General features: G+C 45.9%; 36 protein-coding genes and 5 pseudogenes (1 of these 41 running past the window's edge). 18 read left to right on the top strand and 23 right to left on the bottom strand.

Features of this window, described 5'->3' with window-relative positions; all coding sequences use genetic code 11:
- The 4 genes and pseudogenes from YWE_RS0113075 to YWE_RS31925 form a co-directional block, all read right to left on the bottom strand.
- A protein-coding gene (locus YWE_RS0113075; RefSeq protein WP_029094944.1) for a dihydroxyacetone kinase subunit DhaK crosses the window boundary here: on the bottom strand, positions 1 to 156 show its 5' portion. Its footprint begins 1494 nt before the window's first position; the window shows 156 of its 1650 coding nt (coding positions 1–156); the start codon lies at positions 154 to 156; its stop codon lies off the left edge, out of view.
- Positions 157 to 188: 32 nt separating this feature from the next.
- Complete coding sequence (locus tag YWE_RS0113070) at positions 189 to 1292, bottom strand: glycerol dehydrogenase (protein ID WP_029094943.1); 1104 nt, start codon at positions 1290 to 1292, stop codon at positions 189 to 191.
- Positions 1293 to 1613: 321 nt separating this feature from the next.
- Positions 1614 to 1742: pseudogene (locus YWE_RS31930) on the bottom strand (transposase); the annotation flags it as partial.
- Positions 1743 to 1796: 54 nt separating this feature from the next.
- Positions 1797 to 2150 (bottom strand): COG3415 family protein, encoded by a 354-nt coding sequence (locus tag YWE_RS31925; protein WP_029094942.1) that lies wholly within the window; start codon positions 2148 to 2150, stop codon positions 1797 to 1799.
- A gap of 809 nt (positions 2151 to 2959) precedes the next feature.
- Here YWE_RS31925 and YWE_RS0113055 point away from each other — a divergent pair.
- Positions 2960 to 3790, top strand: coding sequence for a MerR family transcriptional regulator (locus YWE_RS0113055; RefSeq protein ID WP_029094941.1), 831 nt, complete (start codon positions 2960 to 2962; stop codon positions 3788 to 3790).
- Positions 3791 to 3855: 65 nt separating this feature from the next.
- Here the strand turns inward: YWE_RS0113055 and YWE_RS0113050 are convergent, their stop codons facing one another.
- Positions 3856 to 5337, bottom strand: a complete 1482-nt coding sequence (locus tag YWE_RS0113050; RefSeq protein WP_029094940.1) for a Na+/H+ antiporter NhaC family protein — start codon at positions 5335 to 5337, stop codon at positions 3856 to 3858.
- Between the two features lie 2 nt (positions 5338 to 5339).
- A complete protein-coding gene (locus YWE_RS0113045; RefSeq protein ID WP_029094939.1) occupies positions 5340 to 5993 on the bottom strand; it encodes a GNAT family N-acetyltransferase in 654 nt (217 codons plus the stop codon).
- A 193-nt stretch (positions 5994 to 6186) separates the two neighbouring features.
- Here YWE_RS0113045 and YWE_RS31415 point away from each other — a divergent pair.
- Positions 6187 to 6309: pseudogene (locus YWE_RS31415) on the top strand (IS4 family transposase); the annotation flags it as partial.
- Positions 6310 to 6525: 216 nt separating this feature from the next.
- Here the strand turns inward: YWE_RS31415 and YWE_RS0113040 are convergent.
- Positions 6526 to 6828, bottom strand: a complete 303-nt coding sequence (locus YWE_RS0113040) for a helix-turn-helix domain-containing protein (protein ID WP_029094938.1) — start codon at positions 6826 to 6828, stop codon at positions 6526 to 6528.
- A gap of 4 nt (positions 6829 to 6832) precedes the next feature.
- Positions 6833 to 6976 (bottom strand): annotated as a pseudogene (locus YWE_RS27280) (type II toxin-antitoxin system RelE/ParE family toxin); the annotation flags it as partial.
- Between the two features lie 354 nt (positions 6977 to 7330).
- Here YWE_RS27280 and YWE_RS0113030 point away from each other — a divergent pair.
- Complete coding sequence (locus YWE_RS0113030) at positions 7331 to 7948, top strand: LysE family translocator (protein ID WP_029094937.1); 618 nt, start codon at positions 7331 to 7333, stop codon at positions 7946 to 7948.
- Positions 7949 to 8041: 93 nt separating this feature from the next.
- Complete coding sequence (locus YWE_RS0113025; protein ID WP_029094936.1) at positions 8042 to 8848, top strand: AraC family transcriptional regulator; 807 nt, start codon at positions 8042 to 8044, stop codon at positions 8846 to 8848.
- Positions 8849 to 8899: 51 nt separating this feature from the next.
- Here the strand turns inward: YWE_RS0113025 and gss are convergent, their stop codons facing one another.
- From gss to YWE_RS0113015, 3 genes are all read right to left on the bottom strand, one after another.
- Positions 8900 to 10780 (bottom strand): bifunctional glutathionylspermidine amidase/synthase, encoded by a 1881-nt coding sequence (gss, locus tag YWE_RS0113020; protein ID WP_029094935.1) that lies wholly within the window; start codon positions 10778 to 10780, stop codon positions 8900 to 8902.
- A gap of 1100 nt (positions 10781 to 11880) precedes the next feature.
- Positions 11881 to 12012, bottom strand: a complete 132-nt coding sequence (locus YWE_RS31410; protein ID WP_428829268.1) for a transposase-like zinc-binding domain-containing protein — start codon at positions 12010 to 12012, stop codon at positions 11881 to 11883.
- Between the two features lie 191 nt (positions 12013 to 12203).
- On the bottom strand, positions 12204 to 19676 hold the full coding sequence (locus YWE_RS0113015) for an autotransporter outer membrane beta-barrel domain-containing protein (protein WP_029094934.1): 7473 nt from the start codon (positions 19674 to 19676) through the stop codon (positions 12204 to 12206).
- A gap of 1151 nt (positions 19677 to 20827) precedes the next feature.
- Between YWE_RS0113015 and kdoO the strand changes: the two genes are divergently transcribed.
- Positions 20828 to 21712 (top strand): Kdo hydroxylase KdoO, encoded by an 885-nt coding sequence (kdoO, locus tag YWE_RS0113010; RefSeq protein WP_029094933.1) that lies wholly within the window; start codon positions 20828 to 20830, stop codon positions 21710 to 21712.
- A gap of 187 nt (positions 21713 to 21899) precedes the next feature.
- On the top strand, positions 21900 to 22619 hold the full coding sequence (locus YWE_RS0113005; RefSeq protein WP_029094932.1) for a GNAT family N-acetyltransferase: 720 nt from the start codon (positions 21900 to 21902) through the stop codon (positions 22617 to 22619).
- A gap of 213 nt (positions 22620 to 22832) precedes the next feature.
- Here YWE_RS0113005 and YWE_RS0113000 read toward each other — a convergent pair whose 3' ends face one another.
- The 3 genes from YWE_RS0113000 to dalD all read right to left on the bottom strand — a co-directional run bounded on the left by YWE_RS0113000 (position 22833) and on the right by dalD (position 27100).
- Positions 22833 to 24125, bottom strand: coding sequence for an MFS transporter (locus tag YWE_RS0113000; protein WP_029094931.1), 1293 nt, complete (start codon positions 24123 to 24125; stop codon positions 22833 to 22835).
- A gap of 73 nt (positions 24126 to 24198) precedes the next feature.
- Positions 24199 to 25671 carry a xylulokinase gene (gene xylB, locus YWE_RS0112995; RefSeq protein ID WP_029094930.1) on the bottom strand — a complete coding sequence of 491 codons (1473 nt, stop codon included), beginning with the start codon at positions 25669 to 25671 and terminating at the stop codon, positions 24199 to 24201.
- 13 nt (positions 25672 to 25684) lie between these two features.
- Positions 25685 to 27100 (bottom strand): D-arabinitol 4-dehydrogenase, encoded by a 1416-nt coding sequence (gene dalD / locus YWE_RS27275; RefSeq protein WP_036015991.1) that lies wholly within the window; start codon positions 27098 to 27100, stop codon positions 25685 to 25687.
- A gap of 187 nt (positions 27101 to 27287) precedes the next feature.
- On the opposite strand from dalD, the gene YWE_RS0112985 reads away from it, so the two are divergent.
- Positions 27288 to 28265, top strand: coding sequence for a sugar-binding transcriptional regulator (locus tag YWE_RS0112985; protein WP_029094929.1), 978 nt, complete (start codon positions 27288 to 27290; stop codon positions 28263 to 28265).
- A gap of 319 nt (positions 28266 to 28584) precedes the next feature.
- Here YWE_RS0112985 and YWE_RS0112980 read toward each other — a convergent pair whose 3' ends face one another.
- The gene (locus tag YWE_RS0112980) at positions 28585 to 28770 is read right to left on the bottom strand and encodes a hypothetical protein (RefSeq protein WP_029094928.1); all 186 of its coding nucleotides are present in this window, start codon (positions 28768 to 28770) and stop codon (positions 28585 to 28587) included.
- 123 nt (positions 28771 to 28893) lie between these two features.
- Here YWE_RS0112980 and YWE_RS0112975 point away from each other — a divergent pair, with 123 nt between their 5' ends.
- From YWE_RS0112975 to pbpC, 3 genes are all read left to right on the top strand, one after another.
- A complete protein-coding gene (locus YWE_RS0112975) occupies positions 28894 to 29793 on the top strand; it encodes a LysR family transcriptional regulator (RefSeq protein ID WP_029094927.1) in 900 nt (299 codons plus the stop codon).
- 194 nt (positions 29794 to 29987) lie between these two features.
- On the top strand, positions 29988 to 36005 hold the full coding sequence (locus YWE_RS0112970) for an alpha-2-macroglobulin family protein (RefSeq protein WP_029094926.1): 6018 nt from the start codon (positions 29988 to 29990) through the stop codon (positions 36003 to 36005).
- A 118-nt stretch (positions 36006 to 36123) separates the two neighbouring features.
- Positions 36124 to 38436, top strand: coding sequence for a penicillin-binding protein 1C (gene pbpC / locus YWE_RS0112965; RefSeq protein ID WP_051323332.1), 2313 nt, complete (start codon positions 36124 to 36126; stop codon positions 38434 to 38436).
- Here the strand turns inward: pbpC and YWE_RS27270 are convergent.
- From YWE_RS27270 to YWE_RS0112935, 5 genes and pseudogenes are all read right to left on the bottom strand, one after another.
- Positions 38426 to 39601 carry a YbfB/YjiJ family MFS transporter gene (locus YWE_RS27270; RefSeq protein WP_051323331.1) on the bottom strand — a complete coding sequence of 392 codons (1176 nt, stop codon included), beginning with the start codon at positions 39599 to 39601 and terminating at the stop codon, positions 38426 to 38428. The two genes, pbpC and YWE_RS27270, sit on opposite strands and share 11 nt — an antisense overlap.
- A gap of 688 nt (positions 39602 to 40289) precedes the next feature.
- Positions 40290 to 40715, bottom strand: a pseudogene (locus tag YWE_RS31405) (peptidoglycan DD-metalloendopeptidase family protein); the annotation flags it as partial.
- A gap of 478 nt (positions 40716 to 41193) precedes the next feature.
- Complete coding sequence (gene murQ, locus YWE_RS0112950; protein WP_029094924.1) at positions 41194 to 42090, bottom strand: N-acetylmuramic acid 6-phosphate etherase; 897 nt, start codon at positions 42088 to 42090, stop codon at positions 41194 to 41196.
- Between the two features lie 89 nt (positions 42091 to 42179).
- Positions 42180 to 43973: a DUF4153 domain-containing protein gene (locus YWE_RS0112940; RefSeq protein WP_051323329.1), complete on the bottom strand. Its 1794-nt coding sequence runs from the start codon at positions 43971 to 43973 to the stop codon at positions 42180 to 42182.
- 268 nt (positions 43974 to 44241) lie between these two features.
- A complete protein-coding gene (locus tag YWE_RS0112935; protein WP_029094922.1) occupies positions 44242 to 44673 on the bottom strand; it encodes a carboxymuconolactone decarboxylase family protein in 432 nt (143 codons plus the stop codon).
- Positions 44674 to 44813: 140 nt separating this feature from the next.
- Between YWE_RS0112935 and pdxR the strand changes: the two genes are divergently transcribed.
- The 6 genes from pdxR to YWE_RS0112905 all read left to right on the top strand — a co-directional run bounded on the left by pdxR (position 44814) and on the right by YWE_RS0112905 (position 53815).
- Complete coding sequence (gene pdxR / locus YWE_RS0112930; protein ID WP_036015988.1) at positions 44814 to 46241, top strand: MocR-like pyridoxine biosynthesis transcription factor PdxR; 1428 nt, start codon at positions 44814 to 44816, stop codon at positions 46239 to 46241.
- Positions 46242 to 46730: 489 nt separating this feature from the next.
- Positions 46731 to 51059: a 2-hydroxyacyl-CoA dehydratase gene (locus YWE_RS0112925; RefSeq protein WP_029094920.1), complete on the top strand. Its 4329-nt coding sequence runs from the start codon at positions 46731 to 46733 to the stop codon at positions 51057 to 51059.
- A 213-nt stretch (positions 51060 to 51272) separates the two neighbouring features.
- Positions 51273 to 52154, top strand: coding sequence for a riboflavin biosynthesis intermediates N-glycosidase (gene ybiA / locus YWE_RS27260; protein ID WP_051323328.1), 882 nt, complete (start codon positions 51273 to 51275; stop codon positions 52152 to 52154).
- Positions 52096 to 52491: a hypothetical protein gene (locus YWE_RS30440; protein ID WP_154661412.1), complete on the top strand. Its 396-nt coding sequence runs from the start codon at positions 52096 to 52098 to the stop codon at positions 52489 to 52491. The genes ybiA and YWE_RS30440 overlap by 59 nt, the downstream gene beginning before the upstream one ends.
- A 75-nt stretch (positions 52492 to 52566) precedes the next feature.
- Positions 52567 to 53298: a DUF6882 domain-containing protein gene (locus tag YWE_RS29010; protein ID WP_051323326.1), complete on the top strand. Its 732-nt coding sequence runs from the start codon at positions 52567 to 52569 to the stop codon at positions 53296 to 53298.
- A gap of 4 nt (positions 53299 to 53302) precedes the next feature.
- The gene (locus tag YWE_RS0112905; protein WP_029094919.1) at positions 53303 to 53815 is read left to right on the top strand and encodes a hypothetical protein; all 513 of its coding nucleotides are present in this window, start codon (positions 53303 to 53305) and stop codon (positions 53813 to 53815) included.
- Positions 53816 to 53882: 67 nt separating this feature from the next.
- Here the strand turns inward: YWE_RS0112905 and YWE_RS0112900 are convergent, their stop codons facing one another.
- A complete protein-coding gene (locus YWE_RS0112900; RefSeq protein WP_029094918.1) occupies positions 53883 to 54440 on the bottom strand; it encodes a hypothetical protein in 558 nt (185 codons plus the stop codon).
- 160 nt (positions 54441 to 54600) lie between these two features.
- Positions 54601 to 55111, bottom strand: a pseudogene (locus YWE_RS30085) (TonB-dependent receptor domain-containing protein); the annotation flags it as partial.
- Between the two features lie 102 nt (positions 55112 to 55213).
- Here YWE_RS30085 and YWE_RS0112885 point away from each other — a divergent pair.
- Together YWE_RS0112885 and YWE_RS0112880 are read left to right on the top strand one after the other, a co-directional pair.
- On the top strand, positions 55214 to 55987 hold the full coding sequence (locus YWE_RS0112885) for an SDR family NAD(P)-dependent oxidoreductase (protein WP_029094915.1): 774 nt from the start codon (positions 55214 to 55216) through the stop codon (positions 55985 to 55987).
- Positions 55988 to 56092: 105 nt separating this feature from the next.
- Complete coding sequence (locus YWE_RS0112880) at positions 56093 to 57133, top strand: LacI family DNA-binding transcriptional regulator (protein WP_029094914.1); 1041 nt, start codon at positions 56093 to 56095, stop codon at positions 57131 to 57133.
- A gap of 5 nt (positions 57134 to 57138) precedes the next feature.
- Here the strand turns inward: YWE_RS0112880 and YWE_RS0112875 are convergent.
- A partial coding sequence (locus tag YWE_RS0112875) for a beta-barrel domain-containing protein (RefSeq protein ID WP_029094913.1) occupies positions 57139 to 57671 on the bottom strand: 533 nt, incomplete at its 5' end.

The following is a 57671-nucleotide window of genomic DNA, read 5'->3' as shown; positions in this document are numbered from 1 at the left end:
CGCGACATTGCGCTTATCCCAGTCCCGGCGAACCACGATACGGATGTCCTGTCCGGCATCCAACATCGCCAGATTATTGAACGGGCTGGCGCGCAGTATCCCTTCCAGCGCTTCGCTGACCAGGTCTTCCTTGTTATTCATAAAAAACTGACTCATAACTTTTCCTCCGTTTTGTCAAATTCGGGTCGTTATCCCTGCGCCGTCAGGCCCAGTTTCTGACGACCCAGTTGGTCGGCGATAATCAGGGCGCTATATACGCTTTCGCTGGTGATGCTGAACGGCATATTGAAAATAGTTTCACCTTCGCTACAGCTACTGTCTGCCACGATGCGCATTTTTTCCTGCACATTTTCGGTAACGCCGAGCTGCTCCAGACACACCGGCAGACCAACGGTTACACAGAAATCCAGTACCTCATCAATCTGTGCATCGCTGCTGTTCTGCAACACCAGCTGTGTCAGTGTGCCAAACGCAACCTTTTCACCGTGGTAGTAGTGGTGACAATCTTCAAGCTGGGTCAGTCCATTATGGATGGCGTGCGCCGCGGCAAGACCACTGCTTTCAAATCCGATGCCACTGAGGTAGGTATTGGCTTCGATAATGCGCTCAAGCGCGCGACAGGTGACCTTTTGCTCCACCGCAATTTTGGCTTTTTTACCTTCCTGCAGCAGCGTTTCATAGCACAAACGCGCCAGCGTCAGCGCGGCTCGGGTAGTCTGACCGCCGGACATATTAGCGGCGCGGGATTCATAACACGCCTGCGCTTCAAACCAGGTGGAGAGTGCGTCACCCATGCCGCTCACTAGCAGGCGAACCGGCGCACTGGCAATAATATTACTGTCTACTATCACCATGTCCGGATTGGCTGAGTGGAACAGGTATTTATCGAACTCACCTTCTTCGGTATAAATCACCGACAGCGCACTGGTTGGCGCATCAGTGGAGGCTACGGTCGGCAACATGACAGAGCGCAAACGTTGGTAGAAAGCGACTGCTTTAGCGGTATCCAGTACCTTGCCGCCACCAAAACCAATGATACCGTCGCAGTCGTGGCTTTTCGTCAGTGCGACAATACGCTGGATCTCCTGATGGGAGCATTCTCCGCGAAACAATTCGATATGAAAATGAAGATCATCTGTTTCCCCAACAGAGAATTGGGACTGAGAGGACTGCATGACGGCATCGACCAGAATGAGCCAGCGTGAACCTAATGGTTTGATATAGCTGTTCAGTAAGGACAGCGCGTCTGGCCCTTGAATATATTTACCCGGTGACTGGATTGTTCTCATAATAAATCCTTTATAAAAAATGGAAGGTATAATCGAAGTACAAAACGCAGGTGATAATTGATACAAAACAAATTATCAGACGAGCCCTGTAGTTAAATGTTAGAAATAAGATGTAAGTCTGGTAATGAAATAGCTGTGCCAGCTTCGGTCTGGTCTATACCCGATTAACTTGAAGATGCATTTTTCAAGGCCTAGAAGTTGTCATTAATACGGCATAACAAGTTTTCGGTAATGTCTCCGTAAAAATCGGTGTACTTCTCACCGAAGAAACGCTGCTGTGGTGAATTAGTGATTATTTCTGACCCACTCGTTCATCACTTCCTATACCCGTTCTATCGAGTTCAAGTTGGGGCTATATGGGGGTAAAAAGTGAAGCTCAATATTCATCACATAAGCTCAATCCTTCACCAGGCTACTCCGGTGATAACCGGCTCCGGCGAGGATAATATGAACGTTCAGGCTGACTGGATTATGTTTCCCTGATGGCGATGAAGAACTAAGCGATATTCACGCTATTCCCACCGGTTTTCGATAGCTAACACCGTGCTTATACAGCCATTTATTGATGATGCCGGGCACGGCGCAGCTTATGCCCCACAGGTTATCAATTATGCTGACAATGGCTTGAGTTATCGGCAGAAGATTAGCCGTCAAGGTGGTGAGCTCCGCGGTCTGAGCCTCGTTAAGGCGACGTCGGACAGCTGTTTCGTGGAGCAGTGAGGAACGGGGGATCATATCTGGAGACCATCCATCAGCAGAGAGCAAAACACAGTTTATCCGCTTACAGATATGGCGCTCCCTACATATTCGATGCGGGTTGATAAGGGGTTGCTTTTGCTCTTCACTGAGATAAATGGGCATAACTTCAGGATGATCCTTATGCTGACGAAAATCAAGCAACTTCATTGATCACGGGTATAAAACTTACAGATAGCAGGCAAAGAAATGGTTAACTCAGGTCAAAAATGATGTACAGCATGTTGCAGAAACACCACTTAATTTAATGATAATGTGAAGGAAAAATGAAACGGTTCTAGGATGCTGATGAACTGGTGGAGTGCTGGAGTGCTGGAGTGCTGGAGTGCTGGAGTTTAAAGTTTAAAGAAACCCGCCTGCTCGCATCATGTGTTTTTATTTTCCACAAGAACAATTTGACTGATTAATGGGATAGCTCGTCCGTCACAAACAAGACTCGCTCGTAAAACATCATATTCATTAAGTAGAGTTTTCTCATAATCTGAACCAAGGGCCTCTATGAAAAAACTGCTGCTGCCTTCAGAGAAAATAATAAATTATAGCAACCACTAATACGTGTCTTATATAAATAAGACCACGAATAAAATTTAACAAAAACTCATATAATCTAATATTTAAGTTTATTAAACACAACACCCGTCAATTTTAAAATCTTCCCACCCCATTAATTAAATAAAGATAAAAAATTAATTAAAATTAGCAACTCACTCACTTAATATTTTTTAGCACATTATATCAAAAATTAATCATCAGACATTTTTAAATTAATGATAAAATATATTAAAGCATCACAGATCACTATTGCTTTATTAGTTGAAGTTAACTTCATAATTTTACAGTTGGTTTTAATGCTATTATTCAATCCCTTTGATAAATCATTTAATGATTATAATTTAATAAAAAGGAAAACATAAATGAATATGAAAAAAGACTATTTTATGACGGGCGAACTGGCTGAGCTTTGTAATATAGGAAAACAAACATTGATTCATTATGAGGATATCGGTTTACTTAAACCCAGTACACGTTCAAATAATCAGTACCGTTATTATTCGGTTGATACTTTCGAGACTATCTTTACAATCAAGGCATTGCAATCTCTTGGTCTTTCGCTTTATGAGATAAAAGAGTATTTACATAGTAAAAACCCTCGACGATTTATCTATTTGCTTAATGAACAGTTAACGAGTATTAATGATAAAATTTTTGAATTGAAAAAAATTGAATCGAGCATTAAAGATAAAATCAGTGTTACACAACAGAAGATAGAGTTAGAGGTAGTCAGTATGGGCTGGCAGGAAAAAGATACAATTATCGTAACCAAATATGATAAGAGTGCGACATTCCCCAGTAAATTATTTTCTAAAAACATTATGTCTCATATTAAATATTGCACTCAAAAGGGCCTGCAAGGGATTTTCTCTACCGGGGTTATTTTTGAACAAGCCGATATCTTACAAGGGAAATATAATTACTCTAATACCTTTTTTAGTAAAATTCCTAAAAATATTGATATTGATACCGATATTGATTATTACATGCAAGAGGGATTATATCTTTCAACGTACCACTCAGGTGAATATGCACCACCACCCGAAACTTATGCCAAGCTGTTAGATTATGTAACAAGTCACAATTTAAGTCTTTCAGGACCTTTTTACGAAGAGTCCATTTTAGATAGTAATTGCATGGATAGATATGAGAATTATCTATATAAAGTTTCTATTGCAGTTACACCAAATTAAATGAATTAAATAACCCAATGATACCCTTATCGATATTATTGGGTTAAGTAAAGACTAAATAAATATTACATAACAAACCCAGCAATTAAAAAAGCCATTGCTGAAATGACAAATGCAATCAATTGGTAGGGTAGATTCGCCATCGTATGATCCATCGGGTTTGTGTTGGTGAATGAACATGGCATGATGGTTGATTCTGATATTGGTGATGCATTAGTGCCAAACATAACCGCAGAGAGAACCGCGGCCAAGCATAGCACAGGGCTCGCACCGACCGAGTTAGCCATTGGCTCAACCATGGGAAAGACTAAAACAAATAATCCCCAATTTAAACTTACAGCAAACTCAGTGAAGGAGAATATCAAGAATATAAGCAAAGGGAAAATAGCTGGATTAACGTTACTTTTATCTACTAAATCAATTATATAACTAACAAACCCTAGCGTTTCAAGGCTGGCTGAAAACATCAGTGCTAGCAGTATAATGACAAACATATACACCATATCTTTTATTCCGCCGTTGATTACCGCATCTTGGCAATCCAGCGGGGTAAGTAGATCTTTAGCGACATAAAAGATAGAGGTAAGCATCAATGCAATGATTGCTCCTTTAGCACTATCAAAATCAAAATAGAAAATTAATCCAAATAATAAAATAAGAGGAACAAAAAAGTTAGTTAATGTCGATTTTTTATTTTTTGCTTTTTCTGATATCTCCTGTTCGATATCGCCAGTATCATCACCGCCGCCTTGGCTATAAATACCTTGTTCAGCCAGTTCCTCGGCCTTCTTCATTGGACCAAAAATTGGAATAATCCCAAGCACCACCAAAAATGAGATTAATACAGAAATCCAAGTGAAAAAATTCAGCGGAATTAATTGCATTAATAATGAAATACCATCACCCATATCAGCAATACCAAAGCTCTCAAACTGTTTGGCAATAAAAAAAGTCCAAATAGACATAGGTAGCAATGTACCTACCGCAACACCTGTGCTTTTCATAATATAGGTCAATAGCTCTTTAGATATTTTACGTTCTTTGGCAACAGGAAGTGTTGAAGGCCCCATAACCATAAAATGTAAATATTCATCAAAGAAGGTTAATAAGTTTAATAACCAAATTGAGATTAACGAACTTCGCTTTGATTTAGAAAACTTAAGCACTAATTGACTGAAGGCCTGAATGCTGCCCGATAATTTAATTAATGCAATAAGTGACCCAGCACAGGTGGAAACAAAGATAATCCACTGATAATCTTCACTACTCATTATTTTATAAGTACCATCAATGAAATGAGTGAACATGTCAGTTAAAGAGTGAGTGATCATAAAGCCGATTAGCAGCAATGCCCAAATAAAGCCTTCAATCATCCTTTTTGTTAAAAAAATGAACACCAGCATAAAAATAACTGGTACAAAAAGAATGGGACCAGTTACCGGCCCCTCACTTGGCATATATAACCACACAAGTGTAAACATAATAAAAATGCTGCTATAGGTAATAATTAATCTGGGTATATCTCTGAGGTGATTTTTTGTATACATATTTATTCCTCAGCAGAAGATTTATAATATGGATTATCCCAAATAGACATAACGCCATAATTTAGGCTTTCTGGATCGGCATTTTCGGCAGACATATACTCCGGCATTGGTTTCGTAAAGTAGAGCCCACAACGAGAGTAAAAACGTAATTCAGGATCTTGGTATTCTCCTTTTTCATTTTTCAACGTGATGTATTGTTCAATTGGAATTTCTGAGTGCTTATAGTATTCCGGCACACGGCAACCTAACACAAAATTTTTACAATTAATCTCAACACAAAAGTCTAAAACGCGTTGCACCAACAGCTGACCTATTTTCATACCACGAAATTTAGGTGAAACACCTAATGAGATTCCATATAAGGTTTTACCATTCGGTTGATGAGTTGAACATGTACCATTAGCTGAAACGTCAGTCCAAGTCTTTATCGGATTATCTAAATCGTAGTCTAATCTCACCGTGTAGAAATTACCGGCACCTTTATTGTCATAAAAAGCGGTAAAAAAACCCTCAGGAAAAAAAGTTAGTATTTTAGGCACATCATCAGGTTCAATATCGAGTGAGCCCCAAGCTGCGTCTTGCGCGATTTGAGCCTGATTAACTTCATATTCAGTGATGGGATTGCGGATATCTAATTTATCATTCGGGTTTTTCATCGTATGTTTCCTGTTATTCTCGGGGAAAATGAATAAAACAGGAAAACTTTAAAGTATCTGGTAACAATAGAGTCAATAGGGGGAAGCAAAAAACGACCACTACTAACTTAATGATTTTTATTGAAAATAATTTATTAAAGAAAAAACCAAACGCTTTTTTGAAGAAGTTTTAATACTGCACAGGCGATAATTGATTATTGCTATTGATTGGAGTGGCTACCCATTTAATCAATATTATATTTTACAGGCTAGCCATGTTTGTGACGGACGAATTATCCTATTAATGAGTCAAACCGTTCCTGTGGAAAAGAAAAACAATATAATGCGAGCTGGCGGCTTTCAAAACTATTATTGTCTAAATGCTTATACCAATACCTATATCAGCAGCCTCTCTCAGAGAAGTTCGTGATAAAACATCACAAAAAAATCGATTATTTATGGCGCTTTAGTGAAGGCTTTGTTTTGACAGTTTATAAATTAAAATAAAACAGTGAGTTAACTATGAATTTGATTCCTGTTCCGTGCACCGTAGCTAAACAATAAATTCATAGTGAGAACCATCCGGCAGTTCAATCTCAAGGCGCAGCTTGCCCCCAGTAGCTTCAACATAACGTTTTAGAGATGAAAGCTTCAGGTCACGGCCCGGTTTTTCCATTCCCGCCACTGTAGGCTGTTTAATCCCAAGTACCTGCGCTATTTCAGTTTGTGTTTTCTGTACTTTTTCACGCAATTCTGTGAGATGAATATTAAGCAGCATATCCGCAGCCATAATCTGCGCCGCAGCGACAACTTCAGGTTTTTCATCCGCAAGGAGCTGTTCCAGCGTTCTACCCATAACCTTACTCCTTCTTTTCTAATTCTTTCAGATAATGAGTAAATTCCCGATCGGCAATCGGGAGCATCACATCATAAAAACGTTTTTCGTTGCTCATCTTATTACCGGCACAGAGCAGAATACCGGTGCGGTATGGATCAACGGCAAAAAGTGGAGAACTTATGTTGGAAGGGAAGCCAAATACGTATTCCAACGTTTTAATGAATGCACAATGAAGTCTCTGCCGTTTTACTAGCCGTACCGCAAAACAGCGTACCAATCGAAGATAAAACAACTAGATATCAAGTGTTCCCCATCACTATAGCCAGCATATGCCGAAACCTATGTGAACCATAAAGATCGGTGTTTCCTCCTACCCACAAACGTACAAGCCGGGCTAATAAGGTACGAGTTACTATTGCAACTAAGGCAAATCTTCTTGCCTGCATCAACCTGTTGATTCGAGCCTATTCCTTCGAATCGTTACAACATTCGAAACTTTTATCATTGAAGGAGTGAGCTAATGGAAATCTTTCTATACTCGTTTAGCGTGATGTATAGCCCCGGGCCAGTAAACGCAATGGGATTAAACGCAGGTTTGGTCGGGCAGTTTAGGCGGACGGTCGGTTTCTTTCTCGGTGTTGGCTTTGCGATGTTTGTTCTTTTTATCGTGTTTGGTTATACCGGTGAAGCGTTAATTTCAAAGGCGATACTTCCTTATCTCACGCTAATTGGTGGTGGGTACACCGGTTACCTTGCGTATAAAGTCTATACTTCAAAAGTATCATTTCCTGATCGTGCCGAGGGGGTGACAGAAACCGAACTTAAGACTCTGACTTTTTGGAACGGGTTTCTTATTCAAGCACTCAATCCCAAAGGAATGATGGTGGTATTACCGGTCACAACGGTGATGTTTCCTGCAGCTCAGATAACGGGTATATTGATTTCCGTGGTTTCAGCCTTAATCGCTATTGCCGGGGCAGGAGCTCCAGCTATTTACTCTCTTCTCGGTGCCTTGATTGGATCGCGAATAACAAAAAGCTCGCACTTTGACACCTTTAATCGTTTGATGGGTTTTATATTGGCAATTTGCGCTTGTTTTATGCTTTACGATTTCTTCCTTCATTTTCACAAGGGGTAGCTCGGTATTCCACGCTGTTAAATTATTTTATATCTTGTTGTCTGATATTTTGGGCCTGTTAGTCATCGTATATATCTGCAAGTGGTGAATTTAATGTTAGAGCTACCCTCGCCAAACGATTGGGTGAAACATGCGACACAATCTCTGAAAATTGAGCGCATAGAAGCATTCTTCAATGCCCATGCATTTGATCCTCACCAGCATGATACGTACGCCATCGGGAGAACGCTCTCTGGCGTTCAAAGCTTTCGTTACAAAGGTGCCGGCAGACATAGCCTCCCGGGGGAAATAATGGTTCTTCACCCGGACGAGATACACGACGGGCATGCGGGCTCGTCTTCAGGGTTTCAATATCAAATGCTTTACATCAGCCCTGCCTTAGTCCAGCAAGTTCTTCATGGCAAACCGTTACCCTTCCTTAAAGAAGGGGTCTCCAGAGATCCTCGCATTGTAGCTGCAACTTCAGCACTTTTGAGCTCGATGGACGATGAACTGGATCCGTTAGAAGAAGATGACTCTATTTACGGGCTGGTTACTACTCTGCAAGAGGTCACTGGCTGTAATATACAACGATTAACCGGTGACTACTCAGCAGCTACGCGAGCCCGCGAATATATAGATGATAATGTTGAGCAGCCCATTACTTTAGATGATTTAGCTAAATGTGCAGGACGGGATAAATGGAGCCTGTCTAAAGATTTTCGAACTTATTTTGGCACAAGCCCACACAGATATATGACTATGCGGCGCTTAGATCACGTCAAAGCGTCCGTTTTTTCAGGCCAAACGCTTGCAGATGCATCGCTGGAGGCTGGCTTTTTTGATCAAAGCCACATGACCAAACACTTCAAAAAGGCTTTTGGGATATCACCTTCTCGATGGTGCCAATCTCAGGGTTGAATTCATGCATAGCTGCTAAAAAGATCAACCCTGAGCATCTGACTCTAACTTTTAGCTTAACGATAAAAATTCTTCGTCATTAAGCACAATTAACGGCTCAATATCGCTCTCTTTTTTGATAACCAAAGACTCATCCCCTCTCAGACATGCGCCGCCGTAGCTACCACCGATAGTAAAGGTACACACTTGAATATACTTACCCGCGACCTTTGGTAAACACCATAATTCTTGGTAAACGTTCTTCTGCTCAGCGAAGTTGCCATGGGTTTTGTCCAGCAGCTCTTCATGCTGGTTGATCAGATCAATATTATCACCGCAGCGCCCGGCGATCGGTTTTACCGCATAGCCGGTTTTAATTAGCTCATCGTTAACTTCAAAGTCGGTATCCAGCAGATAACGATGGTGAGGAAACAGCGACCATAATACCGGTAAGATTGCCTTATTACCTGGGATCACCGTCCAAAATGGCTCAAACACCATCACTTCAGGGCGCAGCAGTACATCGATAAGGCGCACTTCATTTTCAGGGTGCCCGGTACGAACGGGTACGGCTGCGTATTCGGTTTCACTGACTTCGCGAACTCGCTCAATAGCGGTTTCCCATGCCCACGTTTTCCATACGCAGTTCACCAAACGACCATCGCCGTCGATCAACTGGCCGGTAGCATCCCAGCGTAATTCATCGAGGCCGAAAAGAATTTTACTTTCAAATCCGGCTTTAGTCAGCGCATTCTGCATAAAGCGAGAGTGGTAATTCTCCTCGGAGTCCTTATCCTGCATAATATGTACAAAAGGGCGCGCACGACTATGCTTCCACGCTTCCACCAGTTCATCAAACAGGTCTTCGCCCGGATTATAGCCTGAACCGAGGTAGCCATTGTTCTTCCACTGCTCCAGAATCACGCCCGCTTCCGTATGGCAAGATGCCGAATCAGCGTTGTATTCATAGGCCTTAAGCCCCCGCTCATCCATACAAAAGTCCATACGACCGGTTATCATATCGTGGCGACGGCGTTGCCATGAAAGCCTCAGCCGAGGCCAGAGAATCTTCGGAATATCAAACAGCGCCAACAAGTTGTCATCTTTAAGTACCTTATCGGTCGCATGAAGATACATCAGGTGCAGCTCGTTGGTTGCCTTAATCAACGCCTGCTCCGCACTTTTTGAGATGGTGAAGTACTGATAAGGATCCTGATTAATTACCTGGCCCTTCGACTGAACATACACCTGCTGTAGCGGGTCCCGCTCATCAAGCCATGGTGAGTCAAACTGCCCTTGGTTAACCAAACGTTCACCATGAATCGCCAACTGTTCGGCAGGCACGGAAGGCTGTGGCAGACTATGTCTAAGATCGCCGGTCTGGATCATCCAGCCTAAAATAACGGTATCGTCGAAAGAGTCCATGATGGTGTATTGACCATCCTCTATCGCCAGCGTCAATTCCCGCGTCCACTGCTGTCCCGGGGGAAGTATTGCGTCAATCACGTTTTGTTCAGCAATTCTCACCTTATTGCCCAGTAGCTGTGTAATCACCGCAACGTGACCGGTGTGTTTAAACTCGCCGCCCTTTTGCCAAATCAGCAAGGCTCCGGCAACCGGCGGCTGCAACCCACCGTTAGCAAATGCCTGTAGAGGAAGAAGATTATCGTTAACCACCTCACGCAAAAAGCGTAAGGAAAATATTTCGTAAGCCATCCCGACGTCAGTAAAAACCACACCGTAGTTCAAATACAGAAAACGACGGGCAAACTCGACGCATTGCCACTTATGCCCCATATATTCATTATCGATGTAGCTACGAAAAGATACGTCATTTCGATAATCTCCGGGCGCCAGAGAGTCATAGTTCGATGAATATATCGCTACGCCACCGGGCGCATAGCCCAGCAGTGTTCCAAAGGGTGCATCCTGACGGGTAGAGCTTTTGCTCATGAGATATACCTTAAAGCCACAGGCTCACGTGGTTAACAGAAGCCCTGAACGGCTCGATTTTTGACATTAACGGTAGAAGTTAACTAATGATAGACCCATTCAAAGTGTGACTAAAGTAGAGGGAAAATAATTTTTGAGTAATGGGGGGAGTTTATTGCTTTCGGGTGGTGGTGCATTTAAAGACACTAAAGATTACCGGAAGGTATAGATCTGAGAGATTAATCAGCCTAATCATCGCCCCTCGCCACACGGCCAAAAACGAGATACATATTCCAGCAGTTGATAACAGGATGCCCTTACTCTGCCGATCTGAAATCTACCCACAGGCAACTGGCGGAGGATTAGTTCAGCGCATCAAGGACCAGTTTGCAGTTTGATAAATTGTACACGCTGCCGGAAGGCCGACGGCTTAGTTCAGCGCTGCTTTGATCTAAAATTGAGCGTTCTTAATTAAACCCGATATAATCGACTAAATTTATAACATTACCTTTTTATTATGCTGATAAAATACCGAAACTTTGATAGACATAATGGAAATATATAAAGATAAAGAAGGCTAAAAATTGCCACCTCATGATAATAGATCGAAAATCATAATAACATCGCTTAGAAAATCCAATTGATATTGAACTACCCTAAGCATCGACTCATTTATTTATATCTATTTTTAAATATTAGCCATTTCGTTTTCAAAAGCGTAATCAACATTATACTTTTCTGCATTAAAAACATTCCGGATAGAATTAGCACGCTGAAGATTTAGCTTTCAGCTTATCTATTCGTATCTGTGATAATAGAAACTATCGTCTATCCGGACACATTTTTATTGTCAAAAACACCCTATCTCTATGTGATTCATTAACCATCCAGCCGGTAAACCCTGAAGTTAAACAGAGAAAAATGATGAAAATAATTGCTATAAATGACATTTTCATTTGCCAGTAACATCCATTTTATCAAGCAGTTATAATATATTTTAATTTAAGATTATCAATGTGTTATCGCATCTAATCTTTTTATATACCAGTACATAAATCGACATAACTAAGCTGAAGGTAATAGCGAAAACAACTTACTAATTACACTAATAGTTACGCAGGTTAGTGTTTTTGGTTTATATATTTCCCTTGGAACGTTTTATTACACGACTTACATTTATATCGCTGTAAACCAATACGGCTATATCCATACTTATAGATGTCTACACTGCTACAATGAAAACATTCACGCATCTGCTTATATCTAAAACCCATATTTAACATTTTATAATTCCAGGTTGCGGCAAAGCCTTTCACCGAATATATCCACAAAAGAGATATGGATATATCCAGCAAAAGAACTGACAATGCTCTGTTTTAATTAAGCGGCTAATCTAAAATCAGTGTAGTCGCTTATTTTCAGAGTGCGAATATACCGGTTATTTCTATTTCCATTGATACTTCACACCCACGACGGCACGATTACCGGAGTAGTCATTGGAACCCATTTGGTGAGCAACATGCCCCCAAACCGCCCAGTTTGCAGACATTTGCCCTTCAACACCGACTTTCACTTCGTAACGGTTGTCAGGCGTATCGTCTTTAAACGTATAAAGAGTATTAAAGTCGATTTGATTTTTGGCGTTATTGTGTAACCAGTTAGCCTCAACAAAAGGTTGAACTGATTTATCCTTCTCATACTGGTTAGCATAAGTCAGCCTTGCCCCCAAACGGGTTTCGACGCTGTTATCGCGTTCACCTTTCACGTTTAACCCGGTATCGTGGAAACTATCATCAGACTTGTATGAGTTGAAAATTGCCTGCGCCTGCGGCGTTAATATCCAACGCTTATTTTCACTTTGTTGATAAGCGTTAACTTTATAGCCGGCTTCTACCGAAGCACTGAATAAATGGCTGTCATAACGAGACTCACTGCCGCTCATTGATACTTTGTTATCAAACCAGGAATATTGAGTCCATACATCAACATAGGCGTTATTTTCATCTTTCTGGTTTTGATACCAGGTACCGTACATTCCCAGGCTATAAGCGCGATCGATCTTACCTTTAGCTTCGCTGCCGGTTGTTCTGGAACGGCTGGTATAGTCAGACCGGCCAAATGCCCCCATTACCCCAATACGGGTTGTGGAGTCCATCCGGTCATTCCAAGAGAGGATGTCGCCACCTAATTGGGTGGTATACCTATTCCCTTTCAGCCTTAACATATTGTCAGCAGCGTTATGACGTTGACGATCGCCGACGATCCGTAGCCATACAGATGACGCGTTATCATCACCTTTTAAGCTGTCTGCATAGCTAGGCTCGCCCAAGCGGTCGTGCAAGGTCATGGAGAACATACCCAGCGCTGCCGTTTGGTTTGCCAAATAGCTACCGATAATCGGAGATATATTACGAACCGGTGGCTTATCATTCTCTTTCGGCGGATAGACCGCGGTATCGTACGAATCTAAATACCAGCTATCGTCCCCATAGCCTTTGTGTAACAGATACTCATAAATACCAATCGAGACAGGGGCACCTAACTTAAATGCGCCGTTGTCAGACTTACCGCCAACATCAACAACTTCAATCGCATCCGGCTGTTTGCGCGTATCTGCGCCTTTACCGCCTACGGTTTTAATGCTTAATATCGTTGGTCCGTTTGCGCCGGTTTTAACATCTCCGGCAACAACCAGCCTGTCCGTTTGTGTCTCTTCATGACCGCGGTTAAGGACGGTATTCAGCCTAATCGTCCCCCCGTTAGCCACAAAATTACCGACAACGTTTAAGCGACTGCCGGTTCCGTTCTGACTGGCTAACCGAATCTGACCGCCGTTATTAGCAAAATCACCGTTGACTAAATACGCCGTTGAGTTGGTCTGCGTTTCTTTATCCAGTTCACCAACGATAAAGGTACCCGCATTCTCAACCCCGCCTTTAATTTCACCCTGACCGGTGAAAACCGCGCTTTGTGCAACTTTGACTAAGCGGCTATTCAGCGTCAGCGTTTCATCATTGGTACCCGCGCGCAGAGTACCGCTCTGAATATCGGTGACGCCGGTATACTGAGCAGACTGTGTCGTCAAAGCTAATAGGCCAGCGCCTTGTTTAACCAGCGTTCCTGCGCCGGTAACTGAATTATCCAGTGTCCATGGTTGAGCGCTATTATCGTGAGTTACCACAAAGGTGCCGACGTTAACAACGCTGCCAGTTCCTAAATGATTTTGCGTAGCAACCCGCAGCGTACTGTCGCTATCAGTAGTAAACACACCGCTAAAGCTGTCGTTATTTCCGCTGAGTGATACATCAGACTGACGTAAAACATCAACCAGTCCTGCCTGACTCAGTTCATTAACCAACTGGCCTTTAGCGCCATCAATCAATAACTTGCCGTCAACGTTAATATTGCTATTGCCTAAACCGGCGGTATTGTTCATCGTGATTTGAGCAGGCGACTCAATGGACACTCTCGCATGCATTGCTTGGTTCTCACCGTCAACGGTCAGAACGCTGTTTTGCACGATCAACTCACCGACTTCACTGCCGCTAATCCGGCCGCGTGAAACCCCGCCTTGCTGAAGGGTCAGCTTGCCGTTACCCAGTGCCAGCGCAGAACTCGCGACGCTATTCATTTTGCCAACGGTCTGCTGTATGCCATTGCCCTGTGAATCGGTAAATTCAACTGCGGTCCGGGCGGCCATATCTAACAGTTGGGTTTGCCCGATAGCATTGTCAGCCTCCAGGCGTAGCTTTCCTTTGCGTACCCAGGTTGTTCCGGTGTAATCATTAAGATTATTAGATAGCGTGATATATTCGCTATCGGTATCAATGGCCAAATCTCCCTGACCGGTAATTTTTGCCGCCAGGTTGCTGTCTTTACCTGATTTACCCTGTGCTGAAGACAGCACCAGCGCATTTCCTTGCGTACCTTGCAGATCAATTTCAGTCAAACGGTATGCAACATATAGCCCGTCAGAGGCACTGGCTCTGGTCACTGTTCCTGCGCTGGTTTGCAGCCCATAACCATAGGTCGCCTTAGCGACAACTCCGCCATTTTGACGCAAATCCTGATAGGTATTTTGAGATGTGGTATCAATTGGCACACCGTTTTTATCAGTTAATTCCAGCGTCAGGCCGCCGATATACTGGGATGCAGCAACGGCATCAACCAGCCTGACCAAGGCATCACCTTCATCCTGCTCTAATAACGGCCGTTTAAAGTCCACGTCAGGGGTTGGCAAATGATCAAAACCGTCAGCCATGGCCTGTACTGTGCCTTTTGCATTACTGAGCTGTAGATCGTTAACCTTGATATCACCGTTAAGTTTTTTACTTCCGATGACATTGTCTTTAAACACCAACGTACCGCCGTTGATGGTTAATCGATCGAACGACTGCTGACCTACGTTTGCCCGTACGGTGGCAACCGAGTTGGCATTAATATCCAGCAGCGCTTTTGCCAGCGCGAGAGTATTCCGTTCGGCAATATCAAAGGTGCCGTTGGTTAAGCGCAGGGTACCGATGAAGTTATCTTTGGCAAAATTAGCACTCGAATCATTAAAGCTGAACGCCTGACCGTTAGTAGATGTCTCCATCATGCCGGCACCCTGAACCTGATGATTTAAGGCATATCCGTTATCCTGATTGATCAGCAGTCGCCCTGCTTTTTCAATAGTAATGCCGTCTTTATTCTGTGTACTTAACGTAATATCGGTGCGGTTGAGTTCAAAGGTTCCCTCTTTGATCAGTAGATTCTCAAAGCCGTTGACGTTACCGCCATTTTTTAACACATAGTGGCTATTTACGCCCTGAAGGACCAAAGCATCGTTAGTTCCGGCACCCGCAGCAAGCGTGCTGAAAATAGTGTCACTTTGCGCTTTTTGAACATTATTCAAAATAAACGTATTGCCTTCGAGACTATTACCCGTGGTCGCATCCCCCAGATGAGTACCGCCGTTCATAGTAATAGTATTGCGCCCCTTACCCAGGCTAAGTGAATCCAGTACCGCGCTGTCGGTTAACGTCACGCTGTTATTACCGTTTTTCGCAGTAATCTCTTGAGTATTAGACTGGCCTTTAAGGTTAAATAAGTTTGCGCCGCCCCCCAGTTCAACAAGCTCTGTTTTTGCCTGCCCTGAGATGGTTACGCTGTTATTACCGTCTTTAGCTTTGAGGTGGGAAGTGGTACCGGTGAGCCCGATAAGATTATCGCCGCCCCCCAAAAGAGCAGAGCCATTAATCGTTCCGGAGTTATTAAAGGTCAGGACGTTGTCGTTATTTTCCGCATCAACGGCCTTTTTGTCCTTAGTTGAAGTAATTTCACCGCTGTTGGTAAAGGCAAAGGCATTCTTCAGCTTGGTCAGGTCAACAACGCTGCTATTGTTTGAATTAGAGGTCAGCTTTCCGCTTTGAACAATGGTTTGGCTCTCTCCTTCAACAACCAGAGCCGATTGCCCTTCCTCCGATTCGATATTCACGTTCATGCCGCTTTTAACGCTACCCGAAGTATTGGTTTTGATGCCGTTACCGTTTTTAGCGGTTACGTGAATAGTGACGCCTTTAGCGTTGCTGGTATCGAGATCTTTAGATGCCATGGTCGGATTTTGATTTTCATCTTCACCCGCCAGACGCAGCCCCGCACTGTTTTCACCGCTAACGGTAATATCACCGCTTCCCGACAGTTTGAACGTTTGTCCGGTATTCGTTTCAGTATCGACATCCAGTAGATGAATACCGTTACCTGAACCCGTAACGCTAATTTTGGCGTTCTGCAACGTTAACTGTGAGCCGGCATGAGCACGAACACCATCGGCGCTGCCCTGACCGATAACCCGGCTGGCGGTGGTTTCGCCTTTTATCGTCATTGATGCATCACGGTTTAAACGGATCGCGGCAATACCGTCATTGGCTTCGATAATCCCGGCATTATTGACTACCGAGTTTTTACCGTAAATATCAATACCGATACCCTTTACTTTGATTTTGGCATCGTCACTGTTATTTAATGTACCGCCGTTTACATACATCCCAGTTGCGCTGGCAGCTTGGCTAAAATCAATTTCACCCTGATGATCCAGAATTCCACCGTTAATTAGCTTATAGCCAATCGCACCATTGGAGATATTACCATCGGTCTGACTTGTACTGAGTTTGGCATTTGAAATGAGTTTGGCTTTCGGCGCTTTGTCTGCCAGACGGTTACCATCCAGATCGTAGTAAGCACCATCAACGGTGGCTATGGTCGCGTTATCACCGGAAATGTTGATCTGGGTATTTTTATCTAAAGTCACGCGCCCATCTGAGCCGGCACCGCTGGTCACATAGAGCCCGGTGGCATTATCTGCCTCAACGTTCAATTCCATATTGCCGGTGGTGAGCTGAGTTCCATTATCTGCAATATAGAATCCCTGGCTTCCTTCACCTTTGACGCCAAATTTGTAGTACGGCTGATCTTGCGATCCGGCCCCGTCAAAAGTGGCTTTTTGGTCAACGCGGAACAGCGTGGAGTTTTTATTCTCTATCTCTAGCTCAACGGTGTCTTTCCCAAAGTCGATTCTTGAACTTCCTTCGTCATCACTACCGCTTCGCCCTGCAATCCAATAGCCGATCTGATTTTCAGCCGCGCTATCGAAATCAACCTTACCGTCTCCGTTCAGCGTAACTACGCCACCAACACGAGCAAATACCCCAACCGTATTGTTACCTTCAATTTTTATTGTGCCTTTCACAATACTGACGTGGGCATCATCGGTCCGAATACCGTAGGTTCTAAGCGCCTTTTTGCCCCCTTCAAGAATGGTATTACTATTTTTAGCCGTAATATTGCCGCTGTGAATCACGTAACTTTTATTCAGAGCCAGCAGGCCAATAGACCCTTCACCATCAACGTTAATATTGCCGGTATTCTCAAATAGTCCCTTAGCCTGATTAGCCCCCGATACGCGCATACCGACAGAGCTCGATCCGTTGACGATAATATCGCCGCTATTTCTTACCGTTAGCTCAGTATTTTCGGCCGCTTGCCCCAGAGACTGGACGTTTAATCCGACGCTTCTATTAGCCTGTTTACCAATGGAAATAGTGCCGTTATTAATAATTTGGTATTTGGCATTATCATCAAGCCCGTTCAGAATGGCAGAAATGCCGTTAGATACCGTCTCAACGCTGTATGTACTGTCTCCCACGCCGCCCAGTAACGGATTGGTATCTGAGCCAATGACCATATCGCCATTATTGATAAACGAACCTTTAGCGACGTGAACGCCGGTAGCCGTTCCCTGGCCTTTACCAATCCCGTTTTCGCCAATGGTAATAACCGCATCTTTGCCGTTTTCTGCTGATGCATTACCTGAAACCGTCAATGCAATATTGCGCAGTCCACTGCTATTGGAAGGATCGTTGTTATTAAGATCAAAGGCTTCTACCGCTATTTTGCCTTGGTTGGTATATTTCCCTGCGCTGCCGGTTACTTCATCGCCGTAAATTCGGCTGTTGTCTTTACCTAGCAACAACAAGCCCGTGTTGGTGTATGTGGCTTCACTGACATAAGCATTTTGGCCGCGGTAGTCAGAAACAATAGTGTCTGCATGATGGGTAACGCTGCTGCCGTCGTGGGCATAAACATTAAATGCACGATACTGACCTGAATCCGCATTTGTTTTAGCAACAATATCGGCACCTTTCTCAATGGTCAGCGTCGCATTATCGCCGGTAACTTCAAAAATAGCCCGTCGCCCGATGCCGGCCTTCATCGCATCTGTCAGGCCAATGCTCTTATCTTCCAGACTTTTTATATTCAGCTCGACGTGATAATAGGGATCGTTGTCAGTGACGTTTACCACCGCCAAAGAGAATAGCTCTTGATATCTTGATGCGGATAAACGGTTAGCTTTTACAGCGGCAATCAGCAATTGGTTGTACTCTTCCAAACCTTGCCGATCGCCAATATCGATTTGCTCGCCGGTTTTATAGGCGATATCGTTAAATTCAAAATCATTTAGCGTTTTATCTGCTAATACGTATTCTGCTAGCTTGTAGGAAGGTTGAATTTTTTGTGCATATTCACCGGAAGAAAGGCTCAGCGCAGGAGATTCACCAAAAGTGACGTGAAGCTTACTGGATGCGTTGATATCAGCCTGTTTACCACCTGTTGCATCGGCAATAAACAGAGAACTCTCTTTTATATGATTGATATTCCAATCAATTATATCATTAGCACTTAAATTGAGAGCACCATCACTAACGCGTACCAGAGTTAAATGATAAAAAGGAGACTCATAGGGCTGCTCCTGTAGAACATAAGCGCCGAGCTGAGTATTTGTAACTTTTTGTATTTTCGAAGTATCGTAAACTCTTAATGTATCGGTTTCACCGGCTTCATTCTGCCAGCTAATTTCACCTGTTGAATCTAAATCAGCAATATCCGGCAGCGTCCAATCAATAATAGAGCTTAATTGAGCATCTCTTGTCTCTATCTTATTTTCGACATACTTATCTATCGTTAAAATTTTATTTTCAAGCGTATTTAGCTTTTGTAGTTCATCCAGGGTGTAATATTTAAGCGTATAGTCAGCGGCACTATCAAAGCTTGGATTATTATTATCATTTAGATTTAAGCCAATGATATTACCAGAATCTATCTTCTTTTCTTGCTTATAATTATTTGAGTGTTCTTCAAGTTCAACAATAGAACCATTTTCTAATTTCACTACCGTACTTGGTTTATAACTTGTTTCTAAATACTGACTATCAGCGAGTGGAATGAGTTCGGTATCTGCACTTACAGGACAGGATAGAAACAGGCTTACAGCCGCTACAACAGCGATGTTTGATGATGATTTAATTCCTTTTGCCAGCTCTGATGCTACAACACTATTCCCTGTGCGCTGATGTTTAACGACCTTAAATATCCGGTTCATAGTGCATAATCTCTTTATTAAATTAGCTCATCATCCCATTTGATATCCCAGGCCATTCCTTGATTTTTTTACCGTATAAAAAATACATCCTTGATATACATTTCTATTTTTATAGAAATAAAAACCCCCAGCCCGAAAATTAAATAACTTTCAGACGATAGCTGTCATATTTGTATATGAAAATAATTAAGCTCTTAACCTAATAAAATTAAGACATAAAACCCCCTACAAATTCAATATTAAAACAACCAACAACAACGTATTCATTAGCTAGAAAATAACACAAAAACACCCATTTAATGATTCAAAACATAATAGCAACAAAACAGATAACATCAACAGATTAGATCGACTAGTCAAAATAAAACAATACAAAAACCCAACAAATATGACACAAGTAGATCATAAAGCCTTATTTGTATTTTTAAATAAACATAAGATCTAAATAATGAAAATATTCAGAACAATAATACGAATGTAAATATAACAACAACAATAATAACAACTAATAATTAATTTATTTTGAATTAAATTAATTACAATTAAAACAATTTGTTACAAAACCAATGATGAGTAACAATGCTTAAATTAAGGATAACTATTCATTAAGGGCGATATCAAAGCGAAGAAAACAGAGGTAGGTTGATTAGTGATGCAAATCACAACTAAACCAATTAAAAGTAGACAAACCCAACAAAAACGAGGCCTGTATATCAGAGTCAACCTATCCTCCTGCTTTAAGAAGGTGTGGGTAACATTTCGAATATGCAGCACTAAAACAGGCGTGAAGAGAATAAGCATTCACACTAACAGGATGAAATTAATAACAAAAACACGCATTAGCATCATGATTTTATATATCAGCCGAAATTGGGGCACTTTCATTACGTTGAAAGTCGCTTACCTATGGAGATAACCGTCTATTTCCCCACTGGCTAACAAACATTACCGAATAAAAAAATTTTAAATACTTACAAATAGTTGGCATCAATTACTTTAAAAATATTATTGTTCCCCCGACATAAACGCCATATGAACGTATGGAAAAGGGCAGCCAAATTAGCATTGAGTGCTCAATCACATAACGGATCTGTGAAAATGATGATGGCTGCTTATACTGTTCTTATCATGGCTCACAGAACGGATAATATATGAATAATTATTTGATCGAATTAGGCCTTAATCAATGGTCATCACCACCTAAAACCGACAGCGATATCTCTGTATTATCTGGATTAGAGCAAGGGAAAGTACTTTTTCTACCGCAGCTTAAGTTTGAATTGAGTCCCAATGAGTTAGCTTTACTAACGCCCTCTATCGTAGATCCCAAGCGTAAAAACATCAGCCTAAAACCGTTAACTGGCGATATCAACGGCGTCGCCGAGTCGTCTAAAACAGAAGAGGTGAAACAGCTGATTGAGCGTTTCTACCAAAGTACACAGGACTTAATCAGGTCGTTGCTCCCCCATTACCAAAATACGCTACACAGCCCTACAGCCAGCCTGCGTTTGCACCCGGTCAGCCAATGGACAAAAAACGCGTCATGGCGCAAAGATGATACCCGCCTGCACGTTGATGCCTTTCCATCACGACCCAATCACGGTGAACGCATTCTGAGAATCTTTACCAATATTAATCCCGTTGGTGAAAGCCGCCAATGGCGCGTTGGTGAACCATTCCCCAGTCTGGCTAAGCGATTCTTACCTACTCTGGCCCCCTATTCCCCTTTTAAAGCCAAAGTGATGTCTATGGTCGGCATTACCAAGCGCTACCGTAGCCACTACGACCACCTGATGTTACAAATGCATGACCGAATGAAAGAGAGTGCCGACTATCAAACTACCGGTGAACAGGTTAGCGTTGCCTTTCCTAGTGGCAGTACATGGATCTGCTTCTCAGATCAAACGCCACATGCAGCAATGTCGGGGCAATATATGCTGGAACAAACCTATCTATTACCGGTTAATGCAATGGCTAACCCACAGCACTCACCGTTGAATGTCCTACAGCAATTAACGCAAAAAACGTTGATTTAAAAGTTACAAAAATTGAGATAAGAAGGGCCAATATATTGATAGAGGCCTTTTCTTACCCCAATAGCCCCGAATACAAAAACCATGACCTAAAAACAATCAATATCTCATGTCTAATCCCCCCCGTTTCAGCCTATACTCAATTTTCTGATTTTTTAATTATCATCTTGAATATATCCAGAGGTCTGAAATGCCACATCAACTTAACCAGTATGATCAGCCTATCGGTTTAGACGTTCCCGGCTGGAACGGGTGCCTGCGCCCGACAGGTGAAACCTTAACCGGAAAATACTGCCGGCTAGAGCGCGCCAACCCACAGCTGCATGCCGACGATCTATTTCAGGCCTACCAGGCTGCCACCGATGAACGAGACTGGACCTATCTTTCCGTTGGCCCGTTTACCGATCGGCAGGAATTCCAGCGCTATCTGCAGCAGCAGTCAGAATCTAAAGATCCCTTACACTATATTGTGATTGATCGGGCTAGCGGAAAAGCGCTGGGCACGCTGGCACTGATGCGTATTGATGATAAGAATGGCGTGGTTGAAGTTGGCTTTGTTATCTATTCTCCGGCTCTTAAGCACTCTCGCATCGCGACTGAAGCTCAATTTTTACTGATGTCCTATGCGCTGGATACGCTTGGCTATCGCCGGTATGAATGGAAGTGTGATTCACTTAATGCGCCATCACGGGCAGCCGCTTTACGCTTAGGGTTTCAGTTCGAAGGAGTCTTTCGCAACCTGGTTATCTATAAAGGACGCACCAGAGATACCGCATGGTTCTCAATCATTAACCAAGAATGGCCTCAGTTGAAACAGGCTTATAACGCATGGCTCAGCGAATCAAACTTCGATAGCCAGGGTAAACAAAAGGTCAGCCTCAGCCAGCTAACCGCCAAAGAGCATCAATAACAGATATCTCAAACTGGAAAGCTAGCCCCGCAGGGGTCAAAAAACATCGCCCCTCGGCCGCTAGAAAAAACCAATATTACGATGCTGATTATGCAGACGAAACCTACGCTGAAATCAAATTAGATCACGTTATCATCAGCCTAAGGCCTGAAATATTCAGGCCTTTCTATTTAATAAAAAAAGACCAACAGTTAGCTAAAACTCAGAGAAAAATCACGCAGTCTCTGATGGTACTCCATCAACAGAGTTTACCGGCTTTGCAGCAACTGCCCGCACTCTCTTGGGTTGCTCAACCTTAATGATCAACGTTAATACACCGGCAAACAGATAAAGCCCGGTATAGGTCCAAACCACGCCAATAATGTCGAAGAAAGGCAGCACCAATGAGGCAATCGCCGGAGCAACAAAATTACTCAAACCTGCAGAGAGATTAAAAATAGAGATCGCCGCCCCTTGATGTTCCGGCTCCAGCGCCGGGAAAACCGCCGTCATCGGCACAAAAGCCGCAACGGTAATGCCTAACATAATGGCCGGAATCATCGCCATCCACAGATTATGCCCGGCATACACCGGAATATAGTAGAAGGCTAAACTGGATATCGCACAGCCAAGACAGCCGAACCAGCGAACCTGCCGGATCCAGCCAATATAGTCACCCAGAATCCCCCAGAGAATATTGGTAAATATGGTCACAAAGAAGAATACAGCCCAAATCTGTAACCATTCAGAAATGGTAAACCCAAGCCGGCCGACAAATAATAATGGCATGATAACGGCAAAACCAAACAGCGATATGGTGTTAATAATCCGAATGATACAGGCCATCAGGATATTTTTGTTGGTGAACAAAATGGTAACGGCCTTAGACAACTCAGCCATTTTTTCTTTGGTAGACAGATTAACCTTAGTGGTATCGGCCTTAATACGGTTAAGTGAAAACAGCGCCAACAGGCCACCGGCAAGCACCCAAACAATGGCAAACCACAGCGTACCTCTCTCACCAAAAGCCGGAATAGTAAAGCTAGGTAAGTAGCTGCCAACAACACCGATGCCAATAGAATACATTGCCCAAAACCATCCCATAGCCCCTGAGAGGCGTGCTTTAGGTACGGTCTGAACTAATAACATCACAAAAGAGTAAATAAACAGCGGGTAAGCCAGGCCACGAATACCATAAAACAGTACGATCAAAACATAGTTCTGCATGCCCAGACCAAACCACATAAACAGCGCATGCATAACAACCCATAGAATAAAACCAATTTTCATGGCTTTCTGCGGGGTAATCAGTTCAGCTACCACCCCGGAACACCAGGCGGCAAGGGCCGCTGCCAGCCCATAAAATGTAAAAACCAGCGCCGACTGTGACGGGCTAAAGCCCATATCAGTAATATGTTTGGAAAGAAATGCCATCTCGAAGCCGTCACCGCTCATAAAGATCGCGACGGCAATAAAACCCCAGACCAGTGATTTGGGTAGGCCAAGCCAGTAATTTTGTGGTTGCATAAATGAATATACCTCTTGCAGGTTTTTCTATTTATTTAATCGGCCCGGTTTTAACCATATCCGGGCCATTAGACTATTCAAGAACCAGTAATTCTCTTGCCTCTTTTTGTTGCTGATAAAGCAGCCGGAACAACCCTTGGCGCTTTTTCAATTCAAGGTGCTTTTGTTTATCGGGAGTAAACCGATGTTCTACAATCGGCTTTTGGCATATCTGCTGTTCATCACCGCCGACAGAGAGCCAGCCGAGGCGAGCCGCCCCCAGCGCACCGGAAGAGCTTGCAGGATGGGTAACAATGGGAATATTGAGCGTATCGGCAATCAGTTGCCCCCAAAAATGGCTACGGGCACCGCCGCCGGTCAGGCTACACTCATTCACTACGCTGCCGGAGTCTTGTAAAACCTCAAGGCCGTCTGCCAGACCAAATGCCACACCTTCTAACACCGCATAGCCCAGCGCAGCACGGTGAGTCTCATTTCTTAAGCCATAAAATGAACCGAATGCTAACGGATCGTTGTGAGGTGTGCGTTCGCCTGATAAGTAAGGCAAAAATATAGGAGCCCGACGCTGTTCTGCCTCACTCATTTTTTCTACTTCGGCCAAAAGCTGGGGCTCAGTAACGGATAAGGTTTGGCACAACCAACGCAAACAGCTGGCGGCGCTAAGCATCACGCTCATTTGGTGCCACCGTCCCGGCAGCGCATGGCAAAACGCATGAACGCCGGCCAGCGCATTAGGTCTGAACTTCTCATTCACCACAAACAACACGCCAGAAGTCCCCAAAGAGATAAAAGCATCCCCCGGATTAACCGCACCAACCCCGACTGCACTTGCCGCGTTATCACCGCCACCGCCGGCTACTACCACCTGAGAGTTTAATCCCCAAGCATGCGCTAACTCAGGCTTTAATACGCCTGACGCTTCAGAGCCTTCGACCAACCGAGGCATTTGCTCACGGCGAAGTCCGCAGGCCGACAGCAGTTTCTCAGACCAGTCTCTGCGCTCAACGTCAAGCCACAGAGTGCCAGCCGAGTCAGAAACGTCACTGACAAACTCGCCGGTCAGCATCCAGCGGAGGTAATCTTTAGGCAGCAAAACCTGAGCGATTTGTTTAAAAATCTCAGGCTCATGTTTCGCTACCCAAACCAGCTTGGGTGCGGTAAATCCGGGCATCACTAAATTACCGGATATGGTATGAAACTCCGGGTGAGCCTCCGTCAGTTCCCGACACTCTTCGGCACTTCGGGTGTCATTCCACAAAATACAGGGGCGAAGTACCTGATGGTTTTTTCCCAATAGCACCGCGCCGTGCATTTGACCGGACAGCCCGATAGCCCGAATCGAACCCCACTTGTCCGCCATCTTCTGGCGCAAAGCCCCGATCACTTCATGCGTCGCTGTCCACCAAAGCTCCGGTGATTGCTCAGACCAATAGAGATGAGGACGCTGGACTGTTAGTGCCACATGGCTATCAGCAATAATTTGCCCGCTGTCGTCTATCACAACGGCCTTCAGCTCAGACGTTCCGATATCAATGCCTAAATACATACCGCCTCCTTAATTACGCTGTCAGCGCTTCAGCCTGTGCCTTAAGTTTTTGCTGCGGATTAGCAACCCAGCACTCCAAGCGTTTGACGGTATCTCTCATCAGTTGATAAAAATCTGGATTATCGGCCAGAGAGCTGAATAGTGCTTTGTCCGAAACAAACTGATGTAACGGATCGGCAGATTCAAACATGCTATGCATGGCCGCTGCATCTAACACGCCGTCTTCATAGCTGTACGGCAATTCACCGCGATGCCAACGTTGCATAAACAGGAAAAACAGAGCAGGAAGAACCGCTGTCGCACGCGGAATTTGGCCGCGCTGATAGGTTTCCATCAGCGTCGGTGTAATAAATCCGGGAATTTTTGACAGCCCGTCAGCAGCAACTCGCTGGTTGGTGTCTTTGATATAAGGATTACCAAAGCGTGCAAGAACAACATCCCGATATTTATTTAAATCCAGCGGGCTTGGTGACAAAGAAGGAATCACATCTTCCGTTACGTAGTCCCACGCCATCTGGCGAATCGAATCCTGATGGGTACTTTCATCAATATAAGTTTGGCCTATCAGCGTCCCCGCCCAGGCAATGCAGCTGTGGCTGGCATTCAGAATACGGATTTTAGCCTCTTCCCACGGCAGCACAGACTCAACCATTTCAACGCCAACCGACTCTAACGCAGGCCGACCGGCAATAAATCCATCTTCAATCACCCATTGAATAAAATCCTCACCCATCACCGGAACTTTATCGCCTATACCGGTCGCAGCATTAACGCGCGCCGCCACTTCCGGCGTCGGACGCGGAGTAATGCGGTCAACCATGGTATTTGGCGATGCGGTGTGTTTCTCCACCCAGTTGAACAGGGAATCATCCCCTTTAAGCTTGAGAAAAGAGAGGAATCCGTTGCGAAAGCGTTCGCCGTTATGACGCAGGTTGTCGCAGTTAAGCAACGTCACAGGCTTAGCGTTCAGCACCATACGCTGCGTCAGAATTCGTGCCAGCGTGCCGTAAATGGTCCGAACATCCCCTTTCAGATCGGCCTGAATATCCACATGGCGAGGGTCCAACTGGTGTTGGTTATCCAGGTAATATCCCCCTTCCGTCACGGTGAAAGAGATAACTTGGGTACTTGGATCGGCTCCCTGTGCGACCAAGGCCGTAATCTCCGCATCCCATGGCAACACTTTTTGTATTGAAGTGATGGTTTCATAATCCCGTTTGCCTTCCGGCGTCACGGTCTCCAGCACGTACTGACCCCGTTGCAGAGCAAGCTGGTCTAACAGCGAATTAGCGTCATTACGAATATTTCCCAGCGCAATGGTACAACGGCTATCGCCGCTAACCAGCAGGCGGTGCAGATACCATGCCTGATGAGCACGATGGAAAGATCCCGCACCAATATGCATCCAGACGGTGTCGTTATTTTGCATTGAAATCACCTTTCTCGGTTAATTTAAATATTTGCCCTAACAAAGGGCTTTTGTTCGATTGTTATAGACTGGTTAATTTCAGAATTTATTTCTGAGCACTTGCTCACAGAATCAATATTTGCCCAAAAAAGATGTTATAACCGGGGCGTAAAATGCACAGCAGAGAAAATTAAGTGGAATAGTCGCTATGGACAAAGATGAGAAGAAGCTTGAACTCGCGGCCAGAGCCGCTTGGATGTATTACGTTACCGGGCAAACACAGCAGGATATCGCACAAGTTCTGGGGGTTTCACGCCAAGTAGCTCAGCGTCTGGTGTCACTGGCCAGAGAGCAAGGCATGGTGAAAGTTCATATCACTCATCCTGTCGATCGTTGCTTAAAACTGGCAGAACAGATGCAAGAAAAATTCGGCCTCGCCCTGTGCCGGGTAGTCCCTTCAATGGGATTAGACGATGAAAAGGTTGAGCAGATGATCGCACTGGACAGCGCCGAGGTCATATCGCTGTTCGTCTCAGATGAAAAACCGTTAACGGTAGCCGTTGGCTCAGGCCGGATGCTGAGAGCCGCAATTAATGAACTCCCCTATCTTGAACGGCCACAGCACAGCTGCGTTTCGTTAATCGGTGCAATCGCCCGTGATGGCTCCTGTACCCGTTACGACGTGCCATTATGGATGGCCGAAAAAACGCAGGGAAAATACTTTATTCTGCCCGCCCCCCTGTTTGCCGACAGCGCTGAAGATCGCTACCAGTGGTGTAACCACCGCATCTACCACGCCGTGGCAGAAAAGGCACAGCGCGCTGACGTCACCTTTATCGGCATTGGCCAAATTGAGCGCGGATGCCCGCTTAACGTAGATGGATTTATTACCGATAAGCAGGTCGACAGGCTGAAAGAACAGCGGACGGTGGCTGAAATGCTAGGCCACTTTATTGGTGAAGACGGGCAACGAGTTTCCAGCGAACTTGATGAAACGCTAACCAGTATTCCACTAAAACCGCGCACTGATAGGAAGATTATCGCCTTTGCCGGTGGCCGACATAAATATTCAGCCGTACGCGCTGTTTTAATCGGTCAATGGATTTCAGGTTTGGTCACAGATGAAGAAACCGCCTGCCGGTTACTGGCTGATGACAGCCTGCTACCGGTGGCTTCTCAGTCTTAGGTGATTAATAACAGATTCCGGAGCATAACGTTATGGCTATGCTCCGGCCGTTAAAAAACAGGCCTTAAGATACAATTCACATTAAATTTACTATTCTCTGATATATAATTAAAACAAATTTAGACAATAAAAATCAATAATAAAAAAACCACCTAAAATGTTGAGGTGAAAATTTTAAATAAGATTAATCATGATGAAAAATTTAAAATTAAAATAATAAACCTGATATAAAACCAATTGATAAATAATTTAATCACTCAATTAAACACCAAATACCCACTGGTTATCTAACGCTAAAAACGCGCTAAAACCTCACGTCTCAGGCATTGATATCACGGTACATCTTTAGCGCTGTTGCTGAGTCTGTCGACACCAGATTAACATCTGACAAAAAGAAACCCTGCTCGACTAAACTGGCAATTATCTGGCCACAATATTCATCATCTAAAGATTGCGGAACAATAATTTCATCTTTGATTAAAAAAACATAACTTATACTATTCATATATACTCCTTAATAGGCTATAAATAGAAGCACCACTGCTGCTGCAAATAGAATTACAGCAAAATAGTGCCACTATTTATAATGAATAATTATCTTCAGATGATAACCAATCGGAATCGAACAATGGAACTACGTCAACTGCATGCTTTTGTTACGCTGGCCGACTCATTGAGTTATCGGGAGGCGGCCACAAAATTATTTATTACTCAGCCGGCACTGACCAAACAAATTAAAGCGTTGGAGCAAAGTCTGGGCGCGCCGCTGTTTAGCCGGGGGCGTCAGGGGGCGCAGTTAACGCCGTTTGGAAAATCCCTCTACCAGAAGGCTCAGGCGTTAGTTATTCAGGCTAATGAGTTTAAGCAGTACGCAGGAAATCAGGCTCGCCAAGTATCAGGCCATATAGCCATCGGCTATGGTTTATCCAGTATCAGAATTGCATCAATGCTGGCAGCCCAGCTAAAAAAACAGTATCCCAGCGTCACCATTAATCTGGAAGATATGACATCAGCCAAGCACACTGAAGGCCTGCTGACCAACCGTTTACAACTCGGGTTCCTGCGACAACCGATACATCCTGAGCTAAAGTTCATTACGCTGTTAGAAGAAAATCTGGTTCTGGTGGTCAATTCTCAACGCTATTCTGTACCGGAACTCAACCAAGCCGATTATGCCCACCACTTGGATAAACTGTCGTATATCCAGATTACACCAGAATGCTGCCCCGGATTTTCCCGTCAAATCGACAAATATCTGGCGGCCCACGACATCGTGCCGAACGTTATTCAATACGCCAGCGACACGCAAACGTTACTGGCTCTGGTAGCCACCGGTATGGGCGTTGCCATTGTACAACGCAGCGCAATTCACATTGCACCCGAGGGCGTTGATATTATCGATCTGACCGGCCCTCACGCTAACTGGAGCGTAGCACTGTGCTGGAACCCTAAAATCAGCCATTCAATCAGAGATATTTTTCTTAATATGCTAGAAAATCAAAGCGATAATTATATGGCTATTCCATAACCCTCGCTTTATTTATGCCAAATATTACCGGATTACTTAGTTAACTCATTTATATTGTCTGCATGGCTTCTGGCCGCTGGCCTTTTGAGGTAAAATTAACCAGCCTTATTTCCATAGAAATGGACTTTGGATAATAAAGCCTGATTACCCATCCGACCTAATAAGCTTACGCCTGAATTTAAAGGATTATTGATATGGATTTACTGCGATTTATACTTCGGCTTCCCTTTACCCTCCTGCGTGCTGCTTATTGGTTAATCTGCTTTATCTTCAGCTTACTGCATAAAATTCTTGGCCCGGTTATTGGTCGGGTTAACTGGCAGTCACCGAGCTGGCTATTAAAAGCCAGCCAGTGGATAAAACATGGGTTTCAGGCGACCGAAGGTCGGATTAACAAACATCCTATCGGTATCTTTATTAGTTTAGTGATTCTGGCGGGGATCGCCGGGGCCGCTTTTTATGGCTATAACTGGAACCTTAACCGACCAAAGCCGATTGAGGCTGCGCCGATGGTTTATCAGCAAACTAATGTTCGCGTTATCGCTCCAGCGTCAACTAACTATAACATCGATGCGGCAAGCCGAGCCCCTCAGCGCATAACGCTCTACTTCTCTCACTCTTCAGCCCCGATTACCTCCGTCGGTAAAGCCGTAGAGCAAGGAATTACCATGACGCCAGCCATGGCCGGCGAGTGGAAATGGGAAAGCGGAAGCTCACTGGTGTTTACCGCTAAAACCGTTTTCCCGATGGGGGAAAAGTATCAGATCAAACTGGATGCAGAGAAACTGGTTGCGCCACAAATAAAACTCAATACCCCCCAACTAGAATTCACTACCACCCCGTTTACGCTGAATTTGAGTAAAGCGGAGTTTTATCAAGACCCGCGTAATCCACAGCAAAAGAGCGCTATTTTTACCGCCAAATTTAACGCGCCGGTCGACGTTCTCAGCTTTGAAAAGCTGATTACAATGTCTCTGCTGCCTAACCAACCGTTGAAGTATTCCATTCTGTATAACGATAAAAAAACCGAAGCCTGGATACATTCTCAACCTCTGGCATTACCGGACAACCCGGCCCAAATTAAGTTATCGGTTGGTAAAGGCGTTAAAACTGTTGCTAGCGCTAATCAGCTCCAGACCGTCAGCGATAAGCTGGTCAATGTTCCCGGCTTATACAGCCTTGAGGTGAATGACGTTTCCGCCATACTGGCTGAGTCAGATAATAATAACGGTCAAAAGGCGCTATTGATCTCAACCAGCGATGCGGTTAACGAAAAGTCGATGCAAAAAGCGGTGAAAGCCTGGTTACTGCCTCAGCATAATCCGGATAAAAAAGGCCAGCCTCAGACCAAAAATGACTTCTATCGCTGGTCGCTCAATAACGTAGACGAAAAGATCATGTCTCTGGCTACACCATTACCTTTGGTAATGAATGATGCAGAGCAAGATAATCAACCGTTGTTCAGCTTCCGCTTTAATGCGCCGGCTCATCGCTATTTGCTCGTTAGAATTGATGACTCCCTGACGTCTGCCGGGGGGTACAAAATGAAGAAAGAAAGCTACCGAATCGTCACGGTACCTGACTATACCAAGGTATTGCGCTTTACGTCACAAGGCTCCCTGCTTTCAATGCAGGGTGAAAAGCAAATTACCGTAGCCACCCGTAATCAGCCGGGAATGTTACTGGATATCAAACGCGTTATTCCAAGCCAGTTACAGCACGTCGTCAGCTTTAAAGACTATGCCTATAGCTCCGTTGATTTTAGCCGACTGGGCGACAGTTACTTTACTGAACGCTTCCAGTATAAAACCAAGCTCAACAATGATAAGCCTGAAGAGCTCGGTTATAAGGGAATCGATCTCTCCCGTTATATGAGCCAAGATCCTAACTCACGCCGGGGTATCTTTTTGCTGACGTTATCCGGCTGGGATCCTTCTGCCAGTGAAAATAGCCCGTCAGGCGATAGTTATGACGGCAACGATCCAAAGAGCTTTGAAGAGGTTAACAACGTTACCGATTCCCGTTTTGTGGTGATTACTGACTTAGGCATCATGGCGAAAAAATCGCTGGATGGCTCACGAGATATCTTCGTTCAGTCAATACATTCAGGCAGCCCTGTCAACGGCGCTAAAGTTTCCGTTATTTCCAGAAACGGCTCGGTGCTGTTTATCCGCACCACCGGAGAAGACGGCCACGCCAGCTTCCCGTCGCTGGCCGCCTTCCAAAATGAGCGTTCGCCGGTGATGTTCCTGATTGAAAAAGAAGGCGATGTATCCTTCCTGCCGACAACCACCGACTATGACCGCACCTTGGATTTCTCACGCTTTGATATTTATGGCGAAGTAAATCCGACCGATCCGCGCACGCTAAGCAGCTACTTATTCTCAGACCGAGGAATGTACCGCCCGGGAGATAGCTTCAACATTGGTTTAATTACCCGTGCGGCAAACTGGAAAACGTCACTGGTTGGCATTCCGCTGCAGGCTGAAATTCGCGATCCGCGCGGAACGTTAATGAGCACCGTGCCGTTAATGCTGGATAGCTCCGGCTTCAATGAGATTAGCTACACCACGAGCGAAAGTTCGCCGACCGGCGAATGGAGCATTTATCTTTATTTGCCAAACGGTGACCAGAATAGTAATGGCCCACTGATGCTCGGTAGCACAACGGTTAAAGTGAAAGAGTTCGAGCCGGACAAGCTCAAAGTGACGCTGAAATTAACCCCGGACCGTAAACAAGGCTGGGTTAAGCCATCGGAGTTAAAAGCGAATATCGACGTTCAGAATCTATTCGGTACGCCGGCCCAGAACCGTCGTGTCGCGTCTAAACTGACTTTACGCCCGATATACCCGAGCTTTACCCAATATCCGGACTATCAGTTCTATGAAAACCGTAATAACAGCGAAGGGTTTGAAACCGATCTGGAAGATCAAACCACTGACGATAGCGGACTGGCTGAAATTAAGCTGGATATCGGTGCCTATGCCGATGCGACTTATCAACTACAGCTTATCGCTGATGCATTTGAAACCGGCAGCGGTCGTTCAGTAACCGCAGTGGCCAGCATGATTGTTTCACCTTATGATTATCTGGTCGGGGTTAAAGCCGACGGCGATCTGAGCTATATCAAACATCATGCGGAAAGGCATTTAAACGTAATTGCGGTCGATCCGTCGCTAACACCACTCGATCTGCCTGAGCTGACGCTATCACTGATTGAGCAGACTTATTTATCCGTCCTGACTAAACAGCCTTCAGGAGCGTACAAATATCAGTCTAAGCTTAAAGAAAGCGTTATCTCTGAGAAGCCGTTTGCCGTTACAGCAAAAGGCACAGACCTGACTCTCGATACCGAAAAGCCGGGCAATTTTATTCTGCAGATTAAAAATGCCAAAGGACAGGTTCTGAACCGGGTCAGCTATAGCGTATCGGGCAATGCTAACGTATCCCGCTCGCTGGATCGCAACGCGGAACTGAAGCTAAAGCTCAATAAGAAAGAGTACCTGCCGGGTGAAGAGATAGAGATATCTATCAATGCGCCTTATACCGGCAGCGGCATCATCACGATTGAAAGAGACAAAGTCTACAGCTGGCAGTGGTTCCAGTCTGATACCACCAGCTCTGTTCATAAGATCAAAGTGCCTGCGGATATGGAAGGCAACGGGTACGTTAACGTGCAGTTTATCCGTGGCCATAACTCCGATGAAATCTTTATGAGTCCGTTAAGCTATGGCGTGATGCCGTTTAAAGTTAGCAATGATGCCCGTCAGGCTAAAGTGACGCTCAGTTCACCGGCGGTGATCAAGCCGGGAGAAACCCTGCCGATCACCGTAACGACCCAAGGCTCGCAGCGTGTAGCCGTATTTGCCGCAGATGAAGGCATTCTTCAGGTTGCCCGCTATCACTTGGGCGATCCGCTGGACTATTTCTTCCGTAAGCGAGAACTGAGCGTTCAAAGCGCCCAGATTTTGGATCTGATTCTGCCTGAGTTCAGTAAAATAATGTCACTGACCTCGGCCCCCGGCGGTGACGCCGGAGAAAGCGCCAGCCGTCATCTGAATCCGTTCAAGCGTAAGAAAGACAAACCGGTAGCTTACTGGTCGGGTATTACTGATGTGAATGGTGAAGCGACCTTTCATTATCCGGTTCCTGACTACTTCAACGGTAAGATCAGAGTCATGGCTATTTCCGTTACTCCGGAACGTATCGGCCATTACCAAACCTCAACCACGGTACGGGATGACTTTATACTGACCCCTAACCTGCCGACCACCGTATCGCCGGGTGATGAGTTTGATGTTTCAGTCAGCGTAGCCAACAACCTGACCGATCTTAACGGCCAAAAAGCAGAGTTAAATGTCAGCCTGATTTCACCGGCCCAATTGCAAGTAGTAGGCGCGGCTGAGCACAAGATCTCTCTGGCTGAAAAGCAGGAAGGGATGGTGACATTCCGCCTGAAAGCCCTGAGTGATTTAGGCGATGCTCCGGTTACCGTGAAAACGCAGTATGGTGACAAATCGGCGAAACGCACCGTAAGCCTGTCGGTGCGCCCGGCTATGCCGTTCCGCACCCAGTCCGTTATGGGCCGTATGGATGGCAAGCAACAAAGTATCAAAGACATTCGTCAGATGTTCCCTAACTTTGCCCAGCGTAAAGCGTCGCTGTCTAACTCACCGTTAATTCTGACTAATGGGCTGGCAAAATACTTAGCGGATTACCCTTACTACTGCTCAGAGCAAATTGTCAGCCAAAGTATTCCATTACTGTTCCAGCAGCATTCAGAAATGGCCGTTGGGCTCAGTAATGAACAGGCCAGAGAACAGGTTAAGAACGTTCTGTCGACGCTGCTATCGCGCCAGAATAGTAAAGGTGCCATCGGTATGTGGCAGTCAACTCAGGATCCCGATCCGTTCGTAACGCCATACGTGGTTCAGTTCCTGTTAGAAGCCAAAGAAGCTAACTATCCGGTTTCTGAGCAGTTACTCAAGTCAGCCAACGACTACCTGCGTACGCTGGCAGCCGCTGACGGGCGCCGTAGCCTGTATGACCTGCGCCTGCGGGCCTTTGCCGTCTATCTGTTAACCCGACAGGGTGAAATTACCACCAATATGCTGGCCTCAGTGCAAAGTCAGCTACAGGCCAACTTCCCGGATAGCTGGAAACAGGATCTGAGTGCGCTGTATCTGGCTTCATCGTACAAAATGTTGAAGATGGATAAGCAAGCCGACACCATGCTGAAACCTTCGTGGGATCAGCTTAACAAGGCTTACAGTAATGCATGGTGGAGCCAGAACTATCTGGATCCATTAGTACTGGATAGTACCCGGCTATATCTGATCCTGCGCCACTTCCCGGAAAAAGCACAGGATGTTCCGCCACAGGCACTGGAGAATATCGTTCTCAGCCTCAAGGCTGAGCGTTATACCACCCTGTCTTCAGCAATGAGCATTCTGGCGCTGAAGAGCTATTCCGATCGGGTGGCAATGCACTATAAAGATCGTAACGGGCTAACTATTACCGAAACCGGTAGCGAAAAAGAGGCTAAGCCAGAGTTAATCTCGGTGCTAAGCGGACTGCTGGTTGAAGCAAACGTTAATGCCAATGCTCAGGAAGTGACGTTTAATAATACCCTCGCGACTCCGGCATGGTACGTACTGACCCAATCGGGCTATGACCTCAACCCACCGCAGCAGGCTATTGCTAAAGGTCTGGAAATTACCCGCGAATACACCGATGAGTCCGGTGCGGTTGTGTCACAAATCACCCTGGGTCAGAAGGTGAATGTTCATCTGAAGATTCGCTCTAATTCGAAAGAGGGGCAGGATAATCTGGCGATTGTCGATCTGTTACCGGGCGGTTTCGAAGTGGTACAACAAACTCCGCCTGAAGTGCTGGAGCAGGAAGGCGAAGAAGATCAGGATCAAAGCTACTGGGATCCGCTAATGATCGATGGCTCAAGTATGCATCCTGAATATACCGATATCCGGGAAGATCGAGTGATTATCTACGGGCAAGCGACTAACAACGTTCAGGAGTTTATCTATCAGATAAAGCCGACTAACACCGGGATATTCATTGTTCCACCGGCCTATGGTGAAGCAATGTATGACCGTGAAATTCAGGCAATGTCGGTCGGCGGCGGCACCATTCAGGTCGTTGCCCCGGTAGAGAAAGCAAAAGAGAACGAAGAGTATGCTGCGCCGTGTCACTGAGTAACGGGATAAACCGCTTATCTTGAGCCAGTCAGCGAAAAAAGAGGGTCGGCTAGTCAGCGCCATACGCAGGCAGACTAGTCCGACAGCTCTGAAACGACATTGTCAGAATCTACTTATGGCGCTGCTGCTGCTCGCTTTGCTATGCGTCGGTTTTCGGCTGTGGCCTCACCCGCCTTTGTCTCAGGGGCTTCCACTTTCGACTACCTTTTACGATCGTAATGGCAGCCTGCTGCGTTTTTCGCTGGCGAACGACGATCGCTATCGAACCTGGACCAAACTGGAAGACGTTTCACCCGCGGTTATCGACGGTATTCAACTTCATGAAGATCGCTGGTTTTACTATCATCCGGGATTTAATCTTTACAGCCTGATGCGCGGATTTTGGGTAAGCTATGTCACCGGAGGCCGCCAGCAAGGTGGTTCGACCCTGACCATGCAGCTAGCACGTATGCACTGGCGAATTAATACCAAAACCCTTGCGGGTAAATCCTTACAAATTCTGCGGGCCGTACAGTTAGAACTGAGCTATTCCAAGCACGATATTTTGGAAGCCTACGTTAACTATGCGCCCTATGGTCGCAATATCGAAAGCATTGGCGCCGCCAGCCTGATCTACTTTAATAAAAAACCGGCTGCATTAACGCTACCGGAAGCCTTAACGCTGGCAGTATTACCCCAGTCGCCAAGCTATCGAATTGACAGTACAACCGGTATTGTCAGCCCGGCGCTGTCAAAAGCCCGGAATCAGCTATATCTGCGCTGGCTGGAACATCATCCGGCAGACCGAAATATGGAAGCCCTGTTTCAGTTACCGCTGACCCTGCGTCAGCCTGAAAAAATGCCATTTATCTCACCGCACTTTATTGAACAGATCCAGCGGGAGAAACAGCAACAGGCAATCGTTCAGCCGGTGATTACCACCACCTTAGATAAAAACCTTCAGCTACTGGTTGAAAGACAGGTTAACGCATTTATCCAGCGCAATAGCGAACGGGGAATAAACAATACGTCGGTGCTATTAGTTGACACTCGCGATATGGGAGTGCGAGCCATGGTCGGTTCAGCCGACTATTATCAACACCAAATACAAGGTCAGGTTAACGGCACTAACGCTAAACGTTCTCCGGGTTCAACCCTTAAGCCTTTTATTTTCGCTCTCGGGCTGGAACAGGGCTTGCTGCACCCGATGACCGTGCTTAAGGATGTCCCCTCTTCCTTTGGTGCCTATGCCCCTGAAAACTTTGACCGCCGGTTTTTAGGCCCGGTTTCGGCCACTGACGCATTGAACTACAGCCGCAATATTCCGGCGGTGTATATCTCGTCCCGCCTTAAGCAGCCCAATCTCTATCAGTTTCTGCAGCTGGCCGGTATTTCCAATATGGCCAGTGAAAAACATTACGGACTGTCTTTGATTCTGGGCGGGGGTGAAATCACCGCTCAGGAGCTGGCGCGTTTATATGCCATGCTGGCTAATCGAGGCGAGCTTAAACCGCTAAAAATGGAGCTCTCGGCCAGTGAGGCAACGCCTGTTCGCCTGCTGAGCAACGAAGCCAGCTTTATCACCCTAGATATGCTTAGCCAGCACCGCCGCCCCGGAGATTCGCTGGCCCGTAACCCCAACAGGCTGCCGGTTTACTGGAAAACAGGCACCTCTTGGGGATTCAGAGATGCCTGGAGTACCGGTATTTTTGGCCCGTATGTGCTAATTGTCTGGCAGGGTAATTTTGACGGCAAAGGTAATAATGCTTTTATTGGTGCCGATGCGGCTGCCCCGCTATTTTTCAATATTATCGACAGCATTCAGGCTGAATACCCGGATCTTCAGGAACCGAATCGTAAACGACCGGCCAATATTAAACGGGTCGATATCTGTTTAGCCAGCGGTGACTTACCTACCCCCTGGTGCCAGCGCATAGGTAAAACCTGGTTTATACCGGGTAAATCACCAATTAAAGTCGATACCGTATATCGGCCTTTGGTGATTGATAAACAGACGGGTCAGGTGGCCTGCCCGCCATATCAGCAAGATCGGGTAAAAACGGAAATATTTGAGTTCTGGCCGTCAGACTTAGCCGCCGTTTTTGCTCAGGCGGGCTTGCCTAAACGTACGCCACCGAGTGATGCCCACTGTAAAAGTAGCGGAATGTTCACAACGGGAATACCGCCGAGAATCACGTCGCCGCTACGCAATACCACCTATACCCTGCGTAACCCTAAGCTGCGGGACGATCCGATTAGCTTCAGCGCCACAACCGACGCTGACACCAAGACTATTTACTGGTTTATCGATGATATTTACTTAGGCAATACCGCCAGCAAAGCATCAATCGAATGGCGACCGGCAACCAGCGGCAGCTATCGCGTAAGAGCGGTAGACGACCACGGCCGAGCCGATAGTCGGCAGTTGAAGGTCGAGATTATTTATTAAGCAGTGATTCACTTCCCGTTCTTTCCTCAGCGGCTCGATCTTTCACCGGCCACACCAGCCCACCGGCCACTAACAACGCTAGGGCCGCAATATACAGAGCAGGCTCCAACCGATTAGTTAATGAGGTTGAAATTGCCGATAACATCGGCCCAACCAACTGACCCAAGGCATAACCTGTGGTTAATAGCCCGGCCATATAGCGGGCATAATCCGGCGCCAGTTCACGGCCATATTGTAGAGCAAGCTGGACCACACACAGGAATCCACCGCCAACCAACATCGCGCCAAGTACCAAACCGCTAACGCCGGGAACCAGCTCTGCACAGGCTATTCCGGCGGCCTGTAACCACAGCACAATCGCCAACCTTGCCTGGGTGGTTAAAACATTGCGCGTCATAATACCAATAGCAATTCCGGCAACCGCAGAGGCACCAAAAACCGGCCAGACAAACTGAGCGAACAGGCTGTCAGGAAAACGGGCCGCAGCCATTTGAGATAAAAAGGTGGCAGGAAGAATATAGCCAAACCCGGCTAAGCTATAGCTAAGAACCAGTCGCTTAATATTTTTGGTCATCGCCAAAGGTACCTGAGCGATAACACCAGCACGATGCAGTTCACCATTACGGGGCAGGTTTTTACTGATAGCCGCAATCAACATCAGCGCGACTACGCCATAGCCCAGCCAGGCCATTTGCGCATTCCAGCTAAAATAATGGAACAGCACTGCCAGCATACCGCTAAGAAATATTCCGGCACCGGGACCGGCGAATACCGCGGCCGCCAGCTTAGGTTTGCCTAACGAGAGTAAGCGCTCATTGGTCCAGGCAGCAACCATAACCAATCCCCAACCGCTGGCCCAGCCAATGGCAAAACGAACGATACTATGCCACCAGACTCCGGTTACAACCGCAGAGAGCAATGTCAGAACGACCGCACCCCATAACCCTAGCCATAGACGTCGCTCAACGTACCGACTGGCACGCATGGCATCATAGGAACCGCACAGGTACCCCAAGTAGTTAAAAGCGGCCACAATGCCTGCACCGGTCAATGAGAACTGTGATTCAGCCAACATCAGCGGTACCTGAGGGGTAAAGGCAAAGCGGCCGATTCCCATAGCAACCACTAATGCTAAAAATCCACTCAACGCTATCCGTAATGCCATTCGCCCCTCCTGATATTTCCAACTTATAACTATAGCTGATTCATATAAAAGTAGGCTGATTGGTCAATACATTAGTCTATCGGGAGGTGGATTAAGCGAACGAAATTGACGATAACACCCAATTAAGCCACTTTGTCGGTAAAACAAAAAGCCACAGAAATGGCTCTTCTGTGGCTTTATATACTGCTAAATATTTTGTCTAAAAATATTACTTAATACGCTGAGAATAACTAATTCCGTTTCCCAAAGACTGCGATGTTACGTCAGCAGATTGGAAATCCCCGACTTCAGCACTCAAGGACTGGAAGGTATTTGATGATTTTGGCTTATTGCCTTTCACTGGGGTTTTCTTTGAATTACTCGCCGTCGCTAAGTCAGTGGTTTTCTTATTCGCTGGCTTATTCACCGTATATTTATACTTACCGCTGTTGCTGGTCAAAGTACGTTTGGTGTTAGTGCTGGCCGTTCTCAGGTTACCTTTCGTATTAACCGCTTTACCCTTTAGCTTTGAAGTCGCATCAAGATTGGCATAGTCCGAGCTCTCTTGGGTATATTTAGTCAGGCTATAGTTCGGCTTAGTCAGTGCACCGTTAGCCTTCTTAAACGGGCTAGCAGACTTGCTATTGCCTATATTCTTATTTTTACCGGCGCGAGGGCTGCTGTCGCTATCATTGCTTGCCAGCATAAGCTGACCGCTAAAGTTATCGGCCATCTTCACATTGGTTGATAACGGATTAACCGCTTTATTATTGACTAACAGCTCATAATGCAAATGAGGGCCGGTTGATCGACCGGTGTTACCGGACAGTGCAATTTTCTGGCCCCGCTTAATCTTTTGTCCTTGCTTAACCAGCAGCTTACTTAAGTGCATATACTGGGTTTTGTAATTATCACCATGTTTAATCACAATGTAATTACCGGCTGAACGACTGAATTTAGCAATAACCACTTCACCTGCACCTGTTGATACAACAGCAGAGCCAATGGGCATTGAGAAATCTATTCCTTCATGGGGAGTGACTTTACGCGTTACCGGATTAACACGAGTAGGATTAAATTCGGAAGTCACTTTAAACGGTTGAGCCGTAGGATAACGTAATAATACTAAGCCAGACTTGGTATTTGACAGTGAGCTCTTGGTATTGTTATCTGAGTTCGGTGATGCAAAAACATTCCAGGAAGTGAATATTAATGAACAGATTGCAAGTCTACATAACTGTTTACTTAACAAAGGCTTAATTAGGTGAAACTTGCCCGACATTATGTCCTATCCTCGTGAATATTTTTCATTCTTTCTGTCTGCCTTACTGGCTGCAATGGTAACGTGGGATGTATTCTGCCTTATTCGTTCCCCGAAGTGAGTATAGATTTGTAAAGAAGCTTAAATCCTGAAGCGCTAATCACCGAAAAATAACGCTAGGCTAAAAATAAAAAATAATAAAAACAGCACGTTAAACGACACTGTTTTTAACATTATTTTCTTACTATTTTTTGACCAACTCCACATCCATACCAATTAGTGGGTTTGGACTAAAAGTAGGCCTAATTATTGCTTGGCTATTTATTGCTATCGCTATTTATTGTCATAATTATTATTTCAACGACGGCCGGATAAAACCGCTGTTTTTATCTAACAAATGCTTCGCCCGATCGGCGGATAAATTTGCCAATATCATCACTATCGCGGTTTTACAGTGTCCGCCACATTGTTGCAATGCTTGAGTTGCCACCAAGCTATCGCATCCGCAGGCCTGCATCACAATATTAATCTGGCGCTGAACCAGCTTTGCATTGGTCGCCTCAACGTCAACCATCAGATTGCCGTAAACTTTGCCAATACGAATCATGGCTCCGGTAGTGAGCATATTGAGTACCAGTTTCTGCGCGGTTCCGGCCTTCATACGGGATGAGCCGGTTACGACTTCAGGGCCGACTACGGGCTCAATGGCAATATCCGCCAAACGGCTTATCGGGCTATCCGGATTACAGCTTAGTGCAACCACCGTTGCCCCAACGCTTTTGGCATAAGTCATGGCACCAATCACATAAGGCGTTCTTCCGCTGGCGGCGATGCCGACCAATACATCGCGCCGATCAATATGAAGTTCCCGCAGATCGCGCTCACCTTGTATCGGGTTATCTTCCGCGTTTTCTACCGCTTTCAGAATTGCCTGATGCCCGCCGGCAATCAATCCGACGACCATTGCCGATGGTGTTCCATAGGTTGGCGGGCACTCACTGGCATCAAGAATGCCTAAGCGGCCCGATGTCCCTGCGCCGCAATAAATTAAGCGCCCACCCAAAGTGAATGCGGCCGAGATCTTATCCACCGCTTCAGCAATTTGTGGCAGTACCCGTTCAACGGCCAGTGCAACCTTCTTATCTTCATTATTAATCACTTTCAGCATATCGAGGGTTGATAGGGTATCAATCGCCTCACTGGCCTGATTACGGCCTTCAGTTACCATGGTGTTTAAATCAATTTTCATTACAACCCCGATATAATAAAGCGGCCAACATGGACATAATCAACGCTGACATACTGGCAAACAAAGATAATAACTCAATGAACAAAGCATCACTTTTCATCAATAGAATAGTGTATTTGAACCCGTTCATCGCCTAAATCCAAATCATTCCACACTCTGGGTTTTGGTTTAATCTCACCTTGACGCATAATTTGTTTAAACCTATCGGCGCTTTTATCAGATGAATAAGGGTTCACGCTACCGATCCGCTGCCACCGATCTTTAAGCATTGAAAAGATCGAACACCGAGGCGTCATTCCATCATTAAAATTACACACCATATACTCATCTTTGCCGTCAGCATCTAAATCTAGCGCTAAAGCCATACACTTGGTACTGTCTTTAAGGCATTCCCGAGTTTCATAGTTATCTTCAGAAACAAAAACACGCCAAAAATCGGCCGGCGGCATGGTGGTACCTTTAGCCAATTCCATTCCTTGCTGAACGCGCTTTGCCACTAATTCAGCATACTCAGCGTTGGCTGTTTCATCGATAGAATTATCCCATACGCTCTGTCTGGCCATCACCCGCTCTAATTCTGCTTTGCGAAGCGCATCGCTGACATACTGTGGATCGTTTTTAAGCGCCAGTAGCGCATCATTACCCGCGCGGCCATATTTAAAGCGCCATGCATTCAGATCGAGGCTTTCACTCGAGGTTAAGTTTTGTTGATAACGGGCCAATTGGCTGGAAATACTGATGCGATATGGATCCAGTAGCGGAGAATTAACCAAAACTAACAGAACAATCATAACCAGAGACATCAATCGATTGATGCTGCTTAACGGTTGTAACCAGCGATCACGGCTGCGCATAACGGAGAAGGCATAGCTACAGGCGAAACATACCGCTACACAAATAATCACCGTTGCCAGCACCCGCTCCGGCGTCCAGCCATATTGAGCAACGCGGACCCACATCGAATACAATGCAAATAAGGCATACACCGGTAAAACCAGTATAGAAGCATTCACTAACCAACGAATCGCTTTAGGGTATGGCGGGGTGCTTAAGCCTGTTTGATAAACGGCATTCACAAACACCACCAGCAGTGCCACCATCGTAGTCAATAGACCCGCCGCCGACCATTCTGCCGTCAACGCATTTAAGCCAACAAAGGGCAAGGTGATAATAAAAATCAGGGCAATAAATGACAGAAGCGGCAACAGGCCTTTAATCATTACCGAAAGAACGTTACGGCCAACTTTAATAAATTGAGTTTGGGTTCGTCCGGTCAGAATACCAATTCCGACCATAAAGCCATTGGCGAGGTAGATAAACAGGTCGTTATCAAAAAACAGGTTTTCAAAGAATTCAATACCCAGCAGGCTAAACAGGCTGGCACACAGCCGGAGAATGCCCCAGAACAGGCCAATGAGTATTAATGTAATCACCACCGTCAGGCTGTTTAACCATAGATTATCATGCAGAGATTCATAGTCAGGGAACCAGCTCTTTTGGCTGATTTGAGCCTGTAGCCAAGGCAGTGTCAAAAATACGAATGCTGATAGGCAGGCATAATATTGGAACTGTATCCCGCTTTTCCGCATCCCGCCGAAAATGTCATATAAGCTCCAGTTGGCCCAGCTTGCTACTATCAGCAGCATAATCAGAATAATTCCCAACCCCCGCCATAAGCGAAAATCTTTCAGGGAAATAACTGACAACGACAGCATAAGCGGTAAGGTAAACAATAGCGTATTACAGAACAATAGAGCCGTTTGGAAACTGGCAACCTCTATCCTTTCAAAGCTATCACGGGTTAAATAGAGAAATGCGCCTTGTAAAAGCCCGAGCAAGATAATAGTCAGGCGGCTTGATTTAGGCAGTACGGTGCAACTCATCTTCACCTCCTCTGACAAAAATGGTGATTAAAAGGCACTGTAGCAAAATCGTACTCTGGTTGTTGAGGCATCCCTGACTCTCCCGTTATCAAATAACTCAATATCTTAAGGTATGGGCAATTCTAACCTTTTAGTGACAGCAATGAGACAGGAAAAACAGCACGGGTTGTAAGGAGGTATGACAGACCAGAAAGCAGAATAGGACACATAAATGGGTCCTATTCTTACCTGAAGCCAATCACCCAGCCCTTGGGTTAAGCGTATCGGGTTATTGCCGCATACCTACCGCCAGCCGATTAAACGCATTCATCAGGCTAACGGCAAAGGTCAAATCTGAAATTTCAACCTCGCTGAATAACCCTGTCAGCGGTTGATAAACTTCATCCGGCGCGCCGGTAGTATCAATATGTGTAAGTGATTCAGCCCAGGCCAGCGCGGCGCGTTCCTGTGGGTCAAAAACATCGCTAACCCGCCAACCGGCTAAGGTATCCAGCTTACGCTGATCGACCCCCTGAGCGCGCAGCGCTTTACTGTGCATATCCAGACAGAAGGCACATCCGTTAATCTGTGATACCCGTAGGTAAATCAGCTCGATAAACGGCTTACCCAAAACGCTTTTATCCAGCGCCGCTTTGCAAGCGCCTAAACCGGCATAAGCCTCGGAAGAGAGCTTGCTGTAGGGTAATCGTAATTCACTCATATATACCTCTGTTCAATATAGATAGCGGGAAAAATAGTGCCAAAAAATTCGCTCTAGCTAATGCTATTGCATGGCGGCCACTTTACTGATTATATGGACCACTCACCAGAGCCATATTATAAAAATATGAGTGGGCCATAATGAACAAATTCACTTCTCATATCAGCATTAATTCATCTAACCCTCTGCCGGTTTACCGTCAAATATACCGACGAATTAAAGACGCTATCGTGGCCGGTAGCTTAAAGCCCGATGAACGACTGCCTTCAATGCGGGTACTGGCCAGCGATCTTGGGTTGGCCAGAGGAACCATAGAAAGCGCCTATGCCATGCTGATTAGTGAAGGATATATTGAGAGTCGCGGCCAGTCAGGCACCAGAGTATCTGGCCAGCTCCGGCTTGCCTCGCTGCCGACAATTGATAATGGCTTACCGGCGGCAGAAAAAAAGTCAGCCATGCCGCATATTAGCCATTTCTCACACCAGCCACTTCAGTTGGGGCTACCTGCACTGGATGAATTTCCGCTGACGTTATGGAACCGTTTGGCGGGCCGTCAGGTACGCCAAACTTCACCAACCTACCTGGCTCAACCACCGGCCGCCGGTTATCGTCCTCTGCGAGAAGCGATTGCCCGCTACCTTCAGCTATCACGCGGTATTACCTGCCAGCCCCGCCAAATTTTTATCTGCGGCGGCTATAGCTCCGTGCTACGGCTGATTATTGACACCCTTTATCAGCACGGTGACCGGATTTGGCTGGAAGATCCCTGCTATTTGATTGCCCGCCAGATTTTTACTCAGGCCGGTGCTCAGCTCGTTCCGATAGATATTGATAATGACGGCATAAATGTAGAGCTGGCTATACAACGGCAAAATAAAGCCCGATTTGCGCTGGTTACCCCAGCCCACCATAGCCCGACCGGCGTAACGCTAAGTTTATCCCGGCGACTCGCCCTGCTGGCCTGGGCGACAGAGCGCCAGTCATGGATTATTGAAGATGACTACGATGGCGAGTTTCGCTATCAGGGCCACCCGCTTCCGGCGTTAAAAAGCCTCGATACCCGCGGGCGTGTACTGTATGCGGGCACTTTCAGTAAGGTTCTGTTTCCTGCGCTACGCACCGCCTATTTAGTCGTGCCTGAATCGCTGGTTGAGCAATTTGAACAGGCCATCTGTATTTCACCTTGTACCAGTCAAGTGGCAATACAGGGCGCCATTGCTGACTTTATTGACCAAAGCCACTTCTATCGTCATCTGAAAAATATGCGCACGCTATACGCTCGTCGTAGAAGCTTTTTAATTCAGGCCATTGAAGAAAGCCTCGGCCACCTAAAAATTGAGACCCACTTTGGCGGCATGCATCTGATCCTTCATCTGGAATATCCGATGAACGACAAAGTCATTACTGAGGTCGCCAGAAAAAACGGACTGGCAGTAGAAGCCTTAAGCCATTGGAGTATTAATAACCAACGGCTCAACGGGCTATTGCTTGGATTTACTAATATTTCATCACTGGACCATGCCCGTCAGCTCATCCATACTCTGTCAAAAATAATTCAAATGAAATAGTGTCGACTGTACGGTTAACGCACAAACAAAATATGTTTAATTACAATAAGATTGATAAATAATTATGACTAAGCTTACAGAAATGTTAAACCCGTTAGAGATTGGCATCTAAAAAAAGCCACGAGCCAACTTACTATCGTGATAAGTCTATTTTTAGCCATATAAAATTGAATGGAAAGCATGGCAAACAATAGCACCATAATCCCTGTTTAATAAGCACAAAAGGTCTAAGCCTTGTCAATTATTTTGATTTTTATTTAGTTCGAAGAGATATTAAGCCAGTTGCTATAAAAAGCACTTAAACTCCATCTGGAAAGACCCTGAAAATAGTGATAGTTTAAGCATCATGCTACTAAGATAACGCCATTTTTATTGGGTTATAATTAAACAGGTTGGAATATCATCCGGTTTGGTTTTCAACTAAATAATCAACCAGTCGAACGCTTTAATCTGCGCCGGTTCGTGTTTTAGTGGAGGTTAATTTACGCAATGACGCGTTATACATCTGGTCATTACTTTGCCGGAATTGACGTGGGTTCGACAACCGTCAAGCTGGTGTTGCTCGATCAGCAACAGCAAGTAATACATCACGACTATCAGCGCCATTTCTCTGATATAAGGCAGACGCTGTTGAGCCTGCTTGAACAGGTTCAGAAACACTGCCCGACGCTAGAAATCACCCCGGTGATCACCGGCTCCGGTGGTTTAGCCCTCTCTGACTTACTCAATATCCCCTTTGAACAAGAAGTTATTGCCAGTTCAAAAACCATTACGACCGTTGTTCCTCAAACTGAGGTCGCTATCGAACTGGGCGGGGAAGACGCTAAAATTACCTATTTCGATCACCACAGCGTCGACCAGCGCATGAATAACAGCTGCGCCGGAGGGACCGGGGCATTTATCGATCAAATGGCGTCACTGTTGGAAACCGATGCGGCGGGTCTGAACCAATTGGCCGACGGCTATCAGACCCTTTACCCCATAGCATCCCGCTGTGGGGTATTTGCCAAAACAGACGTTCAGCCACTCATCAACCAGGGGGCGGCTAAAGAAGATATTGCCGCCTCTATCTTGCAGGCGATTGTTAATCAAACCATCAGTGGTTTAGCCTGTGGTAAACCTATTCGCGGCAAAGTCGCCTTTCTCGGCGGCCCGCTCTACTTCCTGTCTAACCTGCGGAAACTGTTTATAAAAACGCTGCGGTTGAAAAAAGACGACATCATCTTCCCTGAAAACCCACAGCTGTTTGTTGCGATGGGTGCCGCTCTGCTAGCCAAACAGCAGGGAGAAAGCCTGCCACTAACGTGTTTAATTGACCGACTGCGCTACGCTCAGGAAAATACGGTTAAAGAAGTCGACATACTACCGCCGCTATTTACCGACCAACAACAGGTCGACGCCTTTCGTCAACGCCACGCTAAAAGCAACGTTAAGCGCGTGCCGTTGGAGGAGTACCGCGGCAATGCCTTCTTAGGTATCGACTCCGGCTCAACCACCACAAAAGTTGCCCTTATTGGCGCTCAGGGTGAACTGCTGTATGACTTCTACGGCAATAATAAAGGCAATCCGCTGAATATTGTCCGCGACGTGTTACAGCGAATTTATCAACGCCTGCCGGAACGGGTTACTATCGCTAAAGTAGCCACTACCGGTTACGGTGAGCAGTTAATTAAAGCCGCGTTCCGAGCCGATGCCGGAGAAGTTGAAACTGTCGCCCACTATAAAGCCGCTGAGCAACTACTGCCCGGCGTAGAGTTTATTCTGGACATTGGCGGGCAGGATATGAAGTGCCTGTACGTGCGCGACGGCGTTATCAATAGCATTTTGCTCAACGAGGCCTGCTCCGCCGGCTGTGGCTCTTTTATTGAAATGTTCGCCCGCTCTCTCAAGATTCCGGTCAAAGAGTTCTCCCGGCAGGCATTATTAGCCGGTAATCCGGTCGATCTGGGCACCCGCTGCACGGTGTTTATGAACTCCAAGGTGAAGCAGGCTCAGAAAGAAGGCGCGACGGTGGCTGATATCTCAGCCGGCCTCTCCTACTCAGTGATTAAGAATGCCTTGTATAAAGTGATCAAGCTGAAACAGCTGGATATGCTGCCGCAAAAAGTCATGGTTCAGGGCGGAACATTCTATAATGAAGCCGTGCTGCGGGCGTTCGAAAACCTGACTGAGAGGCATGTAACCCGCGTTGATATTGCCGGTCTGATGGGAGCCTATGGTGCCGCACTGGTTGCCAGTGAATTAGATGACGGCAAACCATCAACCTTACTTCAGCCCTGCGAGTTGATGAATTTCAGGGTGGAACAGAGCAGCGATCGGTGCAAACAGTGCAATAACCACTGTATGCTGACCATCAACACCTTTGATGACGGGCGAAAGTTTATTTCCGGTAACCGCTGTGAAAAAGGGGCTAACCTAGAGATCGAACCCAGCCCGTTGCCCAACCTGTATGAATATAAAGAGCAGCGGATATTTGACTATAAATCACTGAGCAAAGAGCAGGCTCAGCGCGGCACGGTGGGCATTCCCCGAGTGCTCAATCAGTTTGAGAACTATCCGTTCTGGCATACATTCTTTTGCCAATTAGGCTTCAGAGTGGTGCTGTCGCCACCGTCCAGCGAACGCTTATACCTGAAAGGGATTGAAACTATTCCTTCAGAATCAGCCTGCTATCCGGCCAAGCTGGTTCATGGCCATATCGAGCATCTGATCGAACGTAAAGTCGATCGCATTTTCTTCCCGTCAGTGACCTACGAATGGCAGGAAACCAAAGGCAGTGACCACCACTTCAACTGTCCGGTGGTTAGTACTTACACCGAAGTAGTACGTACCAACATTGATTCGATCAGCCTTTGTCAGGTCCCATATCACAATCCGTTTATCAACTTTAACCATCTTGAATCCGTTGAGAAGGTGCTGTTTGATGAATTCCGAGCTCTCGGGGTACGCAGAGGTGAAGTGAAAAAGGCGGTACAGGCTGCGTGGCAAGAACTTCAGTCAGTGCGAGAAGAGATCCGAGCCAAAGGAAAAGAGGTGGTGAAATGGCTGGTAGAAAATAACCAGCCGGGCATTGTGCTGGCCGGCCGACCTTATCATGTCGATGCGGGAATTCACCACGGTATTGACCGCATCATTATTGAAGAAGGCATGGCGGTACTGACCGAAGATAGCGTAGCCCATCTGGGAGAATCCCTGCTACAGCGACCGTTACGAGTCGTCGACCAATGGGCTTACCACTCCCGGCTATATGCTGCCGGCGCCTATGTTGCTGCCTGTCCGCAGCTTGAGCTGGTTCAGTTAACCTCTTTTGGCTGCGGCCTGGACGCCCTTACCGCTGACCAGGTAGAAGAGGTTCTGCAAGCCGCCAATAAAGTGTATACCCTGATTAAAATTGATGAGGGCGCTAATCTGGGCGCGGTAAGAATTCGTATTCGTTCGCTCAAAGCGGCAATGAATGCCCGCCGGCAGCGACCACCGCCGCCTTCCGATACCCCTTATAAGTCAAAACGTACACCATTTACTGAACAAATGCGGGAAACCCATACTATTCTGGCTCCGCAAATGGCCCCGATTCACTTTGACCTGATCCAGTCGGTATTTCGCTCCGAAGGCTATCGCTTGCAGGTTTTGCCTACGGTGAGTAAGTCAGCGATTGAAACCGGGCTTAAATACGTCAATAACGACGCCTGTTACCCGTGCGTACTGGTGACCGGTCAGATTGTCGATGCGCTGCAAAATGGCGAATACGATCCGGCAACCAGCGCCGCCATTATTACCCAAACCGGCGGAGCCTGCCGGGCGACTAACTACATCGCCTTTATTCGTAAAGCCTTAGAGGATGCCGGCTTCCCGCAGGTACCGGTTATTTCACTCAGTGCATCAGGTCTGGAAGAAAACCCCGGATTTCGCTATAGCTTTAGCCTGGTCAAAAAAGCCGTTATGGCGATTATCTATGGCGACCTGCTGATGCGAACGCTGTTTCGCACCCGACCATATGAGAGTGAACCGGGTTCAGCCCAGCGGCTTTTTGATAGCTGGAACCAGCGCTGTAAGCACAACCTGGAAGGTCCGGCCAGCATGAGGCAGTTCAAAAAAGACGTTGCTCAAATGGTCGCTGAATTCGATAGCCTGCCTCTGCTGGCGGTGCGTAAACCTAAAGTCGGTATCGTCGGTGAGATTCTGGTGAAGTACCACCCCGGTGCGAATAACGATTTAGTGGGCCAGATTGAATCCGAAGGCGGCGAAGCCGTCGTGCCGGATATGCTGGATTTCTTTTTATCCTGCACCTACGGTACCCGCTACGACCGCCATCAGTATGGCCTTAACTTCCTCAGCATGGCGCTTAATCAGGCGGCTACCAGCACCATTGAATGGATGAGAAAGTCTGTCAATAAAGCGCTGAAACGTAGCCGACGCTTTACCGCACCGCCGCCGATTGCCGAATTAGCCTCAATGGCAGAACAGGTGGTATCGCTGGGCAATCAGGCCGGTGAAGGCTGGCTACTGACAGCAGAAATGCTGGAGTTATTAGAAATCGGGGTAAATAATATTGTCTGCGTCCAGCCTTTTGGCTGTTTACCAAACCATATTACCGGCCGTGGCGTGATTAAGAGTTTGAAACTGCGTTATCCGGCGGCCAATATCTTCGCCATTGATTACGATCCCGGCGCCAGTGAGGTTAACCAGCTTAATCGATTAAAACTGATGATGTCCGTTGCTCAAAACGCGATTGACGTTCGGATAACCACAGATGAAGAACACAAGATAGTCGGCTTAGGCAAAAGGTATACGCCAAAGCCTTCTGCCGGTAACTTATAGTCTGAAAATAGCTGCGGCCTTAAACAGAATCAGGGTTAAAGGTCGCAGCTCACTACGTTTAAAACACCCCCTGACACCTGTTATCCCTTAGTGATTAATGCGGACAAAGCTTACCCAACAGTCAAATTAATGATAGATTCAACGCCATACCCCACACCGTTGTTCAATGGTCTGACGGGTTGTAAATAATGGATAAAATCACAGGGACTGTACATGAAAAGCCAATTTACGTTAGATAACCCTATGCCGCCGGTATGGATGATGTACCCCGATATTTCCCAGTACAGCATTGGCTGGCGTATGGGCGGCGGAGAAGATTATAAATATAAGCTTTTAAGCTGGTTAGACAGACTCTCCCCTCAGCAACAGCGGCAATATCAACAGATGTTCCCTGCACCAAAGGCTTGGCGCGGATACTACACCCCGGAAGACCAGACTGAAGATGGCGATGACTTTATCTGCGGCCACGTGGTGCTGTGGAACCGGCACGGTGAAATGGCATATTCCAGAGATAAACTGATGTGTGGGTATAACTCGGGAGATCGACCAGAATATCTGTTTTTCTGGAAGCCTAACCATGACGCCGCCGATAAAACCTGTCTGGGCCAATGGCAACACTCAACGTTCCATGTTGATACCGACACTTACCGCTGCGCCGAACAGTATATGATGGCTGAGAAAGCCTGCCTGTTTGACGATTCCGAAATAGAAAAACAGATTATGAATGCCACCGATGCCAAACATATGAAGGCATTGGGGCAAAAGATCCGCCACTTCGATCAGGCTCTGTGGGACAAAGCCAAGCACGCTATTGTGCTTAATGCTAACTACTACAAGTTTACCCAAAACAGACCAATGCGCGATTTTCTACTGTCGACCGGTAATAAAGTACTGGTGGAAGCCAGCCCGCTGGATACTATCTGGGGCATCGGATTGGGTGAAGATAACCCCAACGCCATCAATCCTAATCGTTGGCGTGGTACAAACCTGTTGGGCTTTGCCCTGATGGAAGTCAGAGACGACCTAAGAAAAGTCTATGCCAACTACCATAAAATTGATTGGTCACAGTTCTCCGCGTACCAAAAGCCAGAGTAATCGTTCAATGTCTACTGAGCTCAATCAACACAGTGCTTGGCCTACAGGACCAGATAGAGTCTATTTGTACGTAGACTTTAACGAAATGGTCGATACAGATTGCTATCTTTTATCTAAAACCGATATCAAAACCGATCGCTACGGAAACCAGATACGCATCGTTGAAAATATGCCAATCGTCGGATTTATGGATGACATAGACCAGAATGGAGAACCCGGCATATTAACTGTCGACGGCTATGCCGAACTGAATGATGGAACCGGCGGCTGGAGTGCTGAGCAGGTCAAATGGTGTATTAGAGTTCAAAAAGATCAATTTCGTCATGAAAAGCGGTAGCGCGTTCGAATTACGGATAACCAGATAACCGTACCTTGTTTAGAATAAAACATCAGCCCTGTGATGGAGAGTAGCGTGAATATCTTTAACAAACTGTTTGGAAGTAAAGCGAAACCCGAAGAAAGCCAACTCGACCAAAGCGAACAATCAGCGGATTGTCATACCAAGCAGGCGCTAATCGAACAGTACGGCGGGTTTGCATTAGAAAAACAAGATAATCTCGCTAATCTGATCGGCGAATTACCCTGGAATGCCAACTTAGATGACGGTGAGATCCGCTTTGGCGATAACCTGTTTTTTCCGATTCAAATCCTCGGCACCTTTTCTCACTCATCACAAACCTGGTTATGGGCATGGGCAAATAGCCAATCGAATATCCCTCAAAACCTGCTGCAACAAGCGCTAACGCTCAAACAATATGGCGAAAATCATGGTATCGACTTATTAAGCAACGACACTGTTGACGCCAGCGAAACCGATTTACACTTTATCGGCCTGATAGCTTCCGGCATGTTCAACTCAAGCGGTTATTATCTGGCAGATTATGGCGAAGGTATTCTTTGCGTCACTATCTCATCCGCAGATATTGATCGGTCGTTTAGCAACGATCATCTTGCAATAATGACGATATTCCCCCAACTAATAGCGTTGTACGAAATGAATCATAAAAATGCATTAACACGCTATCTGCAGCAAAAAGGGTATCAAATCCAAGCGGGTGAAAATCAATTAACCGCAACCAAAGGCGATAAGACCATACGGGCTGAGTTCGATCAACTATCACGTATGACACAGCTTAACGGGTAACCCTATGTCAAAGTTCACCTGCTTGTGTGGGAGTATTATCTCTGATTCGAGCGACTTCGAAAGCTATAAAGCACGCTATATCGCCGATCAGGATTATTATGATTTTCTTGATGAATACCAACAAACCATTACCGAAAGGCAATTTCACGTATTCAGTCGCTATACTCGTGAAATATTTCAGTGTTCGACGTGTCATAACCTTATTGTGTTTTCAAAGGGTGAGAGATTTGATTTTAATCCACTAACACTCGGCGCTGATAATTTACTGCTATCTCGATCGGGCAAGAACTGGAAAGGAATGATGAGCGCAACATTTCGCCAGCAATCGGGGGAGATATACTGGCAAACCAATCAGGAACAGGGCTTCAGACAACACCTCTCGTTATCAGAGCTAAAAGAGTTGTATTATCGCAAGTTTGAAGAACTTAAAACGCTAAACATTCTTAGGCACGCCCATTTAACCATTAACGGGGTCACTGAACATCAGTTTGATATCAACACATCCAAACAAGAATGATTCAGCTTTTTTTGGCTTAAGACCTTGCGCATTGAGCGACATAACATCAACCAATGCGCACTTTAATTTATTGTTTTACTACCCGAGTTAACGCAGGAATTTGTTCGAAAACTTCCCGGTAATTTTCCCATTCACTAAGGGAAGACGCCTGTACGAAAATAGCAAACGCATCTTTACTGCTATCAAACTCCGCCAGCGTAAAATAGTAATAGAACTTTGCCCCGCGATATTCTCCGGTATACAGAGCGCTCGTCAGCGTTTTTCCACCATCCAGCGATTTAGTCGCCAATTGAATGGGTTTCATCTTTTCAACCAAAACAATCTTTGTCATCTTAGATTTCATCTCTTCAATCTGACGATCTAAGATACTCTGAGGGGTGGTACTCTCAGATAGGTCTACTCTTTTGAAAACAAAAATTCCGATGACCGCCTGTCCCTTAGGCGACAAATATTGTACTTCATAAGGGTGCGACCCAGTTTGAGGCTTCCAGCTATCCGGAAAAGCAAACCGCAACAATTCGCTCTTGCTGATAGCGTAATCAACATATTGTTCTTTATCTTTACTTTGCCCGTGAGCCAGCGAGAAAAACAAACTCATAAAGCATAAAAGTAGTAGTTTTTTCATTTATAACGTCCCTGTTATATTAAACATAAATCCCTGATGAGTAGGTCGCTATTCTGTGATAGCCAGTCATAAAGTCAATGGATGAAAATAAAAGGCTTCCATTGATAAATACCAAACAGGGAGCCTATTAGCTCCCTGTTTGGTATTTATCCTTAAGCTATCAAAACGATACCGATGCCTGAAAAAAGTAAATTCTAGGTTCGTCGACATATTTGCCGGAGTTATTATCATTAGATCGGGTAAAATAACGTTGAACAAACAGATTTTTTACACCGGCACCCAGTTTAAGATTAGAAACCGTTGGGCCAAAATCATACTCTCCGCGGAAGTTCCACACCATATACCCGGGAATATTACCAAACTGACCGTCCGCACTTTCAGCCGTAATATATTCAGGGCCGGAGCCCGGTGAACGCTGTTTCGACTGTGAATAGCTGGTATATACGCTGGGCACCGTCTAATTGGCTATACAGATCGCTCAGATCGTAAGTGAACGCTAACTCCGCACCACGATATTTGGTTGCGCCAAGGCTGGTCCAGCCCACATCATTACTGATGTCCTGATTATCAAAGTCGATATAGAACAGCGTAAATTGGCCGGTCCATACCGTATTATCGAAGCGAGTACCCACTTCATCGGTATGCGCTTTCTCCGCACTCAGCCCGGAGGCGGTACGTTATCATTTCTATTTTCATTGATGACAGAAAAAACCCTTTAGTGTATCGTTACACAAAGCAATACCTAACCATCATCAACAGCAGGAATCCCTACTATGTTTAACGATCTGAAAGGTAAGCGCATTCTTATCACCGGCTCAACGTCCGGGATCGGTTTGGCTACGGCAAAAGCCTTCGCCCGCAGTGGTGCAAAGGTTGGTATCAATAGCTATCGGGAAGAAAGCTGTCTGAAAGCCATGGAACAACTTAAGCCTTTGGGCGGTGAAGTTGCCTATTTCGTCGCCGACGTATCCAAATCAGAAGACTGCCAAACGTTAGTTAACGATTTTGTTGAGCGTTTCGGCGGTATTGATGTGCTGATTAATAATGCCGGAGGTCTTGGCGGGCGCAATGGGCTGGAAGCAATTACCGATGAATTTTACGACCATGTTATGAACCTGAATGCCCGTTCTGCCATGATGGTAACCAAATACTCAATTCCTCATTTACGCGCGGCAGCCAAAGCCAGCGGCCAAACAACGTCGGTTATCAGCAGCGGTTCAATTGCCGGCCGCGAAGGCGGAGGCCCCGGAGCCAGTCTGTATGCCAGTTCAAAAGCCTGGCTGCACAGCATGCACCGCAACTGGGTAAAAGAGCTCACCAAAGACAATATTCGCTTTAACGTGGTCGCACCGGGCAGCATTGATACCGCATTCCACAGTGATAAAAGCCCTGAATTGATTGCAAAAATCGGTTCAACTATACCTATGGGGCGGTTTGGTACCAGTGAAGAAGTCGCCCCTAGCTATCTTTTTCTGGCATCACACGCCTGTAGTGGCTACATTACCGGCCAGATCATTGACGTTAACGGCGGCCAAATGGCACCCTAGATAGTCTCTATGGGGCATTACGTTGATACTTAATTAAATAGCTTTATCATCAGTTCTGCCCCCTATAAGCCGGGGCAGAAACTGGATAAATAGAATTGAGGAAGAATGGCAACAATACGTGATGTCGCACAGCGGGCCGGTGTTTCGGTCAGCAGCGTTTCTAATGTCCTTAACGGTCGTTCCGATCGGATGAGGAAAGAGACCCTATTACGCATTGAACAGGCCATCAATGAGCTTCAGTTTCAGCCCAGCCGCGCCGCTTTACAGCTAAAAACCGGTCAGGTCAGCCTGCTCGGTTTATTAGTCCCTTCAATCGTCAATCCGAGTTTTGCTTCCCTTGCTCATGAGGTTGATATTGCTGCCCGCCGCTATGGGTATCGGGTATTGTTGGGCAACACCTACCGTAATCCGGCAGAAGAAAACGCCTTTATTAACGACCTGCTGTCACAGGGGGTGCGTGGCGTCATAGTGGCATCAACCATGGTTGAACAAAAATTTCTCCACTCGGCCCTGCAGCGCGGTCTGGTGATGGTTAACTATGATGTGCAAAGCCAACCGGGATGCGATACCGAGACAGCACCTCAGACCGATAGAGTTTCAATGGATAATTTTCAGGCCGGGAAACTAGCTGCATATCACCTGATTGATCGGGGCTGCCGCAGAATCACTTTTGCCACCGAAACCGGGAAGTCAGCCAGCCGGAGCAGCCGGATTAATGGTTTTTTATCTGCGGTAAAAGAGGCCGGACTTAGCGATAGCTGCACCGTACTGGAAGGCAAAGCCCGCGAAGGCTACGGCGATGCTGAAATGACCGAACTGGGTAAACAGCTGGCGGAAAAAATAGCTCAATCATCCATGATGCCACAGGGGATTGTGGCCATTAACGATATGATGGCAATTGGATTGATCGCGGGCCTGCGGGCGCAGAATATTCGAGTTCCGCAAGATATCTCTATTATTGGTTTTGATAATACGCTGATGTCAGCGTTATTTACCCCGTCCCTCACCTCCGTTGCCCCTCCGCTGGCTAATATGGCTACAACCATGGTTGAGCGCTTAATGGAACGGCTTGCTGACAACGCTATCCCTGCCGGTGAATATCTATTTTCACCGCAGTTAGTGATGCGTGAATCGGTAATAGATTAATATCTCTATCTTTCCCTCAGGGCTTCATTGGCTTTATTCAGCGGCTTAAACAGATAATCCAGTACCGTTTTACTTCCCGTTTTTACGTCAACCGTAGCCGTCATTCCCGGAAAAATAGGGAACTGCTTACCTGACTTATTGGTCAATATATCGACATCAGTACGAATATAAACCCGGTAATAATAGTTCTCTCGGCGCACTTCATCCTGAATGGTGTCCGGTGAAATCATCGTCACCTTGCCTTTCAGTCCGCCATAAATCGAATAGTCATAGGCGGTGATTTTAACCTGCGCATCCTGACCGGGGTGAATAAAAGCCACGTCACGGGGGGATATCCGTGCCTCGATCAATAATTGTTCGTCTAGCGGAACAATCGTCATCAATTTGCCGTTTGGTGGAATAACACCACCGACGGTGCTGACTTCAATATTCTTCACAATACCGCGCATGGGCGCATTAAAGGTCAAGCGAGTCAGGGAATCTGCGCGCCCCAGGGTAACCGAGCGCTGAGCCTCAATTTCGCTGTTAGCCTTAGCCA

Origin of the sequence: Budvicia aquatica DSM 5075 = ATCC 35567, from assembly GCF_000427805.1 — a bacterium.
Lineage (GTDB): Bacteria > Pseudomonadota > Gammaproteobacteria > Enterobacterales > Enterobacteriaceae > Budvicia > Budvicia aquatica.
Note: the sequence above shows the minus strand (reverse complement) of the source record. Positions and strands in the feature narration are given on the sequence as shown.

Coding starts and splice junctions, on each gene's coding strand:
- YWE_RS31925 (WP_029094942.1), bottom strand. CDS start 2,150: ATGCCCATTTATCTCAGTGAAGAGCAAAAGCAACCCCTTATCAACCCG.
- YWE_RS0113055 (WP_029094941.1), top strand. CDS start 2,960: ATGAATATGAAAAAAGACTATTTTATGACGGGCGAACTGGCTGAGCTT.
- YWE_RS0113050 (WP_029094940.1), bottom strand. CDS start 5,337: ATGTATACAAAAAATCACCTCAGAGATATACCCAGATTAATTATTACC.
- YWE_RS0113045 (WP_029094939.1), bottom strand. CDS start 5,993: ATGAAAAACCCGAATGATAAATTAGATATCCGCAATCCCATCACTGAA.
- YWE_RS0113040 (WP_029094938.1), bottom strand. CDS start 6,828: ATGGGTAGAACGCTGGAACAGCTCCTTGCGGATGAAAAACCTGAAGTT.
- YWE_RS0113030 (WP_029094937.1), top strand. CDS start 7,331: ATGGAAATCTTTCTATACTCGTTTAGCGTGATGTATAGCCCCGGGCCA.
- YWE_RS0113025 (WP_029094936.1), top strand. CDS start 8,042: ATGTTAGAGCTACCCTCGCCAAACGATTGGGTGAAACATGCGACACAA.
- gss (WP_029094935.1), bottom strand. CDS start 10,780: ATGAGCAAAAGCTCTACCCGTCAGGATGCACCCTTTGGAACACTGCTG.
- YWE_RS31410 (WP_428829268.1), bottom strand. CDS start 12,012: ATGCGTGAATGTTTTCATTGTAGCAGTGTAGACATCTATAAGTATGGA.
- YWE_RS0113015 (WP_029094934.1), bottom strand. CDS start 19,676: ATGAACCGGATATTTAAGGTCGTTAAACATCAGCGCACAGGGAATAGT.
- kdoO (WP_029094933.1), top strand. CDS start 20,828: ATGAATAATTATTTGATCGAATTAGGCCTTAATCAATGGTCATCACCA.
- YWE_RS0113005 (WP_029094932.1), top strand. CDS start 21,900: ATGCCACATCAACTTAACCAGTATGATCAGCCTATCGGTTTAGACGTT.
- YWE_RS0113000 (WP_029094931.1), bottom strand. CDS start 24,125: ATGCAACCACAAAATTACTGGCTTGGCCTACCCAAATCACTGGTCTGG.
- xylB (WP_029094930.1), bottom strand. CDS start 25,671: ATGTATTTAGGCATTGATATCGGAACGTCTGAGCTGAAGGCCGTTGTG.
- dalD (WP_036015991.1), bottom strand. CDS start 27,100: ATGCAAAATAACGACACCGTCTGGATGCATATTGGTGCGGGATCTTTC.
- YWE_RS0112985 (WP_029094929.1), top strand. CDS start 27,288: ATGGACAAAGATGAGAAGAAGCTTGAACTCGCGGCCAGAGCCGCTTGG.
- YWE_RS0112980 (WP_029094928.1), bottom strand. CDS start 28,770: ATGAATAGTATAAGTTATGTTTTTTTAATCAAAGATGAAATTATTGTT.
- YWE_RS0112975 (WP_029094927.1), top strand. CDS start 28,894: ATGGAACTACGTCAACTGCATGCTTTTGTTACGCTGGCCGACTCATTG.
- YWE_RS0112970 (WP_029094926.1), top strand. CDS start 29,988: ATGGATTTACTGCGATTTATACTTCGGCTTCCCTTTACCCTCCTGCGT.
- pbpC (WP_051323332.1), top strand. CDS start 36,124: ATGGCGCTGCTGCTGCTCGCTTTGCTATGCGTCGGTTTTCGGCTGTGG.
- YWE_RS27270 (WP_051323331.1), bottom strand. CDS start 39,601: ATGGCATTACGGATAGCGTTGAGTGGATTTTTAGCATTAGTGGTTGCT.
- murQ (WP_029094924.1), bottom strand. CDS start 42,090: ATGAAAATTGATTTAAACACCATGGTAACTGAAGGCCGTAATCAGGCC.
- YWE_RS0112940 (WP_051323329.1), bottom strand. CDS start 43,973: ATGAGTTGCACCGTACTGCCTAAATCAAGCCGCCTGACTATTATCTTG.
- YWE_RS0112935 (WP_029094922.1), bottom strand. CDS start 44,673: ATGAGTGAATTACGATTACCCTACAGCAAGCTCTCTTCCGAGGCTTAT.
- pdxR (WP_036015988.1), top strand. CDS start 44,814: ATGAACAAATTCACTTCTCATATCAGCATTAATTCATCTAACCCTCTG.
- YWE_RS0112925 (WP_029094920.1), top strand. CDS start 46,731: ATGACGCGTTATACATCTGGTCATTACTTTGCCGGAATTGACGTGGGT.
- ybiA (WP_051323328.1), top strand. CDS start 51,273: ATGAAAAGCCAATTTACGTTAGATAACCCTATGCCGCCGGTATGGATG.
- YWE_RS30440 (WP_154661412.1), top strand. CDS start 52,096: ATGCCAACTACCATAAAATTGATTGGTCACAGTTCTCCGCGTACCAAA.
- YWE_RS0112905 (WP_029094919.1), top strand. CDS start 53,303: ATGTCAAAGTTCACCTGCTTGTGTGGGAGTATTATCTCTGATTCGAGC.
- YWE_RS0112900 (WP_029094918.1), bottom strand. CDS start 54,440: ATGAAAAAACTACTACTTTTATGCTTTATGAGTTTGTTTTTCTCGCTG.
- YWE_RS0112885 (WP_029094915.1), top strand. CDS start 55,214: ATGTTTAACGATCTGAAAGGTAAGCGCATTCTTATCACCGGCTCAACG.
- YWE_RS0112880 (WP_029094914.1), top strand. CDS start 56,093: ATGGCAACAATACGTGATGTCGCACAGCGGGCCGGTGTTTCGGTCAGC.